Source organism: Pseudomonas sp. EA_65y_Pfl2_P78, from assembly GCF_963970495.1.
Lineage (GTDB): Bacteria > Pseudomonadota > Gammaproteobacteria > Pseudomonadales > Pseudomonadaceae > Aquipseudomonas > Aquipseudomonas baetica_A.
On record NZ_CAXAON010000036.1, the window covers coordinates 1 to 53,622 of the forward strand.

Here is a 53,622-nt window from a genome sequence, read left to right on the forward strand (position 1 = left end):
GGTCTGGCCAGACAAGAAACTGGGAGCCGATGGGCACTGTGATGTTGAACCCGGATCGGCAGCAGCAGACCGAGAAAAGAGCGGCATAGTTAGACGGCGACGCGACAACAACCTTGAAAAACGCCGATCACAGCCAAGCTGGTTGAGCTTGCGCGCAACGTGCCATGCCTGGCGCAGGCACAAAAAAGCCGATCCATGGTATCCGTTTAAGCATCTGATTTTACTCATGAATTATGGTCTGGACGGAGTGATTTGAACACTCAACCCCTAGCACCCCATCTCCTTTTGCATACTTCTTGAAAGACTCTGAAATTTCACCCTGGATTCTTCGAATCTAATATTTACTTGAGCTCCAGTGCGCTGCGAGGCTTCGTTCACTATTTGGATTAGCTGCGAAAGGGAGCGTTCGGCCGGCGATGCTTCAACGAGTTGATTAAACAGGTCGATTGGCCCAAGCCTTCCGGAATCTGTGGATTCAGTTCGCAGTATCGGTTGAAGATCTGCCAGGCCTGAACAGTTTCATATCATTAGCCGTTAAAAAAACTAAACCAACTCACCCGCCAACCGTTCCACAAACGGCTCAAATTCCGAAAGCGTGACCATCAGTTCCTGATACTGGGTCAGACCCATTCGCTGACGGCTCGATTCACGCAAGTTCACATCCGAAGGGTCAGTAAACAAGACTCTCTTCGAAGTGTCGGCCGCCAGGATGCCAGCAATCAGCATCGATTCGCAGTCCGCACGCTCCGATATCTGCGCGACAAAATCACGGTGATCGACGACGCTGACCGACATGCCTAAGCGATTGGCACAATGGGCCACCAATGCCTCGAACGTTACAAACTCAATGGCAGTGACATCCACTTGTTGTGCCAGCAAATCGAAGGCTTCGGGCGCCGCGACAAAATGACAGATCCAGTTGGCCAAACGGTCTGCCGGCAGTAAACCAATGTACCCGTAACCCGCGGGCACCTGCCCGAGTCGTAGGCATAATTTCAGCAACAGGTGCACCAGGGATTTTTTATGGCTGTAGCCCATGCTCACCGACGGCAAGACATCGTCGATCCGATAGATCTTCGCTCGCATCCCTTGCGCTTGGGCGTCCAGAATCAATCGGTCCGCCAGGTATTTCGTATAGCCGTAGCCATTGATGGCGTTCGACCGGGCATGCTCATCCAGCTCGGCTCCCGTCACCCCGACCTGACCATCGAGCGAGCATCTGGCCGCCAACGAGGAAACATGGTGCAGGCGCTTGAAGGTCGACTCGTTGCAAAACCGGATCAACTCGGCAGTCCCCTGCACGTTAGCGGCATACAGATGGGAAGGCTCGGACAAGAAATTCACTTCAGCGGCGCTATGGATGACCTCGTCCACGCTCTCGGTCAGTTGTATCCACTCCTGCGGATCGAGGCCAATGCAGGGTGACCTCAGATCCCCGAGGACAGCCTTGAGTCTGGTGGTATCCAATACTCTTCCGGTGAAGGCATTTGCGTAGATGGACATCAACCGCGCCTGCGCTGACTCAATGGTGTCACCGCGCAAAAGTACCGTCACCCTCAACGCGGTAGAGGTCAGCAAACGCTCCAGAATATGGATACCGACAAAACCGGTCGCTCCAGTAAGCAGAATTTCCTGAATGCGCCTCTGCGACTGCCCCCAAGGTCGCAAGGTGTGGCTGTACAAAGGCGCCATTTCAACGGCTTTGGTGCCGGCGTTGCCATCGAACAATGCCGCGCCAAGGCTCAGCGGTGTCGGGTGGCGGTAGAGGGTCTGTAAAGCCAAAGTCCGGTTGAAGCGCGCGCCTATCAAAACCTTGAGTGAAACAGCAGCCAATGAATCCCCACCCCACTCAAAAAAATTCGAATCCTGACAAAAACCATCGCTCAACAGCACCTGACGAAAGCACTCAAGCAACTGATCCTGCGTCGAGACGGCCGGGGTGGGCGCCTGGAAAAACTGCCAGCTCCCGATGAATGCGGCTGCAATGGCGGTGTAATCCAGTTTGCCATTCGGACTGACCGGCAACGTTTGCAGGTGCAGAAAGTATTGTGGGATGTGCGTCAGGGGCATAAGCCGACCGAGTTCTTTTCGCAGTTCACAGACATCGATCGCACGCTCTGCGGTGTAGGCCAATGCCAGCGTCGCGTCGCCCTGTGCAGCGTTGACGACGACTGCCGCGGCATCGCGCACTTGGACAAAAGCTTCGCGAAAACGCGCGTTCACCTCATCGAGTTCGATTCTGACACCCCGCACTTTCACTTGATGATCGTGGCGTCCATGAAACTCCAGCAACCCGTCTTCACGCACCCGCGCCCGGTCGCCTGTTCGATAAACGAAAGCCCCCGGCACATCGGGAAACAGGTTTGGCACAAAGGATTTTTCCGTCAGCTCGGGCTCGTTAAGATAACCGTTGCCCACACAGATCCCCCCCACCACCACCTCGCCGACGATGCCGTCTGGCAGCACCTCCAGTTGCGGCCCGACGATTCGCACGTAGGTATTGTCGATTGGGCGTCCAAGGGGAATAGCTCCGGCATCAGTGTCACGCACCTGGTGAAACACCATGCCGATAGAGGCTTCCGTATGCCCATAGGTGTTGATGATGTGCACACCGGGCAGGATCCGGCGAAAGGAATGGACGGACACCGGGTCAATGGCCTCACCGCCGATCAGCACATACTGCAGACTCTGCAAGTGAGATGGGCAGATTGCCCCTTGCTCCAACGCCCGCACAAGAACCTTGAAAAGCGATGGTACAAAATCCGTCATCGTGACCTGGTGACGACGAATATGCTCGACAACGCAGTCCAGATCCCACAGCTCACGCCGGTACGGAATAATCGTTGTGCCGCCACTGGTCAGAGGCCATAGCAGTTGCCAGATCGAGGAATCGAATAGCGGCGCACTATTCTGGTACACCACATGCCCATCGCCAAAGTAGCGACTCATGTAGCGGAATCGATTGGCCACCCCCGCGTGATGATTCAAGGCACATTTGGGCGTCCCGGTCGTGCCTGATGTAAAGAAACCATAGAGGTTTGTGTTGGCACTGCTGCGCGATGTCCGTGGTGGCAGTGTCGCATCGTCACAGTCAGTGCTGACCTCCAGACAAGTGAGGCCGCAAAGCTCGGGGCTGGGCGCTTCACCTCTGGGCACATAAACAAACCGGGCACGGGTACTGGCCAATACGGCGGCCATGCGATTGGCTGGCCAGGACAAGTCGATCGGTATGAGCACGGCACCGACCATCATCGCGCTTAACCAGACCACCGATAACTCGACACCAGCATCGACTCCGCACAACAGGCACTCCCCCGCCTGCAATCCAGCCTCCTCCAGAGACGCTGCGTTATGGCTGGCCATAAGCATCAGGTGACGGTAGCTGACACGCTCGGTGCCGCTCACAACGGCAATGTGATCCGGCGTTGTCGAGTGACTCTGCAAAACCATTTCCAGGACGTCGCAAGACAACTCGACATCAAAACCAAAGGCAGTACTCAGGGGAGCGCCAAACATAAATAAATCCCTTTATTTGCAAACTATCCCAAGCTTGCTGATACGCGGATCACAAGCTGACGGTGGTGGCCAAACGTATGCTCAGTCCAATCAAAACTGCGCCCATGACTCGATCCAGCCACAGTCCTGCATTGGGGTGGGTGCGAAGCCTTTCTGTGGCTTTGGCTGCCACCAGGACGAACGAAACTTCAACGACGATGGCAACCAGGATTACCAGGCTGCCTAATAAAAAGATCTGTAGCGCGGGAGCCCCCATGGACGGCTGAACGAACTGAGGCAGGAACGCCAGAAAGAACAAAGCGACTTTCGGGTTAAACACGTCAATAAGAATGCCCTGCTTGTAGGCTTGCCATACACCGTATTGCTTGACTTGCGCGTTGTCCTGATCATGAACGGACCCCGTGGAGGGCATGACACTTTTCACGCCCAAGTAGAGCAAATAAGCTGCACCGGCATACTTGAGTGCATCGAAGGCATTTTCCGAAGCGGCAATCAGAGCGCTGACACCGCAGGCCGCCAGAACCACATGGACAAAGGCACCGCTACAGACCCCCAGCGCCGAGGCGATACCGACTTTTTTTCCTGAGGATATCGTCCTCGACAAGATGTAAAGCAGGTCGGGCCCTGGAGAAATATTCAACAAGAGTGCCGAAAATAAAAAAACAAGCCAAAACGTTTCATTGTCCACAGTCACTTCCAGCCGCCTTAATCAAACAACAGAGGATTACTTAACCAGCTTCAAACTTTTAGCATCAGACTTGACTGTTTCAATGCCGTCCATTTCCCTGGCAACGAGATCCTCGTAGCGCTCTCTCTGGCGCACGACTTGATAGTGCTCGCCCATGACCACCACTTCAGCCGGACGAACTTTCGAGTTGTACTGGCTGGCCATGCTCATCGCGTAGGCACCCGCCGAAAAAATGGCCAGGGTGTCATGTTCCGAAAGCGTCGGCAGCGGACGCGACAACGCGAGAAAATCCCCTGTTTCACAAATCGGCCCAACCACATCCACCGGCGACAATGCCCCGTCTGGCCGGGGTTGCGAAGGATTGGTCGCGTGCGTCCAGTGGCCGTTGAAATCGCCATATCGGATCGGCCACATGGCATGGTGGGCACCGTAAAGCGTGGGTCTGAGCAAGATGTTCATGCCGGCATCGACAATGACGATCTGACGGTCCCAGCCATCCTTGATGTATTCGACGCCGGTCAACAGCACGCCGGCATTGGCGCTGATAGAGCGACCGGGTTCAATCACGAACCGCAGGCCGCGCGCCTTGAGTCTCTTAAGCCGGTGAGAAATGACGCTGCCCATTTCCTGCAACGAAATGCTATTGGAATGGGAGGCTTCGTATATGGCTGGAAAACCACCACCGATATTGATCGTATCGACGGTGCCGCCCGCCTGTTCCACCTCATCCAACAGCGTCTCGATGACGTCAATGCAAGCCAGATAGGAAGCGCTGTCATGGATAGGCGAGCCAATGTGCGCATGGATTCCGAAAACGTCGACGTTGCCGTACAAACCCTCTGCGTAAAGCCGCGCCGAACGCGTCACCGGAATGCCGAATTTGGTCTGACGTCCTCCCGTAGATGTCTTTTGCGGGGTATCACGGTCAGCAACGTCGGGATTGATCCGAATAGAAACCCTGGCCCTGCAGCCGCACTGACCCGCAATAGCATCAATCCTAGCCAGTTCCCCCTCAGACTCAACATTGAACTGATAGACGCCTGCCTCCAGTGCATATTTGATCTCCTCCGCAGACTTGCCCACCCCGGCAAATACAATGGTTTCGGGACGAGCACCGGCCAGCAGGGCACGATAGATTTCGCCACCACTGACGACGTCCAGACCTGCGCCGTGCTCCACCAGAAACTTCAGGATGTTCAAATTGCTGCAGCTTTTGACTGAGAAACAAATCAGCGGGTCAATCAGTAAAAAAGCATCGCGCATGTTTTGCAAGTGCGACGCCAAGGTACTCAATGAATAAACAAACAAGGGTGTGCCCAACTTTTCAGCCAGGCTGTCCAGGTTCACCCCTTCGGCATGCAGAACACCTTGTTTGTAACTGAAACCGTCCATTCGAACCTCTCTGAAAAACCCGGCAGTAAAATAGTCATTGCATGTTTTTTAATGTCAGTCGTACGGCGACGCGTCGACAAATCAATTCAACCTGCCGCTCTCGCGCAAATAAGCAATAACGCTGTCGGCACTGCTCTCAGGGCTCTGCGGTGTCCCTCCGATCAGGATATCGGGGGCCACAGGGCGTTCGTATGGCGAGTCTATGCCGGTGAAATTCGTGATTTCACCCTTCCTGGCCTTGCTATACAGCCCTTTGGGATCACGTCGTTCACACACTGCCAACGGGGTGTCGACGAAGACTTCGATGAAGTCCTCTCCCAGCAACGTCCGAACCGTACTGCGGTCCTGTTCGAAGGGAGATATCAGCGCCGCTAGGACAATGATTCCACTGTCCAGAAACAGCTTGGTGACTTCCCCCACGCGCCGGATATTTTCAATACGGTCGTCGGCGCTGAACCCCAGGTCACGGCACAAGCCATGGCGAATGTTGTCGCCATCGAGCACCACCGTGACGTACCCCAACTCGAACAACTTCGCCTCCACCAGCCTCGCCACTGTGCTCTTGCCGGCCCCACTGAGGCCCGTGAACCACAAGGCACAAGGCTGCTGACGTAATTGCCGCGAACGCATGTGCGGCAGGATCGCTCCAGCGTGCCAGCCAAGATTTTTCGACATACAGCGCCTCACTCAAAACGAAACAGCGTCTCGACTCAGTTTGAACATCACAGGTAAGACAGGAACTTCTTGTAGACAACCAGGTTGTCGTCATAGAAGGACTTCAAGCGCGGGTCGTTATCGACACGTACCGCATAGTGCTTGCTGACCGGTCTTATGGAGGTGCTCTGGGCCGCATCTTCATGCCAGTGCCGAGTGCGCTCCCACACTCGGCGATGACCGGGTTCCCACTGCAAGGATTCGGGTTTTTGTTCAATGCCTACTTTGCGGCAAAAGTCCGCGATAACGCTTTGCGGAGCCAGCACCAACTGGTTGGCATCGACAATGACCGGATCATGTACGCCTCTCGCTCTGGCGGCGCAGTACAACGCATCAAGGTGCTGGTAGCCGACTTGTTGTGAGGTCAACTGCGGGTTCATTGCATAATGCGAGTTGATGACTTGCTCGGGGTTTCTGATCATGAACACATGGTGCGCGTCGTCCGGATAAGCACCTTCATCAATAAGCCCTGCATAAGAAAATTCGCAGGTGTCTTTAATGAACACATTGCCCTTGTCCAATAACGTTCTGACATGCGCGAACAACCTGTCCGGCGAATCTATCCGGTGCGTTTCACCCTGTACTTCATGGGTAAAAACATGACCGGCAGCCAAATCGCACAACGGCTCATGCAGTACCGTGAAATCGCCCCTGGCTTCAATCATTCGCACGAACGCCGTTGACAGCGAACGCGGCGGCGCCCACAAGATCACTAACTTGTTTGTCATTCCCTTGACCGCTCAGCTCGGGTAACTGAAAGAGCACAGCAAAGGTATCCCTGCGCTCATGTGAATCGCCAGTCGGATCAGGCAGATTCAAGGATGTTTTCGGTGATCCAGCGTTGCCCGCCATGGGCAAAGCGATACTGCTGCGCCGTGAATCGATTCCGGCTGTAGTTGTAAACACGATCAACCAGATAGCTGCCCTTGTATAACTTCACGTCCACATAACCATCGGCCCATTGCACTAACTCACTCACCGCTTTGAAGGCCGCCTGAGTGGCCGGATCGTACAAACGACCGGCATACGTCTGCCGGGCAATGAACGTCGAACTGAAACGCAAGACCTCCCAGGAGTCTTTATCGACAGTTGCCTGATAAAGGCTCTTCAATGCCGTGGCGATCAAATCCAGACCGGGTGACTCATACGTGCCCCGCCCTTTCGTGCCATTCATTCGATTCTCGAGCACTGCCTTGATCACGACACCATTGCGCCCGGCGATTTCGTTGGCCATCGCCACCGCTTCATAATGGGACAGGACTTTGCCGTTGATTTCCACCGGGTAACCTTTCGCGAACCGGATGGTGCAACGTTCTACCTGGTCGGGCGCCTGCTCCGGGCGCACCCCCATGATTGGCTGGACGCTGTCCGGGGAGTTGGCAATGGACTCAAGCTCAACACTCTCATGGGACACGCCGCCGAGATTGGCATCGATCGAATGGGCAGCCTTGTCACGCAACAACTGTTCGTTCCTGTCTACTACCGCCCGGCCCATATCGCTACGGGTCTTGAAGCGTTCAGCCGTCGCACTGTCCTGCCAGGGGGAATAGGGCATGATGTGCGGGGCAAACATATTCAGGTAGTAGGTAAACCGAAATTCGTCGTTGCCACCGTGCACGGCTCCGTGGGCCAGGACGTTGCATCCCTTGGCGCCAAGCGCCGCGACCAGCCCCTTGACGGTGACGGCACGGGCAATGCCGGTGGTGTTCCAGTAGCCACCATCGTAATGCGCCTGCGCCCTGACAGCGTTCAGGCATTCAGTCGCCATATCTTCCTTCAAGTCGACAACATGGGCGGCATTGAGCAGATCGATATTACGGGTACAGAATTGATGGGCCTCTTCATTGGGCTGGCCGATATCAACAATGAACTGCTCGAAATCAATTTGCTCATTCTCGAGTAGCTGGCTAATGAACAGACTGACCAGGCCACCCGATGAGCACACGCCTACTTTGCGGTTCTTCAACTCTGAAATTTTCATGACATTCCCTTGATCAAGATAGAAGACACTTCCTAAAAAATGTTATTGCGACCACTCTGTCGGCGTTCGGTCCCAGCGATGACCTGCAAGACGCTGCAGAAGTTCGGCGTCCAAGGAACCTTTCGATGAACACGCCAGGTTCTGCGAAAGGTTCCTTATCGCCCGCATGCCGGGGATAACCGTATGAATGTCCGGATTCGAAAGGATGAAGCGCAACGCACACTCAGCCAGTGACACCCCCTCGGGAATGTCTTTTTTCAACACCTCGACTCTATCGACGGTGGCGTACAGGTTCTCCGGAACAAAGTAACTGTTACGCCAATCGCCTTCCGGCCACACGGTTTCTTTCGTCAATACCCCCGTCAAGGCCCCCTCGTCGAACGGCACCCTGGCGATCACGCCCACATTGTGTTTTTTGCAGGCAGGAATAAGGTGGTCCGTGGGGGCCTGGTCAAAGATGTTGTAAATAACCTGAACGCTGTCAATCAATCCCGTCTCCAGTGTCTTGATGACATTGTCAGGCTCCCACCGATTAACACTGATGCCGATGCCTTGAATAACCTTCTGAGACTTCAGGTCATCAATCACCCGCATCCAGCTTTCATCTTGTGCCCAGTCGTCTTCCCAGACATGAAACTGCATCAAGTCAATAGAGTGCATTCCCAGATTGTTCAGACTCTTATCAACAAACTCTCGAATATGATCGGAGGGGAAAACATCATTGAGCCGATCGCCTCGTTTGGAAGGCCACTCCCTGTTCTTTGGTGGAATCTTTGTGGCAACGATAATCTTTTTATCGGGATTGCTCTTGAGCACTCGGCCCAGCATGTGTTCGCTGTGCCCACGGCCATATATCCATGCGGTATCGAAAAAATTGCAGCCTTTATCGACAGCCAGTTGCAGAGCCTGCATGCCTTGTTCATCGGCAGAGCCGGTCCAGCCTCCTTCGCCGCCGGCAATACCCCACATGCCATAACCCACCTCACTGACTTTCCAGCCAAGCCTGCCAAACGTTCTGTAATTCATCGTGTTATCCATAACCACCAATAATCCAGAGCACTTGCTTAAGTACTGAACTTGCTTGCTGGCTATTATCTGCAACGTACAGTCAGATTAAAAATATCAATTCACTCAATATCGATTCATATCTGATATGGTTAAACCCTACCCATTACTGAGGCAAGGATCGCCATGGCAACGTTGAACTTCAGGCATATCGAGATATTCTGGGCGGTCATGACGACAGGTAGCGCGACAGCCGCCGCAGCCCTGCTGCGCACCTCACAGCCGACAATCAGCCGAGAACTGGGCAGGCTTGAGTCAGTAACCCAGTTGACGTTGTTCAAACGCGCCAATGCCAAACTGATCCCGACCGAACAAGCGCTGATGCTCTTCGACGAAGTCAAAAGGGCTTATTTTGGCCTTGAGCGGATAGCCAAGGCGGCTGACGCCATTCGCCAGTACAAACACGGGCAAATCACCATAGTTTGCCTGCCTGCTTTCTCCCAGGCCGTGGCGCCCACTGTCTGCAAACATTTCCTCGATCAATACCCCGGAGTGGGAGTCAGCATCACTCCCCAGGACTCTCCCCTGCTCAACGAGTGGCTTTCTTCACAGCGCTTTGATCTGGGGCTTATCGAGGACACCATTGCCCCCCGTGGCACAGACCTGGAGACCATCTTCACGTCGGACATTGTCTGCATTTTGCCCACCGACCACCGACTGTGTGAAAAAGCCGTCCTGTACCCCGAGGACTTTGAAGGCGAACACTTTATTTCTCTGGCGACCAACGATCCCTATCGCAACAAGATCGACAGTTTTTTCGACAGTCTCGGAATCAACAGACAGTTGGTAGTTGAAACGCACAGCGCAGCGGCAGTCTGCGCGACGGTGGCCCTAGGGGTCGGCATCGCAATCATCAATCCACTCACAGCACTGGCCTACGCCAAACTTGGGCTGAAAATTCGCGGGCTGTCGCTTTCCATTCCGTACACCGTCAGTGTCGTTCGCCCGCAGCATCGCCCCTATTCGCCGCTGGTCGACAATTTCATCAGTTCATTGAGGCATTGCTGCCAGGTGCTGACCAGTCAGCTCCAATCAATCACTGACAGCGAGAACAGACCGCCCCCAGACCAGTGACAGTTCACCCGGCCTTATCGAAGCGAGCTTTGGAGAAAGCCGGGGCAATGTGCTGCAGCGACTCGCCAAGAACCACCCAGGACAGCCACTCCCCCAACCCAGTTGCGAATTTGAAACCGTGACCCGAACATGCAGACACATAGAACACACCCGGCAGTAGCGCCGACTCCCCCAAGATAAACGACTCGTCCGGGCTCATGGTGTAGATGCATTTTTTAGCGGCATAGGGCGTTGGGTCCAGGGATGGAAAAAGCGCTGCCACACACTCGGCGATTTCCTCCCTTGCCGAGCGGCTGACGGGCTCCAGTTGGGTCCCCATATCCAGATCCGTTTGCTGACTGTTATGAAAACCTATCTTGATCCCGGGTTCGGTCTCAGTGATCTGCGGGGTACCGTACAGCAAGCGGCCATCGGAGAGTTCATACAGGAAAGCCGGAAAATTCTTGAAGCTGTCGGCGCTGCCCGGCCTGGGGCTGAACCAATAAATCGGGACGCTTTTAGGGCGCAACAATCCGGCCAAGTCGGGGATCAAACTATCGGTCAAGGTGCAGCCGGTCGCTAGCACGACCCGCTCAGTCTCGATGACTTCGCCATCAGACAATCGAATCAAAAGCCTGCCTTCGCTGCGATGTATTTCAAGAACATGACTACCGAAACGAATCTGGGCACCACTACGCACGGCAAGATTGAGCATGTGCAACCTGCTGGCGTCGGCTGCAATCGTGTAAGCGCCTTCCTCGACAATACCTTCCATGTCTGGCTGCACCCGAAAGGCCGGAAACATCTGCGTAATCTGTTGTGCATTCAGTTGCTGATGGTCAATCCCGCCTGCCCGCGCCGTGGCGGCGCTTTTGGGTACCACGCCTGAACTCTGCGGCCCGATGAAAAGGCCACCGCTACGCCACAGCAAGGGGTGATCACTGGACGCTTCCAGTTCGTGCCAAAGATCATTGGCTTGGGAAAGCAAAGGAAGGTATTGCGTGCCCTCCCAATACGCTTGCCGGAAAATTCGGGAGCCACCGTAGGATGAACCCAGTCGATTGATCGGCGCTCCAGCATCGATACCCAGAATGTTGGACTGGCGAGTCGACAGGCGCCACAACGTGGCGCTCCCGACAATGCCCAGCCCGATGACGACAGCGCTATATTTTCGACCCACTTTCTTCAACTCCATTTGATCCAAGGAAGCCTTTCAATACAGGTTCAAAGATGACCAGTATCATGCCGAACGCAATAGCCGCAAAAGCCAGCAACGTGTAAGTCGAGGCTGGTTGCCCGTAGATCTCGACAGCCACAATGAACTGGGTCAATGGCAGGATGAACTGCAACAGCCCCATGGCCGAAATGGGCAAGCGCCCGGCAGCAAACGAAAATAACGCCAGCGGAATGATCGACACCAGCCCGCAGCCAATCAGCAGCGCCTGTTCATAGCCGCCGAAGCTGGCGGGCAAGGGTATGAACCCATCGAACAGAAACAGCAGCGGGCACAGCGCGCAGGCAAGCACCAAGGACTCCACAAACAACCCGTTGAGCGGGCTCAATGACGTGAGTTTTTTCAGCCAGGTGTACAGCCCCCATGTCACACCGATGACGACATAGACTCGGGCATCCAGATCGCCGCTGCCTGTGACCAGGAAAAGGACACTTAAGCAAACAATGCCCAACGCAACCGCTTTCAGGGGGCTGAGCCGTTCCCGATAGACCAGCAACCCCACTGCAATACTCACCAGGGGAGCGATCAGGTATCCCAGCCCGCTTTCCAGCACCCGACCGTGAATCGAAGCCCAGATAAAGGCCCCCCAATTGGTCGCCACCAGAACCGCAGCACAGCCATGAAGCACTACTTGACGCAGCTTCAGTCGGTGAAACAGCGCGAGCAGATCTCGCTTCACCCACAAGATCAATGTGACGGTCGCTAGCGAAAGCACCACTCTGTAACCCACCAGAGCAATAGCATTCATGTCATGGAACACCCTCCAAAAAAGCGACGACAGTCCCAGAAACAAGTTGGACAGTCCGGCAGCGAGCATCCCGGTCAGAAAAGGTAAACGTTTATTGCCCGTTGCCATCGATTGACCTTCTGCTGAATGTCAGCTCCAGGATTTCATAGGACCAGATGATGTCGCCCTGCTCGTTAAAGCGACAATACGCGGCGCCTTGGCGTGTCCAATCGACGATTTCCTCGTGGATCAATCCCTGAAGTTGCCGCCACTGCTGCGTGTACAGCATCAGCGGAAACTCATGTCGCTCCAAAAGGCACCAGTCAATGTGGTAATTGGCTTCGTGCTTTTGACACAAGGCATGCATCACGGCAGGAATACCCACCAGCGAGTTCAGGCCAATAATGAGTTTTGCGCCTGGCTTGAGAAATAATGGCACTTCATCAAAAAAGCGTTTGAGCGTGCGATCGCCATAAAACATCGCCTCAATGGACAGCCCCTGAGCCGACTCGGTACGTTGCAAGGCCTGTAGAAACGCCGCCGAAGGGGTTTGCCAGCCAGGAGGGTTGAACAGAATCACATCAAAGGCGTCGTTGGTGGGATCCAGGCCATCGAACAGGTCACTGTGGATAAATCGGACATCGCCCGTGCCAAGATTGGCAACCTCATTGATCCTCGCCACATCAATCGCCTGGGGTGAAATGTCCGTGGCCGTGACTGACTTCATACCCAGGCGGCGCAAGAGCAGTGAATGCACGCCACTGCCCGTTCCTATATCGAGAAAACGAGCATCGGCGTATTGCCTTCCGAAACGCCTTGTCAGTAATGAACCAAATGCTTTGCCGGCCCCGCTGACTTTGAACACTTCAGGGTGATCCACCAGTGTGAGGCACTGACCAAAACCAAAATAGAGCGAGTAACTGACGTCCTCCGCCGGTGGAGAATCGATGTTTGGAGAGGCTGATTGCAAATTTACCTGGGCACTCATCAAGCTATCCTTTTCTCATTACTTTCCGAGTTCTACCGAGCGACGCGCCGCAGCCCGTAACGCCGCTTTGACGATGCCCTTGATATCCGCATCAACAAACGTGTCGATAGCACGCTCCGTCGTACCGCCTTTGGTTTGTACATCCTTGCAGACTTGCCAGGCGGGCTTGCCCGTTTCGCGTATCAACCGGGCAGTGCCGTGCAGTAGCTGAGTTGCGATCAGTTCAGCCTGACGGGCATCGAAACCTTCCTCATGAGCATATTCCTGCAAGGCGTCGGCAAAAAAGGCGACCAGCGCTGGACCGCCGCCTGCCAGGGCCGTGCCTGAATCAATCTGCGCTTCGTCCTCAACACGAATGACCAAGCCGATTGCACCGAACACCTGCTGTGCAGCAGCTGTCAGTTCGGGACGGGCTTGCGTCGGGGCGTAATACAGTGTCACGCCTTCACCCACCTGTGACGGTGTATTGGGAATCGAACGCACGACGTTGCAATGCCCCAACTCACGGGTCAGCGTATGCAAAGTGATGCCGGCCATGACCGAGATGACCGGGCCGCGATGTCGTTTGAGCAGCTCGTTTTGTACCAATGCCTGTTCGAACTGCTGTGGAGGGACAGCCAGAACAACAATGTCGTCGTCCTCAAGTCTTTCGAGGCGGGTACTGACCCGGAAACCATCAGTGGAATATTTGGCGCTACGCTCGGCATCAACCTCGACAACACGAAGACTGTCGGTACCCTTCATCTGCTGACGAAGGCCGTAAAGAATGGCCCCCCCCATATGCCCTGCGCCCAACATATGTACCGCTCTCATAAACAATCCTTTATGTATGAATAGAAGTATCGCACCACTTTACGGGCAAAAAAAAGCCAGTAACGCCTGCCTAAAATTCCATATCAAATCGAGGACTGTCAACGCATATCAGATATGCATAATGGATAAAACAATTGATATTGTTCAACGTATAACAAGGGGATGTAAATTACAAAACTGATCTTCATAGCTACCGCACAACACAACTTCCTAACTGCACACTAAAAAGAAACTAACTTTTCCATTGAAAAATCCTCAAAACTCTAGTGTGTCACCTCAGAAACAAGATCCCTATTGATCGGTGAAGCCAGTGCTTCACGGGCGCGTTGTATTTTATTCAAAACATCCTCTCCCTTTGCATTCCAGATACAGCCCAATGACGTCCCAGAATTTCTCTTCGATGTTTGGACAAAACGCCAAAGTGGGCTTCAGGCTCAATCGAAAACGGCAAGGATTCCACCCAGAGCCAGGGGAAGCAGCCGCGCGCGCTAGCTTTGTGCCGATAGCGAACCCGCTCACCGATATCCAAATCTAGTGGTTCGGAATTTTGTCTCGAGGGAAGAAATGTTGGCCAAGAAGGTCATCTTTTCTTCCTTGGGCCCACCCAGTTCCGCTGAGCTGCATGGGCGTGTCGCCAGGGATTAAGCGGTTAGGCTGCCAAATCACCGCAAATTAAAAATCAATTTGCCTACCGCCGATTTGAATTTCCGTATCATTCTGACCGGCAACCATAGCCGAAGCGCTAATTGCATTTTGATTCGCCCAATTACGAAGTTTCGTGAACTCGTCTTTACGCATTTTGCTCATGGGTACAAAACGCGAAATAGTCGTTTCAAAATCCACCATCGTCAGGTCGCTTAAATCACCAGCGCCATTCATCCGCCGTGAGAACGCTTCAATCAGCGAGTCCCCAACCCAAGCTTCGATTTCAGCACCAGAAAGCACAATGTCTTTACCAAAATTCGACTCGCCGCCTAGAGCAGACAATCGATCCAAATCGAATTTTTCTGGATCACGCTTCAATTTCTTCAGATGTATTTCAAGAATCTTCTTTCTTTCCGATGTCGACGGGAAGTCAACGAAAAATATTTCGTCGAATCGCCCCTTCCTCAACAACTCCGGCGGTAAGCTGTTGATATTGTTAGCGGTAGCAAACACAAAAACAGGTGCCGTTTTTTCTTGCATCCAAGTCAACAGCGTGCCGAATACGCGTGTAGCAGTGCCACCATCAGATGCCCCTCCGGAAGAGCCAGAAAGTCCTTTTTCAATTTCATCGATCCATAGGATGCAGGGCGAGATAGCTTCGGCAGTACGTAGTGCGGAACGAATATTGGATTCTGAAGAGCCGACCACCCCTTGGAAGATTTTTCCCATATCCAAACGCAATAAGGGCATGTTCCATGACGACGATATGCATTTCGCCGTTAGCGACTTGCCGCAACCAGGAACTCCCGTTAAGAGCAAACCCTTCGGGGTTCTGACACCAAACTCCTGAGCCAACTGCCCAAAACACTGGCTACGCAAATGGAGCCATTTTTTAAGAGTTGCCAGCCCTCCAACATCTTCAAGACTTACCTTTGAGTCAATGTATTCCAAAATACCTGTTTTCCGTATAATTTGTTTTTTCTCGGAAAGCAGATCCTTTACGGTGTTTTCATTTATACTCAGGCTGGATACCAATGAACGAGACAAGCTATTGTCAATTTCCAATCCCGTGAGACCCAAAGCGGCATCAATAAGTTTATCTTTGGCCTCACTAGAAAGATCAATCTTAACACTGCCGTTGCCCTGCCATGAATTAACAAAGTTATTTATCTGATTTTTAACTTCTTCTCTTGATGGCAGTGGAAAATCAATTAACGTGATTTCCTTTTGAAGATCATTAGCAACTTCAAAGCTGGGCGCCACGACAATGCAGTTGCTTCGATAACCACGTGAACGGATATTGATGGCTAAATCTCGAAGTCGACGGCGGTAGACAGGATTTGAGCTTGAGGCAAGGTAGTTATGAGCATCACAAAAAACAAAAATGTTTTTGCTGCCCTCCTCCTTCGCCTTTTCTTCGCAAAAATCCAAGGCCACTTTCAAATCAAAGGTTTTATCCCCAGCCACGACGCCATTTATCTGGACGCCTAGCGTCGAGTTCCAAACGAACAAACGATGGCTGAGCGCCTTGGCGATTTCAGAAATCTCATTGAGAGCACGCTCTTCCTCAAAAGTTTCAATGACCAAAATCGCATAACGCGCTTTCAGGTAATCTGTTATCTGCTTGGTACGGCTCATGCTTATTATCCCTGCGCTTGAACTGAGTTATACATGCATCGGAAGGCCGGTTTTGGTAACGCCAGAATTTGAAACAATAAACTCGACAACTCTTCCAGTACGAAAAAAGTCAATATCGACTCTGTCACTGGTTTTGATAATTTGCTTGTGCTGATAGGGATGTTTAGCGTTATGCCGATACCGACCTGCCAGCGTCAAGTCTACGGCTTTAACAACTCGAATCATGCCTTCATTCTGGAATATCTCTTTTGGCGTATAGCCTGTATAGAGTATCCAGTTTTTCTCGCCATTGACGGCGTGTATTAATTGTTCCAAGGCTGGCGCCTGGTCGAGCGGCTCCCCCCCGGAGAGGGTAACCCCAGCGATGTCCATTGCATTTATCTTCTGAGCCAATTCATAAACAGACATCAGCGTATTCGCTTCGCCATCATGCGTCGCCTGGTTGAAACATCCCTTACAATTCAGCACACAACCCTGCACCCATAATGTCAAGCGTAATCCAGGGCCGTTAACGCTGCTTAACTCCATATGGTGTAAATTGATTTCCATTTAGAAGTTCGCACTGAGAATTTGAAGGGTTTGCTCTTCATGAACTACGGTATACTCCGGCTTCCACTCTGTTACAAGCTCCGCCATAGGGCTAGAAAGTAGAGCCTCAAGCTCTTCAGTAAGTTTTGTGCAAATATCGCCTTTCACGCCATGCACTTCCTCCGTAATTGCATCGCCCGTAAAAGTGACATGAATACCGTATTCATAGCGAGGTCCAAATTCAATCTCGAACCCTTGAAGCGTTTCTTTCACCCTTGCTGGAACCCCTGATGCTTCTATGCGCTTGATGGTTTCATCGATGGCTACGCTGATGTATGCTTTCTGAAAGCTTAAAGCCAAATCATCCATTATCGCTTCATCGCTGACTGAAATATTTTCCCGTTCGATGAGGAGTTTGTATGAGCCCGCCTCAATTTGGCAAACAAATAGATTGAATCCATCAGCGGTTTGGCCACAAATAGCCCTGTATTGCTGCGTGCCCAAATAGCCTAACTTGCTCAACACTTTTTTACTGAAATCGCTGGCAAACGTGGAAACCAGACTCGTCGTCGGGCTAAGGCCAATCTTGCCGAAAGCTTTGGCAATAGCTTCTTCATTAACATAAGAAAATTCAAACTTTGTACAATGCGACATTATTAAAGCTCCAGCCTGCGACCGGGAACAACTTCTTCGGCGGCCTGGATAGCAATTAACACATCAGGGGCAACCTCGATGTTACGCAGAGGCGCCATGGGTACAAGCGTCGCTTCAGGCGCAACATTTTTTAAAACCGGGGTTGGAGTTTCGGAGTTGACAACCACTCGACGTCTTTGTACTGCCTGTGATGCACCACTATCGCTCAGAAGACTTGCATCAATCGCTTCTAACAGCCGTCTTATTATCAGGGTTGGATTTGATGTGAGCTTTTCATATAGTTCAATGCGCAACAAAGCATCGGCTCCATCATTGAATTGCAATTTAACAAAATGATTTTGGGATGCATCGCCGGCGATGCCAATGCGCGAGATCTGATTCAGGTCCCGTGACAGCTTTCTCCAAACACTCCCGTCAAACGACGCAACAATTAACTTGGTTCCTGTTGCGGCAAAAGCATTGCAACCATTTTTAATCTCACCGGCATCAAAATTCTGGTAGCTGACCAGAATTTTCTCCCCGGCAGGAAATCCCAGAGCGGTTTCCAAATATTCATTTGTCGAAAAATCGATATCCTCATGAAATTTTAATGTTCTTGAATAAAAATAAAGACAAACAATGCCACCTAAACCATAGTACAGTGTTGTCATCGCCGTTTCCGGTGCAAGAACTGCAATAATTACCCCCGACAGAATAATGAATGCATAACCGTAATTTATACCCGCCATTGTATTGAATTTTTTATTTCTATAAGCCTGAAATGTTTTACCGGGGATATATTTTTTTGAAGGTGCAAATAGCAGAGCACCCACACCAAAAAAAATCAGAGTGATAAACCCCATTGCAGCCTGGCGAATTTGCCCATTCTGCAACCCTTCAAGAAGTACCCTCGCACCGCCAAAGATAAAAACAGGTATGCTTGCCAGGATTAAAAGTCCCAATATCTTACCTTTGGCGATCATCATCATTTTCCACACCGGGATAGTTCTTATCATTCACAAACCTTCTAGAGTTGATTCAGTAGCGCGTAGTGACGGGATGGCTGTAGAACTGCTGATGGGTCTATGCTACATGACGACCTTTGATTTATCACGCACTAGGGATGGTCTGAAGTAGCCATATGGTTCGAGCTAACTTCAACCACTGCCGATTTTGAAAGTGGCCAGTCGATCCAAAATGCTTTGGCATTGCCAATAGAGAGCGTCACGGGTAGTTGGCTCCCCTGCAGATCGTAACGGCTGTGTACCCTACAATCGAGCGGTAGCTCCGGCAAGGCGCCAAGCACTCGTTTGTGAACGCCAGGATCGGACTTCAAAAAAACCCTCCAATTTATGAAATTGAACGGGGAACACTATCGGTGAGAACCCTGAAAAACCCTGTCAGTCCTAAAGCGCCGTGAGGGAGCGATTCGACGTTTTGTCGGCGAACTCAACTTGGTTAAACTGGAGCCCTTTTTTACACACCCCGCACCAAAAACGGTCATTGCGTGACAATGGTATCGTCCACTCCTTTTCAAAATTCCTGACAGATTATGAATAGAGCAAAATCCTCAATCCGGGCCGTTGCTCCCGCACCAGGCATCCCTGAATCAATGGATACCTGACATGACCAACTCATCGCAGAACGCGAGGTTAAATAATTTGCTGGCCGTGAGCGAAGCCAGTATCGACAAGACTGAGTCCAACACCGACTTATTGAAGGTGATCCATGAGTTCGCCTCGTACGATGGCCCGCTCGAATTCGATCGCACCCGCGCATGGTGGTTTTTCGTCACTGGCCTGTTATTGCTTGCGAGTGCTGTGGCCCTTTATTGGATTGGGAACATCTCTAGCGTCGCTCTGTTCTTTTATCGATTGGAAATTGATCCCGACTCGTTCGGCATGGGCACTGGTTTTCTTGGCATCGTCATTGCCGCTGGGAGTCTGACATGGATGAAATCCAAATCTAATCGGTTGCCGTCGCTCAGTAAAAGAATTGCTCGACTGTCATCCTACTTCCACAACGGACTGACTTTCCTGAAAGAAGACTCGGCCACGACCCTCAAGAAGCTGGACACGGAATTTGGTGATTACCGCCGGGGCAACTACAGCCGCGAGTTGGTCGAGTCGATACAGGGTGTATTTCCCGGCACGCAGCGCAACCTCCCTTACCACTATCGCCAGTTGCACTACGTTAACAGGCGAACAGTGCACACCACGGTGACCGACAAAGATGGAAAAACCAAAACGGAGACTCGAGTGGTTTACGACCACTACGACCGGTACAGCCTTGTCATCGACTTTCCATGGGTCAGCGGGATATCGGTTAGATCTGGTGACCAATCGGAGAACGACTATGCGTGCCCCATGGACACGGCTTCTCCGGATTTCAATAAAGCGTTCCGTTTGACCGGTCGCAGCGAGATACTCTGTGCGAAATTCATCAAGCCTTCGACGGTGCTCCACTTGCTGAAGCTGTTCGACATCCTCCATCGTCCGAACCTGGAGTTCGCCGACAGTGGAAAGCTCTGCCTCAGCTTCGCCAGCAAAGACCTGCTCGCGTTCGGTACCGAGTATTCGCTGGCATCACCCAACGAGTTTTACGCAGAAATTTCTGCCGGTATCGAACTGCCGCGCTTGATGTCGGCGCTCCAATGGAGCCATGCACTCAGCGAGCTGCACGATGACAACTTTGCCTCCTATCCCCTAACAAGCCGCCAAGAGAAGTAAGCCATGGACATTGCACTCATCCTTTCCGCTGTTATCGCTGTCGTCATCATCGTAGCGGGCTTCAGCCTCTACAACGGCATTATTGGGGGACACAACCGAGTACAACGTGCCTGGTCAGACGTGCTCGTTTACGAACGCCAGAAGACCAAGGTGCTCGATCAGCTTCAAAAAGTGCTCTCAGACTTCATGGTCTTTGAGTCCAGCCTCCTCGAAAAAATCACCGGCCTTCGCAGCGCGGTCAATGCCCTTCCTGCTGGAGCGGACGGCAACGCCCTCACGAAAGTTGAAACCGCCTCGAGGGAGCTGATGGGGGGCTTGCGCGTTACCTTTGAGGCTTACCCTGATCTGAAAGCATCCGAAGCGGCGAACAACATGATGCGTGAAATCGCCGAACAACAAGAAAACGTCGGCGCGGCCATCACCATTTACAACCGCAACGTCGAACTGTTCAACAACTCCATCGAAATGTTCCCAGGCTCGCTCGTCAATGGCCTGTTCAACAAGAAAACGCGTGTGACGCCGTTCTCCGATACCGAAGCTTCGCAAAGTTTCTCTTACACCCCGAATATCTAAACCGCGTCATGCATCGAACCCATCACCCGTGAGGGTGATGGTCGATCACCTGCCTGCTTGAATAGATCCGCGGCTGATTTTTCCAGGCGCGATGCCGAAAGCAGCAACAAAGTAGACAGCCCCGGCTGGAGCGACTGTCAAATGAAGTCTTCAATCCTCGTACTTGCCGCACTTTATTGCATGGGCATCAGCACAGCATTTGCCGACGGCTCACAGGCGATAAGCGACAAACACGGGCCAGCAGGCATCGTCGTCGGTGAGCGTCTGGCTGCGGCCAAGTCCAAGCTAGTCAAACAAGGATGGAAGCCGACGCGGATACATGCCACCGACGGCTATGAATACAGTGGCGTAGAGCGGGAGCTGGCTGCACGCAAGTTCTTCGAACTGGATACCTGCTCGTTTGATAGCTCGCGTTGCGTCTTGTACTACTCGAAGAAAGGAACTTGCCTATGCGTCGATACCATCGGCGAGCAATTCAATGACATGACGGTCACGTGATGGACCCGTGAATGTCCCGATATTGAAGTATTCACCTGATCCACAAAATCGCAGACTGGAATCATTTGGATGAAGCGTGGCCTTCATCCAACTCGTTCACATCCCGCGCCCGCCAGCCTCAATCCTCCCGCGTCAAAACCTCCAGCAACTCGATCTCAAACACCAGATTCGAATGCGGCGGGATCTTGCCCATCGTCCGCTCGCCGTACCCCAAATGCGCCGGCACCAGCAGTTTGCGTTTACCACCGACCTGCATGCCCATCAGTCCTTGATCCCAACCCTTGATCACCCGGCCAGTGCCGATCACGCACTGAAAAGGTTTGCCCCGGGTGTGGGACGAATCGAACTCCGTGCCGTCTTCCAGCCAGCCGGTGTATTGGGTAGTGATCAGCGCGCCTTTGACGGCGGCTTTGCCCTCGCCTACCTGAAGATCGATGACCTGCAGTTCATCATTCATGACATTCACTCTATTGTTCAACTGGCCGCCGTTTTCCCAGAATTGCCGGGTATTGGCAAGCCGTCAGTGACGATCAACGTGGTATCCGAACCGAGTGATGAACCCTTAACATAGCCAACCGCCATTACTTCCCGGATCGACTTGCCATGCTGGCAGCGCCCAAATGACTCAGCTCTTGATCAGCCTTGCCATCGGCGCGGTAATGCTTGCCGTCATTGCCCTGTTGATCTGGCGCGAGCGTGGTTTGCGCCAGCAGCTTGCCCAATACCGTGATCTGCTGACCCGCGCCGCCGAAGGCCGGAACATTCATCAGGACGGCGACGCCGAGCGTTTCAAGCGCAGCCAGTATTTCGCGCGGATCGGCACATGGGATTGGGAAGTCGACACCGACCGGCTGTACTGGTCAGACGCGATCTACGGCATGTTCGGGTTCAACATCGGCGAAGTGACACCTTCCTATGCGTTGTTCTGTTCCTGCGTGCATCCGGACGACCGCGTCAGGGTGCGCGCCGGCGAACTGCGTTGCCTGGAAACCGGTGAAAACCACGACGAGGAATATCGCGTGGTCTGGCCTGACGGCACGATTCGCTGGCTCCGGGAAACCGGCAATGTGGTGCGTAATGAACACGACGCGATGATCAAAATGATGGGCGTAGTGCGCGACATTACCGAAGAAAAAGCCTCGGCCAGTTACCTCAAACACCTCGCCCACTTCGACCCGTTGACCGGTCTGCCCAATCGGCTGGTGCTTGAAGAACGGCTCTGCGAAGCGCTGGACCATGCGCGCCAGAGCGGCACGCGGGTGGCACTGGTCTTCGTCGACCTAAACGGTTTCAAAACCATCAACGACCAGTACGGCCACGCTGCCGGCGACCGGGTTCTGATCACCACCGCCACTCGTCTGAAACGCATCCTGCGCGCCAGCGACACCGTCGCGCGCATCGGCGGCGACGAGTTCGTGGTGATCCTGCAAGACCTCGCACCCGGCATCAACCTGCAGGACGAAGCCCGCAGCATCTGCCAGAAGATCTTCATCGAACTGTCCCCACCGGTCAGCATCGGCAACGACCAGCGCCATATCGGTACCAGCCTTGGCGTCGCAGTGTTTCCCGATCATGCGACGGCGATGGATCGGTTGCTGCACATTGCCGATCTGGCGATGTATGAGGCCAAGCGCAGCGGGAATAATCAGTATCGGTTGGGCGAGGAAAGCCCTGCGCGTCTAAAGGCGCAGGGCTTTTGAATCCTGGGTTTAACGCGGAACCGGTTTCATCTCGACAATGGTCCCGTTGGTGATCATTACCATGACGTACTGGTCATTGATCTGCACCCACTGGGCCTGATCGACCGGTTTTTTCAGGCCCTTGGCTTTCCAGTCGAGGGCTTTCTCGCTGCGCTGATAAACGTCTGGGGCACGATCATTGACCTTCAACTCGCGGTCACTGACCGGAGATTGCACGGCGGGTTCGCTTGAGGTTTGCGCCGCTTGAACGACTGGGCTGATCCCGGCGATGCCGGCGACGAGGGCCAGGCTGGCGATTAGGGTTTTGCTGTTCATCGGTGAACCTCCTGAGATGTCTGATACCTGAACTCCGACTGCGCGGTGCTGGAATCATTCCTTGTTTTTTGTCGGGGCTGGCAGGGGGATTGTAGTTGTCCGTCGGGACGCGATCGCAGGCAAGCCAGGCTCCCACAGGATGGCGCGATGTTCGGCCCAAGTCGAAGTCCAGCTCAAGCGCCGTTACGACTTGATCCCCAATCTGGTGGCCGTTGCCAAGGGGTATATGGCCCACGAACGCGAAACCCTCGAAACGGTCATCGCTGCGCGCAACGCTGCAGTGGCCGTACTTGAGGCCACGCAAGCGCAACCGGGCAACGCAAAAAACATCGAGCAGTTGGGCCAAGCGGACAGCACGCTCAGCAGCGCGGTGGGTCGGTTGAACCTGACGCTGGAGGCCTATCCCGATCTCAAGGCCTCGCAGAACATGCAGCAACTCAGTGAAGAGCTGAGCAGCACCGAAAACAAAGTGAGCTTTGCGCGGCAGGCTTACAACGATGCGGTGATGACCTACAACACCCTCAAACAGGGTTTCCCTGCGGTGCTGCTGGCAACCGGTTTCGGTCATGGTACCGATGCAGCTCCGCTGAAATTTGCTGACACGCTGGCCATCAAGGTCGCTCCGAAAGTTTCTTTCTAACCCTCGTTATTCAAGGACGGCCCATGATTTTTTTTGAAAATCAACGCAGGGCCAGACGCCAGACGACACGTTTGGTGAACCTGATGATCCTGTCGCTGCTGGCTCTGACAGTCCTCACCAGCCTGCCCTTCGTCTTCCATGGTTTCGAAAATTACCTGAGCGGCACCGGCAGCCTGCTGGATGCGCTCATGGCGATTGCCTCAGGTACCCTCGTGCCTGCGGTGTATGCGTTGCCGGATTTATCGGTAATGTTTTCGGCAGCCTGATCAAGGCAGCAGTGAGTCGCCAACGCGAGTTCCTGGCGGATGCCAGCGCGGTGCAATTCACGCGCAATCCGCAGAGCATCGTCGGCGCCCTGAAAAAAATCGGCGCGCAGGGTTCATCTATCAGTGCTGCCCGAGCCGGTGAGTACAGTCACTTGTATTTCAGCGTGGGCGTCTCGAACCCGCTGAGTCGCCTCTTCGCTACCCACCCTGAGCTGAACGAGCGCATCCGGCGGATTGATCCGCACTGGGATGGCAGCTTCACCGTTCGCAATGCCGCTGAGCAAGCAAACGGTCAGCAGTAGAGGCCGACAGGTTCAATGGATTGATTGGCGGAACGAATGCCATCGCTGGCAAGCCAGATCCCAGAGCGGTTCAGCGCCCCTGACTGATCCGCTTTGCGCATCAATCCATACCAACAATGCAATTAACAGATTGTTACACCTGCGCCACTATCCACCCCAATAAAAACCGTGCGCCGCTTCCCCGTAGCGCACGTCATAAAAGCGGTGGAGTACTTTGTCATGACAGCCTCAATCCCACACGGCGGCTCGCGGGCCGGCGCCATTTTCCGGGTGACCTCGGGCAACTTCCTCGAACAGTTCGACTTCTTTCTGTTCGGTTTCTACGCCACCCAGATCGCGGCGGTGTTCTTTCCGGCGAGCAGTGAATTCGCCTCTCTGATGATGACCTTTGCAGTGTTCGGCGCAGGCTTTTTGATGCGCCCACTGGGGGCCATCGTGCTCGGTGCGTACATCGATGACGTCGGTCGCCGCAAAGGGTTGATCGTTACGCTATCGATCATGGCCAGCGGCACGATATTGATCGTGCTGGTGCCCGGATACGAAACCATTGGCCTGTTCGCCCCCGCACTGGTGTTGATCGGACGGCTGCTGCAAGGCTTCTCGGCCGGTGCCGAATTGGGCGGGGTTTCGGTCTATTTGTCCGAAATCGCCACGCCCGGTCGCAAAGGCTTTTTCACCGCTTGGCAGTCGGCCAGCCAGCAAGTGGCAATCATCGTTGCCGCCGCGCTGGGCTACGCGCTGAACGCTTGGATGGCGCCGAACGTGGTTGCCGATTGGGGCTGGCGCATTCCGTTTTTCGTCGGCTGCATGATCGTGCCGTTCATCTTTGTGCTGCGCCGTAACCTGGCCGAAACCGAAGCGTTTGCTGCGCGCAAACACCGTCCGAGCATGGGCGAAGTGTTCCGCACCCTCGGTCAGAACTGGGGCGTCGTGCTCGGCGGGATGCTGATGGTCGCCCTGACCACCACCGCGTTCTATCTGATCACGGTGTACGCGCCGACCTTCGGCAAAACCGTGCTGCACCTGAGCACCTCCGACGCACTGCTGGTGACCTTGCTGGTGGGCGTGTCGAACTTCTTCTGGTTGCCGGTTGGCGGCATGCTGTCCGACCGCATTGGCCGTCGTCCGCTGCTGATCGCCATGTCGCTGCTGGCGCTGGCCACGACTTATCCGGCGCTGTCCTACCTGGTGCACGCTCCGAGTTTCAGCCACATGTTGCTGTCGCTGTTGTGGCTGTCGTTTATCTACGGGATGTACAACGGCGCCATGATTCCAGCCCTCACCGAGATCATGCCCGTGGAGGTGCGCGTCGCCGGTTTCTCTCTGGCCTACAGCCTGGCCACCGCGATTTTTGGCGGTTTCACCCCAGCGATGTCGACCTTCCTGATCCAGTACACCGGCGACAAAGCCGCGCCGGGTTACTGGATGAGCATCGGTGCACTGTGCGCGTTGTGCGCCACCCTCTATCTGTATCGCCGCGCTGGCGGTCGCCTGCAACCTGCCGTCGTTTAAGGAGCGTTTCCCGATGAAAAAACTGTTCACCCTGACCGCCTTCGCCCTCCTCGCTTTCAGCGCCCTGACGCAGGCCGAAGAGCTACGCGTGATGACCTCGGGCGGCTTCACCGCCGCCTACAAAATCCTCGGGCCGAAATTCGCGGCGGCCACCGGCAACACCCTCGACACCACCCTTGGCCCGTCGATGGGCAAGTCCCCGGAGGCGATCCCTAATCGTCTGGCGCGCGGCGAACAGGCCGACGTGGTGATCATGGTCGGCTACGCCCTCGACGACTTGATCAAACAGGGCAAAGTCGACCCGGCGTCACGTGTTGAGCTGGCGGATTCGCGGATCGGCCTGGCAGTGCGCCAGGGCGCGCCGAAACCGGACATCAGCAGCGTCGAAGGCCTGAAGAAAACCCTGCTCGATGCACAGTCGGTGGCCTACTCCGACAGCGCCAGCGGCGTATACATCGAGCAGCAGTTGTTCAAGAAACTGGGCATCGAAGATCAACTGAAACCAAAAGCGAAGATGATCACGAAAATCCCGGTGGGCTCGGTCGTTGCCAGGGGCGATTATCAGTTGGGCTTTCAGCAGGTCAGCGAATTGCTGCCGGTGCCGGGGGTGAGTTTTGTGGCCAGGATTCCTGAGTCGGTGCAATCGGTCACACGATTTGCCGCCGGCATTCCCGTCGGCGCACAGCATCCGCAAGAAGCCAAGGCGCTACTCGCCTACCTCGCCGCACCGGCCGCCCAGGCTGACGTGCAGGCCACCGGGATGGATTCGGTCAAGCGTTGATCGTTGGCGGCTGGACTTTCATTTCCACCACCAGCCGCTCCAGTTCCAACGCCGCCGGGGTCAATGTGCGACCCCGGCGCTTGAGGATACCGACACTGCGCATCACTTGCGGGTCGGTCAATGGCACCCGCGTCAGGATCGGATGATCCGGCCCCGGAAGCGCCATCATCGGTACCGCCGCCACTCCTAGACCGGCCTCCACCAGACCAATCATTGTCGTCACATGCCGCGTTTCGCAGATGCTTTGGCGCTGCGCCACCACACCGTTCAACGCCTGATCGAGCAGAAAGCGATTGCCGGACGTCTTGTCCAGCGAGATGTAATCCTGCCGATAGAACTCATCCCACGTCACGCTGTTGCGTCCGGCCAATGGATGATCACGCCGGCAGGCAACCACATAGCACTCCTGCACAAGCGGTTCAAAATCGACTTTGGCATCCTGCGTGCCCATAAAACTCAATCCGAAATCCGCCTCGCCGTTGACCACTGCGCTGAGGACGTCATGGGCGCTGGAATCGAGCACTTTGACTTTGATTCGCGGGAACTGCTGGTGATAACGGGCAACCACCCGCGGCATGAAGTAGTAAGCGGCGGACGGCACGCAGGCGACAGTGACATGGCCCAATCGGGTCGAGGCAACTTCGCTGATCCCCAGCAACGCCACGTCGAGATCATCCAGCAAACGCTCGACACTGGGCATGAAACCGCGCCCGGACTGGGTCAGGCTGACTTTGCGGGTGGTGCGTTCGAACAGCTTTACGCCAAGCGCGTCTTCGAGTTTTTCGATGCGCCGGCTCAGCGCTGGTTGCGACAGACGTACGGTGTCGGCGGCCTTGCGGAAACTGCCCTGCTCGACCACGGCGCGAAAGGCTTGCAAGTCGTTGAGATCGAAGTTGATGGCCATGGCGGAACTCGGACGATTGATTCACAAAGGCTATGAATGTAACCAATTGATGCAAATTATTACAGGCTTCAAGAAGATTCCCCCGAGAGAAGGGATTGCTCGCGAAGGCAGTGTGTCAACTGACATTTCGTTCAACCGACCCGCCGCTTTCGCGAGCAAGCCCGCTCCCACAGTGGATCTTCAGTGGATTGGAGGTCTGCCTAGACCTTATCCTTGTCGCCCCCGCCGTACCGCTGTCAGGAGTCATTCAATGCCCCATGAAGGCAATCTGTTGCAAGCCGCTGTCGTGTTTCTGTTCGCCGCCGTACTTACCGTGCCACTGGCCAAGCGCCTGCAATTGGGCGCGGTGATCGGTTATCTGCTTGCCGGGGTGATCATCGGCCCGTCGGTGCTGGGCCTGATCGGCAATCCGCAAAGCGTTGCGCATATATCGGAACTGGGCGTGGTGTTGCTGCTGTTCATCATCGGCCTTGAGTTGTCGCCGCGACGGTTGTGGGTGATGCGCAAATCGGTGTTTGGCGTTGGTCTGGCGCAGGTGCTGCTGACCGCTTCGGTGATTGGCGTGCTGGCGCTTTCGGTCTTCGGTCAGCCGCTCAACAGCGCGATTGTGCTGGGCCTTGGCCTGGCGCTGTCGTCCACCGCGTTCGGCCTGCAAAGCCTGGCTGAACGCAAGGAACTGACCAGCCCTCACGGGCGCCTGGCGTTTGCGATTTTGCTGTTTCAGGACATCGCCGCGATCCCGTTGATTGCGCTGGTGCCCATGCTCGCCGGCAGCGCCGAAAACACCAGCAGTGCCGAGAGTCTGAATCACGCGTTACAGGTGCTCGGCGGGATCGCTGTGGTGGTGGTGGGCGGGCGCTACCTGTTGCGTCCGGTGTTCCGTGTGGTGGCGAAAACCGGGTTGCCGGAGGTGTCCACCGCCACGGCGTTGCTGGTGGTGATCGGCACGGCGTGGTTGATGGATCTGGTCGGTGTGTCGATGGCGTTGGGAGCGTTTCTTGCCGGCCTGCTGCTGGCGGATTCGGAGTATCGCCATGAACTGGAAGCGCAGATCGAACCGTTCAAAGGCCTGCTGCTCGGGCTGTTTTTCATCAGTGTGGGCATGGGCGCCAACCTCAGTCTGCTGCTTAACGCGCCGTTCACGGTATTGGGGCTGACGCTGCTGCTGATCGGTTTGAAGCTGCCGTTGCTGTTTGTGGTGGGCCGTCTGGCCGGAGGCTTGAACAAGATCAGTGCCATTCGTCTCGGCATCGTTCTGGCGGCCGGTGGTGAATTTGCCTTTGTGGTGTTCAAGATCGGCCGCGATCAAGGCCTGTTCGAGCCGCGCCTGTATGACTTGCTGGTGCTGACCATCACCCTGTCGATGGCGGTGACGCCGTTGCTGCTGTTGGTCTGCGCACGACTGGTCAGCCCCAAAGTGCAACCGGTGGAGGTGCCGGAAAAATTCCGTGAAATCGAAACCGATGCACCGCGCGTGGTGATCGCGGGCATGGGCCGGATGGGCCAGATCGTGGCGCGGATTCTGCGGGCACAGAACATCAAGTTCGTGGCGCTGGACACCTCGGTGGAAACCATCGAACTGTCGCGCAGTTTCGGCGGCGTGCCGGTGTTTTATGGCGACCCGATGCGCCCGGAAATCCTCAACGCCGCCAAGGTCGGCGAGGCGGAATATTTCGTGATTGCCACGGATGATCCGGACACCAACATCAAGACCGCCGAAGTCGTGCGCAAGCTCTACCCGCACATGAAGATCATCGCCCGGGCGCGTAACCGTCAGCATGTGCACCGCTTGGTGGATATCGGCGCTGAAGCGATTCGAGAGACTTACTATTCGAGCCTGGAAATGAGCCGGCGCACGTTGGTCGGTCTTGGGTTGACACACGCTCAGGCCGATGCGCGGATCAAGCGCTTCAAGCACCACGACGAACAGGTGCTGGAGGCGCAACACGCGGTCTACGACGACGCGGCCAAAGTCCTGCAAACCGCCCAGGAAGCCCGGGCAGAACTGGCACGCTTGTTTGAATCGGATCAGTTGGAAGAAGAATCGCGCCAGGCCTGAGAATCAGGCGCCGCGCGGGCCGCCATCGCGGGCAAGCCCGCTCCCACAGGGTTTCGCGTCGTGTACAGAATGCTGGTACGACTCGATCACTGTGGGAACTGGCTTGCTTAGGTCAGGCCATCTCTAATTCGAGCGCTGGCTCGACCGGTGCCACTTCAAACCGATCCGCCAGAAACGGTGTGATGTCCAGCGGCAAGGGCTCATCGTTGACCAGTTTGTCCAGCAGTACACCGGTAATCGCCGAAGTCAGAATGCCGGTGCGAAAATGTCCGCAGGCATTCAGATAGCCCTCCACCCCGCGCATCGGCCCAAGGATCGGCAACTCATCGGGCGACCCCGGACGCAACCCCGCCCAGGTGCGTTTGAGATTGACGTCCTCAAGCTCCGGCAGGCAGCGCACCGCGCCCTGCACCAGCCCGGCGATTTCCGGGTAGGTGGTGGTGACATCGAAGCCTTTGTCTTCGGTGGTGCTACCGATCAGGATCTCGCCGTTGTCCTTTTGCGCCACGTAGCAGTCGCTGGTGGTCAGGCAACCGTTGAGGATCTTCGGCATGCGCTCGGTCAGCAGAATCTGGCCTTTTACCGGTTTTACCGGGATGCGGATGCCGGTCGCCCACTCGCTCAAATCCGCCGCCCAGGCGCCGCCGGCGTTGATCAGCGTCTTGCAGTGGAACACACCCGCCTCAGTCGTTTGCACGCCGGTCACGCGGGTGCCGTGGTGCAACACGCCTGTGACGTTGGTGTTGACGTAGATGTCCACACCGTTCTGCCGCGCACCTTCCATGTAGGCATCGGCGAGGCGGAACGGGCTGACCTGGTGATCGCAGAGAAACTCCAGCGCCCCTCGCGCCTCATGGCTGACGCTCGGTTCCGCTTCGCGCAGTGCGGCTTGATCAAGCCAGCGCACCTGATCGGCCAGATGCGCAATGCAGCCGACGATGTGTTCGGCGTAGAGCCGATCCTCGTCGTCATAAATCACGAATTTCAGCCCGGTCTTCTCGAACTTGAAATCCATGCCGTGGTTGTCCTTCAACTCGCGGTGCAACGCCGGGTAAAGCGCGTTGGATTGCAAGGCGAAATCGAAGAACGATTCGGGCAGGATGTGCGGCGTGCTGGCGTCCACCGCCACCGCCGCGCCCTGGGTTTCGCGCTTGCGGTTGGCCGACATCATGCGGAAGAAAATCACCCCGCACCCCAGGCCAACCGACTCGCCGATGGCCCACAAACCGCCGGCCGAAGCGCGGGTCGCGTTGCCCGGGCGCTTGGCATCGATCAGCGCGACCTTGAGGTTTTTGCGTTTGGACAATTGATAGGCGCAGGACGCCCCGATTACGCCGCCACCGGCAATGACCACGTCATAGAACTTACTCATGGGAAGCGGCCTCCGTGCCGATATTCTGAAAAGCGGAAAAAGGGATCGGGTCAATCGGGAAACGTGGGCGCAGCCAACCGACGTCCTTGCGCCCGGTGGCCTGGCGCAGTCTGTCACTGCAATAGCCGACGCACATGCGCCCCTGGCAATCGCCCATGCTTACGCGGGTACGCATTTTCAGGCTGGCGATGTCTTGAACACCCTGCTCCAGCGCACGATCGATGTCGGCACGGGTCGCGTGCTCGCAACGGCAGATTACGGTGTCTGGAGCCGGTAGCGCGGTCTGGCCGACGCCTCGTTCGGTATAACGATCCACCGCCGCACGGAAACGCACGATGGCTTTGAGTTTGCCCAGATAACGATCACGGCGCACGCGGGCCAGTTCCTCGTCGAGGACACCACGTTGCAGCAGGATCGACGTCGCGGCGATCTTGCCGGCGAGCATTGCCGCTTCACCACCGCGAATGCCGCCCATGTCGCCGGCCAGATGCACATGCGGTTCGTTGCTTTGCTGCCAGATGTTCGCGTTGGCGCGCAGGTAACCGTCGTCACTGAAGCCGTGCTCCAGGCCCATTTGCTGGCTGAGTTGGGTGCGTGGAATGAATCCGTAGCCGACCGCCAGGGTCTTGGCTTCAAAGCGCTCGACGCGGGACATGTCCGGCTCCCAAGTGGCCGAGTACGGGGCGACGCTGACGCTTTTCAGTTCGCCCTCGCCGTGGGCTTCGACCACGCCCCAACCGTAATTCATCGCGATGCCGTGTAGTTTCAGGTAAGCGAGCATGCTCAAGCCGTCGAGGAACAGTTGCGGCTTGTTCAGCAGCGCCAGGCTCTCGCGGGCGATCTTGCCGAATGCACAAGCCTCATACACCCCCGCAACCTTCACGCCAGAAGCGTGCAACTGAGTCGCCACCAGCGGCAGCAACGGCCCGGTGCCGGCGATTACCACCGGCCCCTGCGGCTTGACCACGCCACTCTTGATTTGCAATTGCAGGCCGCCAAGCATGATCACTCCCGGCAGCGTCCAACCGGGAAACGGCACGCTGCGTTCATGGCAACCCGCAGCGAGCAGCAATTGCGGGTAGTGGATCTCGTGCAGTTGCTCGTCGCCATCCAGCACCACCAGTGCACGGGTGCCCTCGGCGCCGACCACTCGATGGTTTAGGCGCACGTCGATCAGGCCGGCTTGCTCCTGGAATTCGCCGTGCAGTTTGCCCAGCGCTTCGGCGTAACGCGGCCCCAGATAATCCAGTTGCACGCCATCACGCAGCGGGCCGCGATAGACCACACCGCCCAGGCGCGAAGCTTCTTCGAGCAACGTGCAGCGCACCCCGTGGCGCGCCAGTTCGATGGCCGCTGCCATTCCCGCCGGCCCACCGCCGACGATGACCGGTTGCAGGCTCATACGACCTCCTGCCCGGCGATGCGGTTGACCTGGGTTTCGATCTGCATGCCGTCACGCACCACGGTCTGACAGGCACGGCGTTTGTGCCGGCCATTGATTTTCACCAGGCAGCACTGGCACACGCCCATGCCGCAGTAGGCGCCGCTGATCTGGTCATGATCGTTGCGTGCAATCTGGCGCACACCGAGGGATTGAATAACGCTGAGGACGGTTTCGCCGATGGCGGCGGTGATCGGTTGGCCGTTGATGTGGACGGTCATATCCGCTTGGGCCAAGGGCTGGATATCAAAGGTTCGTTCTAGGCAGTGCATTGCGGTGTTCATCCGTGAAGGTTCGGTTGAGGTTGTGTCAGCTCCTTGCTGCACTACACCGTGTCGACCCGTTTTTTTCTGTGAATAGGGCGTCGACGCGGATACTTCGTCAGCACAGCGAGGTGCGCGACAAGCAATGTAGTTCATTGCTCAGCAAAGGCCTGGATCATTTAAGTTAGGCGAAATCGCCAGGAAAAATATTGATCCAGGCCAGTGAAAGCAGTCGGATTGTTCAACGATCAGTTGGAGAAGACGAACTGCCCTTTGATCTTTTTCGCACCGATGAACCCCAGGTCCGGAAACAGCAGCGTTTTCAGCCAGGCCGCGTAGCCCACTATCGCCAGGGTGATGCCAACGCCGATCAGGGTAGACACCGGGTCTTCATCGAAGCCCTTGAACATGCGCGACAACTGGCTGATCGTCAGGATCACGTAGACGGTGTAAACCGCAGCAATGTTCTTGTAGAAGCCCCACGCGAACAACAAGGGAATGCCGCCCGCCAACAGCATGACTATCAGGGCCATGTCCGCACTGACTTCATAAAACAGGAAGAACCCGGCAAAGGCGCCGATCAATGCCTGAATGCAGGTCAGCACCACCAGAATCGTGACCTTGAGTGAATGACGCTCTCTGAGAGCGGGGTCAGGCCGCCCGCCAATCCATGCAGCCAACACCCGATCCTTGACCTTCCCACCCGAGAGCGCCTTGAAGGTTTCAGTTTTGGAGCGGCCAGCGTCGAGCATCTCGACCAGTTGCCGCTTGATTTCCTTCTTGTCCAACGAGCTCATCCTTAACTGACAGTGAAAGCGGCCAATCCACTTCCGCCGGCGATTCTCACCGTTGGTCACCCAGAAAGCAAAAAGCCGCTGCCACCCGAAGGTGGAAGCGGCCCAGGCATAAGCCTCAATCAAGCAATCAGTGCACGAACAGAGCGATCAGGATGATGATCGGGATCGGTACGCCGAGGAAAAACAGCAGAAGTGAGCGCATGGTGATTCTCCCTTTTTAACGGACTGGGGGCAGTGTGGTAGTGGTGGCGTACGTGTCGACTTCAACGTACTCGACCGCATCGCGGCGGCGGCCGCCGAACGTGGCTGCGAGGCTGGCGAAGAACGCACCGGCCAGCAGCGCGATGAACATCCACAGCGACGTCCAGGCAGCGACTTTGGCGGCGGTGTCGGCGGCTTGTTGAGCTTTGACTTTGGCGTCGGCAAGAGCTTTCTGGGTACGGGCGTAGACCTCATCGACACGGCGCTCGGCATCGGCCTGAGTCAGGTTGGTGCGTTGTGCGACCAGTTGCGCAAGGTAGGTACGGTCTTCGGTACTGAGCTGACCGTTGGCCAGGCTTTGCGCGAAGATCCGCGCCACGGCGCCGTGCGCCGCGTCATCGCTGACGGAGGCTGGGCGATCATCACGGAACAGGCTGTCAATGAAGTAGCCATATTGATTGCTGTTGGTGTTCGCCGCCGCAGTACCGGCCGCTTGGGTCATGGCGCTGGCGGTGCCACTGGCCACACTGGCACCGGCCTGCACGCCGCCACTGATGACGCTGCTGACCGAACCGACCACGAGGATCGCCGTCACCAGCGTTGCCACACACCAGGCGAGGAAACCATGGGCGGTGTCACGAAAGTAAACCTCGTCACCGTGCATGTTTGCCCACTTCACCCGCAGGCGACCGGCAATATAACCGCCCATGCCGGATGCGATGATTTGCGTCACCGCCAACCAGATGATGGTCGAAATGCCCAAGCCCTTGGCGCTGACGCCCTCCCCGGCCCATGGTGAAACGGCAGAGAAACCCAAACCAAAGCCCAGCAGCACCAGAATCATCGACAGGGCCGCGGCCGCCGCGGCACCTGCGAAAATCGCGCCCCAGGACACACCTGAAACGCTGCTGGACTGTTCGTAGGCAGGATAAAGCCCATCAGAGGATCTATTCATTGTTGTTCTGCTCCAGGCATGAAAAATGGTGTTACAACTGGTCACAACGGGAATTGCAGTGACCGTGCCATTCACCAACAACAAATAAATTCTTTATTTTCAATTACTTATAAAAGATGAACTTCTCAGGGCATTGCAATTTGCAAAGTAAGGGATTTTTGTACGGGTTTTATGCATTGGCACTGGCCGCCACAACGCGCCGTTCTGTGCGTTTGTGACAGCCCCTACATGAAAGTTAATTTAAAGCGTGACGGAAATTTCTTGGCAAAATGCTGCCATTCCGTTTGAACCGATCAAGGCCTGCCCTATGACGCGAATTTTGACCATCGAAGACGACGCCGTGACCGCCCGGGAAATCGTCGCCGAACTCAGCAGCCACGGCCTGGACGTGGATTGGGTCGACAATGGCCGCGAAGGCCTCGCGCGCGCCGCCAGTGGTCACTATGACCTGATCACCCTCGACCGCATGCTGCCCGAGCTTGATGGCCTGGCCATCGTCACCACCCTGCGCACCATGGGCGTGGCCACGCCCATTCTGATGATCAGCGCCCTGTCCGATGTCGATGAGCGCGTGCGCGGCTTGCGCGCCGGTGGCGATGACTACCTGACCAAACCGTTCGCCACCGACGAGATGGCGGCACGGGTTGAAGTGTTGCTGCGTCGCCAGCACAGCGGCGCCACCCAGGCAACGACGTTGCAGGTCGCGGACCTTGAGCTGGACCTGATCAGCCACGAAGCACGGCGCGCCGAGCAAGTGCTGACGCTACTGCCGACCGAATACAAGCTGCTGGAATTTCTGATGCGCAACAGCGGGCAGATCCTCTCGCGAATGATGATTTTCGAAGAGGTCTGGGGTTATCACTTCGACCCCGGCACCAACCTGATCGACGTCCACATCGGCCGGTTGCGCAAGAAGATCGACGCTGCGGGCAACGTTCCGCTGATCCGCACGGTACGGGGCTCCGGTTATGTCATTGCCGAACCCGTCTGACGGCTGGCGTTCCTCCAGCAGCCGCTTGCTGGCGCTATACAGTTCGCTGTTCGTGGCCTGGAGCGCGATCCTCATGGGGGTCATGTATTACGAGGTTTCCGGCTACCTCGACAACCTTGCCAAGCATTCGCTGATGCAACGTCAGCATCTGTTTTCGCACTTTCTCGGCGAACAACTCGAAGAAGCGCTCGCTGCGAGCATGACCTTCGATATTCGCGGTATCGACGCCTACGGGCTGTTCGACACGCACGGCAGGTACCTCGGCGGTGCCTTGCAGCAAATTCCTGAAGGCCTGCCACTGGACGGCAAGATCCACATGCTGGCCAACTGCGCCGATTCCGATGATCCGACCCTGCCGGCCGACAGCTGCGACGCCGTCGCGACGCAAACCCGCGACGGACGCTGGCTGGTCCTGCTGCGTGACAACGGCTCGCTGTTCGCGGTAACGCGGATCATCCTGCACGCGCTGTTCTGGGGCGTGTCACTGACGATTTTGCCGGGGATTGCCGGTTGGCACTTGCTGCGGCGCCGGCCATTGCGGCGCATTCGTGCGATTCAGGACAGCGCGCAAGCCATTGTCGCCGGTGACCTGACCCACCGCTTGCCGCTGTCCAATCGCCGTGATGAGCTGGACATGCTCGCCGCCATCGTCAACGCCATGCTTGAGCGCATCGAACGGCTGATGAATGAAGTCAAAGGCGTGTGCGACAACATTGCCCATGATCTGCGCACGCCATTGACCCGACTGCGGGCGCAGTTGTATCGCATCCAGCAGCAGGCCGGTGAAGGCTCGCCAGAAGCGGCGCAACTGGACCTGGTATTGGCCGAGGCCGATACGCTGATGGCGCGGTTTCGCGGGTTGTTGCGGATTTCCGAACTGGAGGATCGCCAGCGACGCTCAGGGTTTGTCGAGCTTGACCCGGTCTTGCTGCTGGAAGAACTGCACGCGTTTTACCTGCCGCTGGCAGAAGAAGGCGAGCTGCGTTTCGTGCTGAACATGCCGCAGACCCTGCCCCCGCTCAATGGCGACCGAGCGTTGTTGTTCGAAGCTTTGGCGAATCTGCTGAGCAACTCGATCAAGTTCACGCCGGCCGGCGGCACGGTGATGTTGCGTGGCGTGAATGATGCCGGGCACACGCGCATCGAAGTACACGACTCAGGACCGGGAATCCCGGAGGCCGAGCGTGAGGCGGTGTTCCAGCGTTTCTACCGCGCCGAGGGTGGGCAACCGCAGAGTGGCTTTGGCCTTGGGCTGTCGATCGTCGCGGCGATTGTCAGCTTGCATGGCTTCCATCTCGAGGTGGGCAGCAGTGATTTGGCTGGGGCAAAACTGGTGCTCGATTGCCGGCAGCGTTTGATCACTAATGCCTGACATTCACCCTCTGTATGCAGGCTTGCTCGCGAAGGGGCCGTATCAGTCAATCCCTCCGGCGACTGACACTCTGCTTTCGCGAGCAAGCCCGCTCCCACGGTTCTTTGTCCATGATCATTAAACCGGGTAATTGGCCCGCAGGGCCTCAAGGCCGCCCTGATAGATACCGTTGAACAGTGCCACCACTTCCTCATCGCTCACGCCTTTGCCGGTCAAGCGCCCCAACCACGTCACTCGTGCGCCCTGCCCTTGGGCCTGGACCTTGAGGGTCGCCAGGTAATCGGAGGCTGGAAACGGTGCCGTCAGCTTCGCGGGCAAGCTCAAAGGGCTTGCGTCGACCACAATCGCCTGAAAGCGTAAATCAGTTGGATCGCAGGTGCAGATGACCGTCGTCATCGACCGTGAGCTGAAGCTTGTCGTAACTGGCCAAAGTCGCGTGCGACGTTTCAAGCGGATGTTGATGCGTTGTGGTGATGATCATCAACGGTGCACCCGCTGCCTCGCCAGCCTGGATGCCGACGGTGGCATCTTCGAAAATCAGGCAGTCGCGGGGTTCAACGCCCAGTCGCCTGGCGGCCAGAAGATAGCCCGCCGGATCCGGTTTACCGGCCTTCACATTCTCGGCAGTAATCATCACCGCAGGCTCGGGAATGCCCGCCGCCGCCATCCGCCGCAAGGCCAGATCCCGCGGCGCCGAGGTGACGATGGCCCAGCGCTCGGCAGGCAGGCTGTTGAGGAATGCCGCTGCACCGGGAATCTCGACAATACCTTCAACGTCGCCGATTTCCGCCTCGGTGATGAACGCCGCTTGTTCTTCGGCATTCACCCCCGGCAGGTTCAAACGATGGAGGGTGTCGATGGCTCGCGCGCCATGAAGGGTCGGCAAGAACGTTTCAACGTCCACACCATGGCGCACAGCCCAGGCTGACCAGATCCGCTCGGCGGCGGCGATGGAATTGAGGACGGTACCGTCCATGTCGAACAGGAAGGCGCCGAACGCGCGGTCAAAAACAGATTTGTGAGCAGACAAAAGTTCGCATCCTCTGGCAAGGGGCCGGGCAAATGTGCCCGGCAATGTAGCACTTGTCAGTGCAGGCGCGGTGCCTTGGACTTGATTGCCGTGTCGACACAGTCGAGCAATTGACCGATGGCCCAGGGCTTTTTGATAAACGCCACCGAATGCTTGACCCCGGAAGTCTCGGGCGTTTCATAACCGGACATGACCATCACCGGTTTTTCCGGCCAACGATCGCCGACAAGGTTAGCCAGGTCGGCGCCATTGAGGGTGCCGGGCATGGTGATGTCGGTGAGCAACAGCGCCACGTCTGGCGCGTGCTCCTCCAGATATTGCGAGGCGGCATCAGCGCTCGTCTGTGGCTCGACCTTGAAACCTTCCTCCTGAAGAATTTCGCAAAGAAACTCCAGAATCAACGGATCATCCTCAACGACCAGAATCAATCCGCCAGGAAGGTGCGCGTCCGCCGTGGGTGTTGGGCACATGAAACTGCACTCCCTGAATTGCATTAACGATTTAGCGGCTTTAATCCGCTGCTTATCTGGTATGAGCGGCGGGTTCTGTAGAAATTCATTTTTGATACAGGCCTTTTCAAGAACGTCGTATTTACCTACTCGCGACAAGCGTTCGCAACGGCGCAATTGTGGTTAAAATGCCGGCCCTTTTGCTGGCCGACCGTGACTGATGAACCCTCAAGCCCTCGCCACCCTCCACGCCCATTTGCTGCCTGCACTGGCGGCGGCACCCAGTGAGACCCGTCGCCTTTTTCATGGGCGCGGGCGTTGCTGGCCGGGGCTGGAACAGCTCACCGTGGACTGGCTGCAAGGCGTGGTGCTGGTGTCGCTGTTCAAGGAGCCGGAGCCTGAACAACTGGAAAACCTCAAGGGGTTGCTGCTGGACATCAGCGGTTCGAGCGAGTGGCAGCAATGCGGCGCGCACACGTTGCTGATCCAGCATCGCTACTTGCCACAAAGCACCGCCGAATGGCTGCTGGGCGATGAGCTCGACGAAATGACCATCGTCGAGGGCGGTTTGCAGTACCGCGTCGATCTGGGGCGCAAGCAAAACGCCGGGCTGTTTCTCGACATGCGTTACGGGCGTGACTGGGTACGCGACCAGGCGGCGGGCAAGCGGGTGCTGAATCTGTTCGCCTACACCTGCGGTTTCTCCGTGGCGGCCATCGAGGGTGGCGCCAGCCATGTGGTCAACCTCGACATGTCCCGCGCCGCGCTGAGCCGCGGCCGCGACAATCATCGGCTCAACGGCCATGATGTGAGCAACGTCACTTTTCTCGGCCACGACCTGTTCAAGTCCTGGGGCAAAGTGATCAACAGCGGCCCTTACGATCTGGTGATCATCGATCCGCCGTCATTCCAGAAAGGCAGTTTCTTGCTGACCAAGGATTACCAGCGCGTGCTGCGACGCTTGCCGGAACTGCTGAGCGCGCAAGGCACGGTGCTGGCGTGCATGAACGATCCGTCGTTGGGTTCGGACTTTCTGATTGACGGGGTTACGCAGCAAGCGCCGAGTCTGCGCTTTGAAAAACGCCTGGAGAATCCGCCGGAATTCCCGGATATCGACCCTGAAAGCGGCCTGAAGGCCCTGGTCTTCCGGCGCATCGACTGACACTTCCCAAATCCGAGGGAGCAAAGACTTCGAGTCGCCGCGATCAGTGCACGGTCAACCGCTGACGAACAAATTCCTCGGTATGACGGATGGTTTGATCCAGATGCCGATCGCGCTGTTTCTCGGCGTCGAGCATGGCGCGCTTGCCGTTTTTCTGTAGCAGGTAGGTGTGGATCTGCTGCACCTCCAGCGAACGGTAGATCGGCATGGTGTCGATGAACCCATGCAAGCCGTTGCTGCGGTAATGCCGCGTACTCATCAGCACTTGCGTCTCGCGCTGACCGATCACCTCAAAGCCCAGCGCTTCGAAATACGGGACCTTGCCGATGCTGCAAGCCAGTTCGGCGTGGGGATAACGCCCGACCATTTCACCGATCATGGCCCGCGCCACGCCCTGACGCCGATGACCTTCGCGCACGGCCATGTAGGCGACGCTGCACGCTTGCCAGTCGCCCTGCACCGGCAGGTACAAGAGGAAACCGATCACCTGCTCCGGGTCGTGCTCATCGGTGGCAACCAGCAGTTCCACCTCGGTGCCCTTCTCGCCATTCAACGCTTCCAGATACAGATGCACCTCATAGCCGACCGCATACTGATAGACGTTGTACAGCAGGTTGCTCGGGCCCAGGCCCACGGCGCTGATGTCGGTCAGATAGTCGACAACCATTTGCAGAATCTGGCTGTTGATGCCCTCAGGGCATGGGGTTTTGTAGTGGGTGATGCGTGGCATGGCGGGTGAACTCCGGCGGGAAACCGCGACATCATACCTTGAGCGTCCGCTCAGCCTGTATCTGTGCTGACTGAACCGGCGCTTTCGCGAGCAAGCCCGCACACATTCGAGCGCATCTCTCCTGTGTGCGGGCTTGCTCGCGTAGAGGCCAACGTGTTCAGCACCCATCCAACAGGCCCCCCAGCAAAGCCTTCCTGACAAAAATTTCATCTAGCCCAAACGGGATTTTTTGCCGTTACAGCGTCCAATTCTTCAACTGCGCTCACTCCCTGCGCAGGCCTTGAGGCGTTGTCATGAAGGTTTTGCGTTCCCTGTCCAAATGGCAATAAACCTGGCGGCTGTGGCCATTGGCTCTGACAGGCACGAGGGTCGAACGGGTTGTGGGTTGAAGGGCACTGGGTGCGTTGATTGCCACGCGCCTGAACCGATCACTTTGCGGGAACACCATCATGTCGAAAACCGTTAAATCCCTGCTTGCCTTCACACTGGTGGCCATTACCCTCTCGGGCTGTGTCGTCGCGCCCCCCCGACCGCATCGGCCACCGCCGCTGGTAGAAGTGGTGCCGGTCATGCCGGCGCCGGGTTATCACTGGGTCGCCGGTCACTACCGTTGGGGCGGTCATCAATGGCGCTGGATACCGGGTCACTGGCGGGCGTATTGACTGTTGAGGGGCGGCGTCAGTCACCGGGATGACGCCGCCCCACTCACTTGATCCGGTAATGAAAGGTATTGCGTACCGCCGGCACCGACACGGCGACGCCGTCAATGATCCGCGGCTGATACCGGAAGGTTTGCACCGCCGCCAGTGACGGGCGAATGAACAACGGATGGCAGCCGTCGAGCACCTTGGCGTTTTCCACCCGACCTTGCGGGTTGACGGTGTATTGCACCGAACAATCACCCTGGATGTTTTTGTCCAGGGCGCGCTCTGGATACTCTGGCGCCTCTTTGCTCAGCGGCAAGTATTGGCGGCTGTCGGCGAGGGCCTGCTGGCGAGCGTGTTCGGCCTGTTGCGCCTGACGCGCTTGTTGTTGCGCGGCCTGTTGTTGTGCCAGACGTTGTTGCGCGGCGTCATCTGCACGCTTGCGCGCCTGCAGTTGCTCGCGCTGTTGCTCGGCCAGTTGTTCGCGCTTGCGCTCTTCTACCCGCTTGCGCGCCAAGGCGGCCTGCTCGATTTTTTGCGTTTGAGGTGCCGGCTCGGCCTTAGGCTTGACGGGTTCGACCGGCGCAGTCGCCTGCGGCTCAATGACGGGCGCCGGCGTCGGTTCAGGCTCAGGAGGTTGTGCGACTGACGGCGCAACCATCACCAGTTGCGTGGTCAACACCCGTGGCGGTTTGACCGCCGGGGCGGACGGCGACCAGGCGCTGATCAACAACACCAGTACCATTGCGTGCAAGGCAACCGCCAGCGTCGCTGCGAGGCTGTGTTGCCAGAAGTCGTTGCGCGGCATCGGCGCGGCAATCATTGCCGGACTGTGCGGGGTCGTCACCGTCATTGCGGCGCCTCGGTCACCAGCCCGAGATTGCTCACGCCGCCCTGCTGCAACGCGGCCATGGCGGCCACGACGCTGCCGTAACCGGCGTCCTTGTCAGCGCGGATATAGACCTGCGTATCCGGGCGTTGCGCGACAATCTGTTCGACCTTGGCGCGCATCTCGTCGAGTGCCACGGCGCTGTCGGTCTGGTGCTGCGTATCGAGTTCGCCACCCAGGTTCCAGAAGTAGCCGCCCTCAGCTTTCACCGACAGCGTCAGAATCGGCTGGCGCGTGTCGTTGGCCAAGGCTTCACTGGCGATCTTCGGCAACTCGACTTTCACACCTTGAGTCAACATCGGCGCGGTCACCATGAAAATCACCAACAGCACTAACATCACGTCGATGTATGGCACCACGTTCATTTCAGCTTTGGGTCCGTGCTTGCGTTGCGGCCTGACTAACATCGTGTTTCTCCTGTTCAGGCCGCAGCGGCGAGATTCATTGGCGCACCGTGCAACTGGCGATGCAGACGCACTTGCAATTCGTTGCCAAAGGCGTAGTAACGCGTCAGCAGCGTTTGGCTACGTGCGGCAAAACGGTTGTAAGCGATGACCGCCGGGATCGCCGCAAACAGGCCGATGGCCGTCGCGATCAACGCTTCGGCGATACCCGGCGCGACCGTCGACAACGTGGCCTGCTGCACCTGAGACAAACCGAGAAACGAATTCATGATCCCCCACACGGTGCCGAACAAACCGATGTAAGGGCTGACCGAACCGACCGTGGCGAGAAACTGCAAACCCTTTTCCAGTTGCAATTCCTGCTCACTGATCGCGACATGCAGCGCGCGCTCGACCCCTTCCTGCACCGCATCGGCATGGCTGCCCGCGTGCTGATTGAGGTGACGAAACTCGGCGAATCCGGCATTGAAGATGGGCTCGATGCCGGCCTCGACCTCCTGAACCTGCGCCGTTTCGCGGTACAGCGGCAACAGTTCGGGGGCCCGGCGAAAGCGCTGGATGAAACCGTTCAACTGGCGGTCGCGCCGCTGCAGCACGCGGCTGCGCTGAATGATCAGGTACCAACTGAGTACCGATGCCAGCAACAGCGTCAGCATCACGGCTTTAACCAGAAGGCTGGCGTCGCTGATCAGTCCCCAGATAGTCATGTGTTCGAGCGTGGCCTGCATGGTGAAACTCCTTGTGAGCGATGGCCGGTGTTGCCGGAGCAACGACCGCGCCGTTATTCGATGAAAAAGTGATGACCGGTTGATGACGGATCAGGGTAATTTCAGCGCTTTGCTGACCTCGGCCCACGGCACGAACTTGAAGTTCTGGCTTTGCTCGGGCATCCGTTTGCGACCGTCCTGCACCACCAACATGCCTTGGCTCCATGGCCCACCGAGGTTGACCGACGTCACTTCCAGGCCATCGGTTTCCGACGCCCCGTCAATGCCCGCCGCCGCGTTGAGACCGACGCGCAATGCACCCTGCACAGCAAACGGAGGCTCGGCATCCAGCACCAGATAGCTGTCGTTGCCCTGGCTGGACACCACCAGATAGTCCCGCGCCAGACTCTGATAGAGCGCCAGACCTTCGACATCCGCGTGCAGCAGCCCACCGACCTTGATCACACTGGTGAGGGTCGCCGGCTGATCAGCGCGGGCGTCTACCGCCCAGACACCGACATCCTCTTCGCCGATAAACAGGCGCTGGCGCTGATCGTCGGCGACGCAACCCTCGGGCTGGCTGTCGACCTTGAAGCGGCGCACCAACTCGCCCTGAACCTGGCCGTTCGCAGCGTCGAGGCGGTATTGCAGGAAGGTGCCGTCCTTGTCGTTGGCGATGGCGTAGATCTCACCGCTGGCCGGTTGAAACAGGCAGAGGCCGTAAATGTCGTTCAACGGTGTGGGCACTTCGCCGATATCGCGCAACTCGCCGCTTTGGCGGTCGATGGCGAACAGGCTGAGGCTGTTGTGATCGCGATGGCTGGCCACGGCCAGATCGACCGTTAGCGCGCCGAGTTTGAAGTGGGGGCGCACATCGACGTTGTTCAGGCGTCCGACCGGCAACTCCTGCACCTGCTTGCCTTGCAGGTCATACACCAGCAGACCCTGTTTTTTATTGGTGCCCAATACGCGACTCAGCGATGGCTGCTGCGGATGCACCCAAATGGCCGGGTCATCTGCCGCATCGCCCTGACGTGCGACCGGATCGCTCTGCACCTGCGCCGCGACATCGGGCAGCTTCGGTGGCAACGCAACCGGCGTGGCTTGCCAGTCGAGATGGCCTTGATAGGCGCGTCCATCGTCATCGTCGCGGATCAGCACTTGCAGACCTTTGGCGGTTTGGCGCACGGCCAGATTTTCCGGCTCCTTCAAGCCCGACAACGGCAACGTCGCTTGTGCCGACCAGCCCTGCGCCTGTTGCTGGTAGAGGTGCAACTGCGCGGCTTTCGGGTCGAGGCCGATAATGCCACCCGCTACCAACGCCATGGCACCCGCCTCGCCTTTGATCTGGCCGAACGGTTCTCGCAGGGCGACCGGTGAGCGCTGCACGTCGGCTTCGGCATGGGCCGGATACGCCCACCAACCGACGTTCTCTTCGTTGACCACCAATTGCTCGGCAGCATCATCGACCTGGCAAAACTGCGCCGACGGCGGCAGGGGCAGCCCCCGCACACGTTGCGCCCGGGTGTTGAGCGTGACGCCGTTACCCACCAGCCATTGCTCGCCCTTGCCCTCCTCGCCAACCAGAAACACAAACAGGTTGTCGGCGCTGTCGCGGTACAGGCACAAACCGTTGACCGCGAAGTCTCGGGTCGGCAGGTACAGCGGCGTGCCCCATTGCCGTTGGGCCGGATCAAGGCTGACTACCAGCGCTCGCTGACTGGCGTTGTCGACGCTGGCGACCCAGACGTGATGTTCGTCTGCGCGGCTGTCCAACCCGCTGAAAGAACCGGGCAAACGCGCCAGTTCAGCGCCTTGGCCATCAAGCACCAACAAGCCTTCAGTGAAACTGACGCCAAGCCGTGCGTCGCCCGGCAAAAAACCCAAGGCTTGGAGTTTGAGTGTCGGCGCCCACGGAGTGAGTGTCAGGCTCGGCGTGGCGGCCAGCGCTTGGCTCGCGGTCAGGGCGATCAGTGCGCCCAGTCGCCAGCGTTTATGTCGCAAAGAAATACTCATGAACCGCAGAATCCTTGTCGTGCGTGGATCGACGGCGGCACCCGGCCGCCATCCGGGGATTAAAAGTGGGTGAAGGTCAGGCCGAGCTTGTAGGTCGGGCCGTATTCTTCGTATTGGCCGTTGTAGGAACGGTTGCCGGTGGAAACGAAATACGGCTGATCGGTGAGGTTTTGCGCCTCGAAACTCAGTTGCAGGTCCTTCGTCAGTGAATAACGTGCGCTGAAGTCGACGAAGGTCTGCGCATCAACGTGCAGGTCATGCGCCTTGTCATTGATCGAAGCCAATTCGTAGAGGTAATCGGATTTGTAGTTGGCCGACAGGCGCAGGCTGACCTTGTCGTTTTCCCAGCCGAGCATCAGGTTGCCGACCGTGTCGGACTGGCTGGGCAGATCGATGCTGCGTTTGCGGTGACGACCACTGGCGGCGTCGAAGCCTTCGATCTCGGCATCCGAGCGGCTGAAGGTGGTGTTGGCCCCCAGTAACAGACCGTTCCAAGGTGCCGGCAACCAATCGAATTTCTGCGAGTACGCCAACTCCAGGCCATAGAGTCTGGCGCTGTCGCCGTTGGCAAAGCTGTGGGCTTCGGAGAAGCTGGCCCAGGCACCCGAGCCGGCCAGATCCGTGTTGTAGACGAAGTGCTTGATGTCTTTGTAGAACACGAACGCCGACACCGTGCCGGCATGGCCCATGTAGTGCTCGATACCCAGGTCAAGGTTGCTCGACTCCAGCGGTTTCAGATCCGGGTTACCGAACGTGGCTTCATCGTCATCGATGACAAACCCCGGGGCGAGCTGGCCGAACGTCGGACGCACCACGGACTTGGTCCATGCCGCACGCACCTGGGTGTTTTTATCCAGTTGATAGCGCGCATGCAGGCCGGGCAACCAGTGGTGATAACGGCGTTTGGTCTCGGTGGCCTGGAAGTCACCGTCGGTGGCCCCGGTGCCTTTGGCTTCGAACTCGGTGCCCTCATAGCGCAGGCCGGCGATGAACCGCCAATCATCGATATCGATCGTGTTCATCAGGTAACCGGCGTTGATGTCCTCGCTCATCTTGAAGTCGTTGACCGTTGATTCGGTCTCGTCATAGAAGTCGTCTGGGTTCAGCCCGCCGATCAGGTTTTTGATTGCACGGGTGCTGATCCCCGGCCCGAACTGGCCGAGACGATAATCCACCGAGCCCTTGGCGAAGCGGCTGAGGTTGAGTGCATCGTCGCTGAAACCGAGCCCATCGAAGTCTTTGTAGACCCAGGCATCGAGGTCGTTGTCCTTGTTACGACGGCTGACTTTGCCGCCGAATTTGACCTGAGACGCATAACCGCTCAAGTCATAGTCCCGGGCCAGATCCAGACGCAGGTTCTTCTCGGTGTCCGTGGTGTTCTGCTTTTCCCAGTCGACCTTGTCGAGCGTGAAATGATTGGCGTTGTAGAAATCCTCACCGAGGATCGGGCGCGGCTTGTCGTTGCTGTAAAAACCGCTGCTGGCAAAATCGTCATTGCCCTCGAACGCCGCGTTGGCGATGTGGCCCGGGCTGTCTTCGCTGGAACGGCTGTAGCCGGCCTGACCGCTGAGCGTCCACAGACCGATCATGCGTTCGCCACCGAACACGTAAGACTGAATTTCCTGGGTCTCCTCGCGCTGCTTGAGTTTGCGTTTGCCTTCGGCATCGCCCAGTACGCCGGCTGCCTGCGGGTCGGCAAACTCGATGCTGGTGGAGTTGCGTGTCTCGCTGTCCTTATAGCGGCTGTACAGCGTGCGCAGGTAATAGCTGCTGAGGTCGTCGGGTTTGTAATCGAAGTTCAGGCCGCCGCCGGTGCGTTCGCGACTGATGTCGTAGTCACGCTGTTCGAACTCTTCCAATTGCGCACCGCGCGCAAAATCCCAGGCGCCGCCGGTTTCGACGTTATCCGAGCCGAAATCGCGCTTTTGCCAACTCAGCGCAGCGGCGACACCGAAGTTGTCGATGCCATCGCCGAGGCTGAATCGGTCGCTGACCGCGCCGGAGAACTTGGGGCTGGTCTGGTGGGTGTTCTTGTCATAGCTGGCCTCGGTACTGCCGGTGTAGAACAAGCCTTTGTGATCGAACGCCGAAAGACTTTTGACATCGACCGTGCCACCCAGCGAGTTGGCGTCCATGTCCGGGGTCAGGGTCTTGATGACGGACAGCGACTGCACCAACTCTGAAGGCAAGACGTCGAGGGCCACGGCGCGGCGTTCGCTTTGCGGGGATGGCACCAGCGTGCCGTTGATGGTCACGCTGTTCAGGTCCGGCCCCAGGCCGCGCACGCTGACAAAGCGCCCTTCGCCCTGATCACGTTCAACGCTGATGCCCGGCAAGCGCTGCACCGCCTCGGCAACGTTCTCGTCCGGCAACTGCGCTACGCCGTCGGCATGCACCACGCTTTCGATATTGTCGGAACGACGCTGTTGCTTGAGCGCCGAGTCGATGCTCGCCGCCTGGCCGACCACTTCGACGTGTTCGACATTGGCGCTGGCATCGGCAGCGTGCAAGCGCTCGCTGGTCATCGCCATGGCCAAAGCGGTCAGGGTGAAACTGAAGAGCCCGACGGTGCCGCTGCGCGGATAACTGCTGCGCTGGTACATGTGTGTCCTCCCCCATAAGAGTCCGGTCAGGCCAGGCAAGTGGCCCGGCAACTGGAAGGGCAAGCTAGGGATGAGGCATGACGCTTCTGTGACAGGGTTGGGCGAAGGACCCTGTAAACCGGGGGTTTGCCGGCATTCACCGCGACAAATGAGCTGAAATGACCTCTTGCGCACACGACTTCTCTCTGTGGCAGTGGGCTTGCTCGCGAAGGCGGTGTGTCATGGCGCGATGCGTTGACTGACTCGACGCCTTCGCGAGCAAGCCCGCTCCCACAGGGCCGGAGGTGTTTTTGAAAAAATTCACCTGCCTCAGTGAGCTGATTCGACCTCCCGCCACCGTCACCCGGCTGTCACAAACATCTGCTGTGCTGGCGCGCATTGCTTTTTCGCCAAAGGATCGCGGCCATGTTCTCAGTGCTCAAACCCCACCGTTGGAAACTCGCCGCACTGCTGCTGACGGCCAACCTCGGGTTACTCCTGCTTCTGGCGTGCGGGGAGCTCAAATCGTCCAGAGAGTGGGTCTGGCTGGACATCATCGGCGAAGGCGGTTCGGCGCTGCTGGCACTGGTCTGGCTGGGGCTAGTGCTGAAAAGCCGCCCGGCCGGACGGGTCACGAACTACCTGGCACTGGGCCTGAGCTGCATTTTCTTTTCCTGGTGGATCGACTGGCTCGACGAGTTCATCCGTCTGCCCGCCAGCATCACTTGGGATCACTGGCTCGAATCCGGGCCGATGCCCGTGGGCATGATCCTGCTGACCATCGGCATCTATCACTGGCACCGTGAGCAACTGGCAATCAGCGCGCAGATGGAGAAACGCGAGCGACTGTTCCGTGAGCATCGGCTGTTCGACAAACTCACTCCGCTGGGCAGCGCCGATTACCTGAAACGGCAACTGACCGCCAGCCTCGCCGAGAGCCTCGTGCAGCAACAACCACTGTCGTTGCTGGTGCTCGACCTGGATAACTTCGCCGCGATCAATCAGGCCTACGGGCATGTCGAAGGCGATGCCGTGTTGCAAGCCCTCAGCCATTTGCTGCTGCTGAACCTGCGCCGTCAGGATCTGCTGTGTCGTCTGGCCGGCGACCGTTTTGTGGTGTTGCTACCCAATACCGGCGAGCGTCAGGCGCAACTGCTGGCGCAAGAACTGCAACTCAGCGTGCAGGCCCTGGCGCACAAGACCCGGCAACATGGCGAACGCTTGCAACTGTCGGCCAGCACAGCGGTGGTGATGGCTTTGGAGGAAACGCCTGAAGTGCTGCTCAAACGCTTGAACCTGGCGCTGGCACGCGCCAAGTCGCCGCTGGCCAAAAGCGCCTGAGGCCAACCATGACCGTCAAAACCAATTGGTACGAAACCGACAGTCGTTTCATTCCCGGGCATTACCAACCCGCAACGCTGATCGACCTGGCGCTCTCGCGGGACATCGACAGCCATCGGCTGCTACGCGGCACGGGGCTGTTTCACGAAGACATTCTGGCCGGCCAGACTCGCCTCAGTGCGCAGCAGTTTCTCGGTCTGATCGGTAACAGTCGCCGTTTACTCGACGCCGATGACAGCAGTTTCCTGTTCGGTCAACGCTTGCTGCCCGGGCACTACGGGGCCGCCAGCCATGCGTTGCGTCACGCACAAAACCTGCATCAAGCGCTTGACACACTGGTGCAGCAACAGGCCCTGCTCAGTCCATTGATGACGCCGCGCCTGTTACTCGATGACAGCTTTGCCTACATCTACTGGCTGGACAGCTGCGGCGCCGGCGAGCAATGGCGGTTTCTGCTGGAAGCAGGCATGACTTCGCTGGTGGCCATGAGTCAGTGGCTCAGCGGCCAGCGCCTGCCATGGGAATGCAGTTTCAGTCACGCTGAACCGCGTTATGTCGAGCAATATTGGGTGCACCTGGGCGAGCACACGCAGTTCAAGCGACCGCTGGATCTGATGCGCATTCCGCGGGAATTTCTCGCCCGGCCATGGCCGGGAGCATCGGCGACGGCCGGTCAGGTCGCCCGCCAGGAAGCCTTGCGACAGATCGAGCAATTGGGCTTTGCCGAAAGCTTCACCGATTGCCTGTATCGCCACTTGCAGGATCACGTCCGTCAGCCACCAAGCCTGGAACAAGCCGCACAGGTTTTCGCCATGAGCCCGGCCACCCTCAAGCGCAAGCTGCAAAAACACAACACCGGGTTCCAGCAACAAGTGGACCTGGTGCGCAAACACGTCGCGCTGTACCTGTATCAGGTCAAAGGCATGAGCAACGAGGAAGTGGCCGAGTACCTGAGTTTCAGTGATGCGGCAAACTTTCGCCGCTCATTCAAGCGCTGGACCGGCAGCACCCCCAACCTGATCCGCCAGTTGTTTGGCAGCCACTGAAAGGACATGCCTGCACCTCAGCGCTGTGGTGCCACGATCTTGAACTTGATAGCGATGTCCCTGGACACAAAGGTGTCCGCCCACTCCCCCGCGCCGAGGCCGAACTCATCACGTTTGAGCAGCAATGCACCGTCGAAAATGCCGATATTGCTGCCTGATTTCAATTGCACCGGCACCTGCACTTCGCGGGTGATGCCCTTGAGGGTGAGTTTGCCGTCGATCAGGTAGTGATTGTCGGAAACCTGGCTGACGCGACCCGATTCGAACACCGCCACCGGGAATTTCCCGGTGTCGAACCATGCCGATTTGACCTGCTCGGTATTGGCATCTTCGCTGCCGGCATCAATGCTCTTCAGGTAGATGCGCAAGAAGGTGTGAGCGCTGGCGGGGTTGTCGGTATCGAAGTCCAGCGTCGCGTCGAACTGGCCGAAGGTCCCGTACATCGGCGAGCCCATCTGGCTGTAGGTGAAGCTGATCTGACTGGCATGCGTGTTGACCCGGGTGTACTCGACAGCGCGCGCGGCGGGTACAGCGCAGAGGGACAACACAGCGGCCAACAGCAATCGGATCGACATGGGGTTCTCCGGGCAGCGCTTGCCGTCGAGGGACTCGGTTGACTTAAGCAAACAACGGGCGGTTATGCCAACCACTAGACCAGGCGTTCAATCTTCTGATGCCGCCAGACCAGTTTGTAATACAACGTCTGCAACACCAGCATGCCCAGATACGCCACCGGAAACGCCATCCACACACCCTGCAAGCCAAAGTGCCCGTCCAGCCAATACGCCGCCGGCAATTGCACGCCCACCACGCAGACAATCGCAATCACCACCGGCACCAACACCGTGCCACTGGCGCGCATGATCCCGCCGATGATTGCCTGGAAACCGAACACCAACAGGCTCCACAACATGATGTGCAACAGGTGTTCAGCCATTGCTCGGGTCGAGTCGTCGGTGAGGAATAACCCGAGCAACCAGTGCGACAGCACATAGCCCAGCACAATCAGGCCACCGGTCAGGCACACATTGATCAACAGCCCCGTGCGCAGGATCGGCCCCATGCGCTCCAGCCGCCCGGCCCCGATGGCCTGTGCGCCCAGGATCGAAGCGGTGATCGCAATCGACAACGCCGGGAACTGCACATAGTTGACGATCTGCGTCACCGCGCCATACGCCGCCGTCGCTTGCGAACCGTGCTGGTTGACCAGCGCCAGAATCACCAGTTCCGACAGCGACAGCACGATCATCTGCACGCCGGTCGGCAGGCCGATGCGCAGGACCTTGCCAAGAATCACCCCGTCCAGGCGCAGCGCTTTAAAGAACTCGCGATCGGGCGCCAATGGATGACCCTTGCGGATCAGCCGCCATGCAAGCCACGCCATCGCCGACAGGTTGCCGGCGAGCCCCGCAAACGCTGCACTCTGGATGCCCAGTTGCGGCAAGCCGAACCAGCCACGAATCAACGCCGGTGTCAGCGCAAGCCCCACACAGGTCGACACCATCAGTGCCAGCAGTGGCGAAACCGTGTCGCTCACCCCGCGCAACAACTGCGTGAACAGCACAAAGGCCAGCAGCGACGGCAAAATCCACATCATCACATGGGCATACGCCACCGCATCGTCCAGCACGTCGGCGGGCGTGCCCAACCCCGTCAACGCCTGCCGCGCAAACACACTGCCCAACACCGCTGCCACCAGACCAATCAACACCCCAAGCAACAGCGTTGCCCCGGCAATCGCCTTGACCATGTGCGATTCGCGCGCCCCCCATGCCTGACCGATCAACACCCCCGCGCCCGCACCCAGGCCAATCACCAGGGCGATAAAAAAGAACACCACGGGAAACATGCCCGACACCGCCGCCAGCGCCTGGGTGCCCAGCATCTGACCGATGTAGATGCTGTTGATCGTGCCCGACATCGATTGCAGGAAGTTGGACAGCACCATCGGCGCAAGGAACAGCAGGTAGGTTTGCCAGAGGGGTTTGGTGGCGGTGGGGGTTTGCATTAAATGAGGTCCATCTCGACGGCGGGAAGGCTGATTGAGGATAGCTTCGGTGAGTTGGGTGCGGGGTGCAATTAACATTTCAGTCAGTGTTGATTCTTGCGCACCTTGTCTGTGTAACGGGCATGGGTCTGTTATGTGTCGGTTCGCAGTTGTGGTAAACAACAACCCGTTAATGTCATCCATTGAGGTTCTGTTAATGCCCCCCTTTCGAAAGCTGCTGATCAGCACTGGCCTAGCCTTACTCGCTGGCACTTCTCACGCTGCTACATCGACGCCAGCTCCTGAGTCCTTGCAACCGTTGCTGCTGACACTGAACGAACGCCTGAATATCGGCGATCTCGTCGCTTTGACCAAGTGGGACAGCGGCAAACCGATTCAGGACAGCCCACGGGAAGCGCAGGTCATCGCCAATGCCCGCACGCTGGCCAGCGAGCGCAAGCTCGATCCGGAAGATGTCTCGCAGTTGATTGCCGCGCAAATGGAAGCCAACAAACTGGTGCAATACGGTTTGCTGGCCCAATGGCAAGCGGCCGGTGCCGCGCCGAACACGCCGCGCCCGGATCTGGGCAAGCAGATTCGCCCGCGTCTGGATGAACTGCAAACCCGTCTGCTGCAGCAATATGCCGACTTTGCGCCTTATCGTCATGATTCCAGTTGCCCGGCCTGGCTCGCCAAGGCGCGCAGCGGTCTGACCCATGACGCGTTGCATGCGTTGGCGCTGACCCGCGCAACCGGGGAGTTGTGTATTCGGGCAATAGCCCCGTAGGACGGGGTTCGGGCAGACATCGCTGGCATCGATAGTCACCATCACGTCAATGAAGTTCTCATAAAAAATCCGCGGCGTAACATCGGCTCCAGACAAACCCAATACACCTCGGAGCACACGATCATGAAACGCCAAACCCTTCTCAGCCTCGCTTTCTCGGTTTTCGCAGTTAACGCTTTTGCCGCCACTCCCGTTCACACCCTGGTCGCTGAAGGCGGCTCGGATCGGTTGATTGAAAGTCGTGTCGCTGAAGGGGGTTCGGATCGTCTGATCGAACGCCGTGTTGCCGAGGGTGGCTCGGATCGTCTGATCGAACGCCGTGTTGCCGAGGGTGGCTCGGATCGTCTGATCGAACGCCGCGTTGCATGAATCACTGGCGCCACCACTGTCCCATCGAAGAGCCCGGCCTGATCAGCCGGGCTTTTTTGCGTCCACTGTCTCGTCCTGAATAAGGTTTACACCTTCTGGCTTCTTATCAGGAGGGTGCAATGGATACGGGCGCAAAACGTAGTCAGCGCGATTACACGCTGACTTTTAAATTGTCAGTTGTCGACCAAGTAGA

General features: G+C 57.2%; 53 protein-coding genes and 1 pseudogene. 20 read left to right on the forward strand and 34 right to left on the reverse strand.

Annotation, left to right across the window (positions count from 1 at the left end; translation table 11 throughout):
• Nucleotides 1–256: hypothetical protein (locus tag AACY02_RS22305; protein WP_339433802.1), on the forward strand; the 256-nt coding region annotated here is incomplete at its 5' end.
• Nucleotides 257–543: 287 nt separating this feature from the next.
• On the opposite strand, the gene AACY02_RS22310 is transcribed toward AACY02_RS22305, so the two are convergent.
• The 7 genes from AACY02_RS22310 to AACY02_RS22340 form a co-directional block, all read right to left on the reverse strand.
• Nucleotides 544–3,516 (reverse strand): non-ribosomal peptide synthetase, encoded by a 2,973-nt coding sequence (locus AACY02_RS22310; RefSeq protein WP_339433803.1) that lies wholly within the window; start codon nt 3,514–3,516, stop codon nt 544–546.
• Between the two features lie 49 nt (nt 3,517–3,565).
• The gene (locus AACY02_RS22315) at nt 3,566–4,204 is read right to left on the reverse strand and encodes a LysE family translocator (protein WP_339433804.1); all 639 of its coding nucleotides are present in this window, start codon (nt 4,202–4,204) and stop codon (nt 3,566–3,568) included.
• A gap of 36 nt (nt 4,205–4,240) precedes the next feature.
• Nucleotides 4,241–5,596 carry a diaminopimelate decarboxylase gene (lysA, locus tag AACY02_RS22320; RefSeq protein WP_339433805.1) on the reverse strand — a complete coding sequence of 452 codons (1,356 nt, stop codon included), beginning with the start codon at nt 5,594–5,596 and terminating at the stop codon, nt 4,241–4,243.
• A gap of 81 nt (nt 5,597–5,677) precedes the next feature.
• A complete protein-coding gene (gene cysC / locus AACY02_RS22325; RefSeq protein ID WP_339433806.1) occupies nt 5,678–6,271 on the reverse strand; it encodes an adenylyl-sulfate kinase in 594 nt (197 codons plus the stop codon).
• 47 nt (nt 6,272–6,318) lie between these two features.
• On the reverse strand, nt 6,319–7,038 hold the full coding sequence (locus tag AACY02_RS22330; protein WP_339433807.1) for a sulfotransferase-like domain-containing protein: 720 nt from the start codon (nt 7,036–7,038) through the stop codon (nt 6,319–6,321).
• Nucleotides 7,039–7,115: 77 nt separating this feature from the next.
• Nucleotides 7,116–8,291 carry an argininosuccinate synthase domain-containing protein gene (locus AACY02_RS22335; protein ID WP_339433808.1) on the reverse strand — a complete coding sequence of 392 codons (1,176 nt, stop codon included), beginning with the start codon at nt 8,289–8,291 and terminating at the stop codon, nt 7,116–7,118.
• A gap of 42 nt (nt 8,292–8,333) precedes the next feature.
• Nucleotides 8,334–9,317, reverse strand: coding sequence for an aldo/keto reductase (locus AACY02_RS22340; RefSeq protein WP_339433809.1), 984 nt, complete (start codon nt 9,315–9,317; stop codon nt 8,334–8,336).
• 165 nt (nt 9,318–9,482) lie between these two features.
• Here AACY02_RS22340 and AACY02_RS22345 point away from each other — a divergent pair, with 165 nt between their 5' ends.
• On the forward strand, nt 9,483–10,430 hold the full coding sequence (locus AACY02_RS22345; protein ID WP_339433810.1) for a LysR family transcriptional regulator: 948 nt from the start codon (nt 9,483–9,485) through the stop codon (nt 10,428–10,430).
• A 4-nt stretch (nt 10,431–10,434) separates the two neighbouring features.
• Here the strand turns inward: AACY02_RS22345 and solA are convergent, their stop codons facing one another.
• The 8 genes from solA to AACY02_RS22385 all read right to left on the reverse strand — a co-directional run bounded on the left by solA (nt 10,435) and on the right by AACY02_RS22385 (nt 18,604).
• Nucleotides 10,435–11,604, reverse strand: coding sequence for an N-methyl-L-tryptophan oxidase (solA, locus tag AACY02_RS22350; RefSeq protein WP_339433852.1), 1,170 nt, complete (start codon nt 11,602–11,604; stop codon nt 10,435–10,437).
• The gene (locus tag AACY02_RS22355; protein ID WP_339433811.1) at nt 11,573–12,499 is read right to left on the reverse strand and encodes an EamA family transporter; all 927 of its coding nucleotides are present in this window, start codon (nt 12,497–12,499) and stop codon (nt 11,573–11,575) included. The genes solA and AACY02_RS22355 overlap by 32 nt, the downstream gene beginning before the upstream one ends.
• On the reverse strand, nt 12,483–13,358 hold the full coding sequence (locus tag AACY02_RS22360) for a methyltransferase (protein ID WP_339433812.1): 876 nt from the start codon (nt 13,356–13,358) through the stop codon (nt 12,483–12,485). Before AACY02_RS22360 ends, AACY02_RS22355 begins: the two co-directional genes overlap by 17 nt.
• Nucleotides 13,359–13,376: 18 nt before the next feature.
• Nucleotides 13,377–14,156, reverse strand: coding sequence for a pyrroline-5-carboxylate reductase (gene proC, locus AACY02_RS22365; RefSeq protein WP_339433813.1), 780 nt, complete (start codon nt 14,154–14,156; stop codon nt 13,377–13,379).
• Nucleotides 14,157–14,843: 687 nt separating this feature from the next.
• On the reverse strand, nt 14,844–16,454 hold the full coding sequence (locus AACY02_RS22370) for an AAA family ATPase (protein ID WP_339433814.1): 1,611 nt from the start codon (nt 16,452–16,454) through the stop codon (nt 14,844–14,846).
• 27 nt (nt 16,455–16,481) lie between these two features.
• Complete coding sequence (locus AACY02_RS22375; RefSeq protein WP_339433815.1) at nt 16,482–17,003, reverse strand: 4Fe-4S single cluster domain-containing protein; 522 nt, start codon at nt 17,001–17,003, stop codon at nt 16,482–16,484.
• Nucleotides 17,004–17,636 carry a DUF2997 domain-containing protein gene (locus tag AACY02_RS22380; protein ID WP_339433816.1) on the reverse strand — a complete coding sequence of 211 codons (633 nt, stop codon included), beginning with the start codon at nt 17,634–17,636 and terminating at the stop codon, nt 17,004–17,006.
• 2 nt (nt 17,637–17,638) lie between these two features.
• Nucleotides 17,639–18,604 (reverse strand): hypothetical protein, encoded by a 966-nt coding sequence (locus AACY02_RS22385; RefSeq protein WP_339433817.1) that lies wholly within the window; start codon nt 18,602–18,604, stop codon nt 17,639–17,641.
• Between the two features lie 636 nt (nt 18,605–19,240).
• Between AACY02_RS22385 and AACY02_RS22390 the strand changes: the two genes are divergently transcribed.
• The 3 genes from AACY02_RS22390 to AACY02_RS22400 all read left to right on the forward strand — a co-directional run bounded on the left by AACY02_RS22390 (nt 19,241) and on the right by AACY02_RS22400 (nt 21,415).
• A complete protein-coding gene (locus tag AACY02_RS22390) occupies nt 19,241–20,344 on the forward strand; it encodes a hypothetical protein (protein WP_339433818.1) in 1,104 nt (367 codons plus the stop codon).
• Between the two features lie 3 nt (nt 20,345–20,347).
• The gene (locus AACY02_RS22395) at nt 20,348–20,917 is read left to right on the forward strand and encodes a LemA family protein (RefSeq protein WP_339433819.1); all 570 of its coding nucleotides are present in this window, start codon (nt 20,348–20,350) and stop codon (nt 20,915–20,917) included.
• 141 nt (nt 20,918–21,058) lie between these two features.
• On the forward strand, nt 21,059–21,415 hold the full coding sequence (locus AACY02_RS22400; protein WP_339433820.1) for a hypothetical protein: 357 nt from the start codon (nt 21,059–21,061) through the stop codon (nt 21,413–21,415).
• 118 nt (nt 21,416–21,533) lie between these two features.
• On the opposite strand, the gene AACY02_RS22405 is transcribed toward AACY02_RS22400, so the two are convergent.
• The gene (locus AACY02_RS22405; RefSeq protein ID WP_221733630.1) at nt 21,534–21,872 is read right to left on the reverse strand and encodes an FKBP-type peptidyl-prolyl cis-trans isomerase; all 339 of its coding nucleotides are present in this window, start codon (nt 21,870–21,872) and stop codon (nt 21,534–21,536) included.
• A gap of 163 nt (nt 21,873–22,035) precedes the next feature.
• Here AACY02_RS22405 and AACY02_RS22410 point away from each other — a divergent pair, with 163 nt between their 5' ends.
• Nucleotides 22,036–23,115 carry a sensor domain-containing diguanylate cyclase gene (locus tag AACY02_RS22410; RefSeq protein WP_339433821.1) on the forward strand — a complete coding sequence of 360 codons (1,080 nt, stop codon included), beginning with the start codon at nt 22,036–22,038 and terminating at the stop codon, nt 23,113–23,115.
• Between the two features lie 9 nt (nt 23,116–23,124).
• Here the strand turns inward: AACY02_RS22410 and AACY02_RS22415 are convergent, their stop codons facing one another.
• Nucleotides 23,125–23,430: an RcnB family protein gene (locus AACY02_RS22415; protein ID WP_339433822.1), complete on the reverse strand. Its 306-nt coding sequence runs from the start codon at nt 23,428–23,430 to the stop codon at nt 23,125–23,127.
• Nucleotides 23,431–23,569: 139 nt separating this feature from the next.
• Between AACY02_RS22415 and AACY02_RS22420 the strand changes: the two genes are divergently transcribed.
• From AACY02_RS22420 to AACY02_RS22440, 5 genes are all read left to right on the forward strand, one after another.
• Nucleotides 23,570–24,070 (forward strand): LemA family protein, encoded by a 501-nt coding sequence (locus tag AACY02_RS22420; protein WP_339433823.1) that lies wholly within the window; start codon nt 23,570–23,572, stop codon nt 24,068–24,070.
• Between the two features lie 23 nt (nt 24,071–24,093).
• Complete coding sequence (locus AACY02_RS22425; RefSeq protein ID WP_339433824.1) at nt 24,094–24,336, forward strand: hypothetical protein; 243 nt, start codon at nt 24,094–24,096, stop codon at nt 24,334–24,336.
• A gap of 11 nt (nt 24,337–24,347) precedes the next feature.
• Nucleotides 24,348–24,638: a M48 family metalloprotease gene (locus AACY02_RS22430; protein WP_339433825.1), complete on the forward strand. Its 291-nt coding sequence runs from the start codon at nt 24,348–24,350 to the stop codon at nt 24,636–24,638.
• Nucleotides 24,639–24,857: 219 nt separating this feature from the next.
• Nucleotides 24,858–26,150 carry an MFS transporter gene (locus tag AACY02_RS22435; protein WP_339433826.1) on the forward strand — a complete coding sequence of 431 codons (1,293 nt, stop codon included), beginning with the start codon at nt 24,858–24,860 and terminating at the stop codon, nt 26,148–26,150.
• A gap of 13 nt (nt 26,151–26,163) precedes the next feature.
• Nucleotides 26,164–26,931 carry a substrate-binding domain-containing protein gene (locus AACY02_RS22440; RefSeq protein WP_339433827.1) on the forward strand — a complete coding sequence of 256 codons (768 nt, stop codon included), beginning with the start codon at nt 26,164–26,166 and terminating at the stop codon, nt 26,929–26,931.
• Here the strand turns inward: AACY02_RS22440 and AACY02_RS22445 are convergent.
• On the reverse strand, nt 26,921–27,835 hold the full coding sequence (locus AACY02_RS22445) for a LysR family transcriptional regulator (RefSeq protein WP_339433828.1): 915 nt from the start codon (nt 27,833–27,835) through the stop codon (nt 26,921–26,923). The genes AACY02_RS22440 and AACY02_RS22445 overlap by 11 nt on opposite strands.
• A 250-nt stretch (nt 27,836–28,085) precedes the next feature.
• Here AACY02_RS22445 and AACY02_RS22450 point away from each other — a divergent pair, with 250 nt between their 5' ends.
• The gene (locus tag AACY02_RS22450; protein WP_339433829.1) at nt 28,086–29,894 is read left to right on the forward strand and encodes a monovalent cation:proton antiporter-2 (CPA2) family protein; all 1,809 of its coding nucleotides are present in this window, start codon (nt 28,086–28,088) and stop codon (nt 29,892–29,894) included.
• A gap of 112 nt (nt 29,895–30,006) precedes the next feature.
• On the opposite strand, the gene hcnC is transcribed toward AACY02_RS22450, so the two are convergent.
• From hcnC to AACY02_RS22475, 5 genes are all read right to left on the reverse strand, one after another.
• On the reverse strand, nt 30,007–31,266 hold the full coding sequence (hcnC, locus tag AACY02_RS22455; protein WP_339433830.1) for a cyanide-forming glycine dehydrogenase subunit HcnC: 1,260 nt from the start codon (nt 31,264–31,266) through the stop codon (nt 30,007–30,009).
• Complete coding sequence (hcnB, locus tag AACY02_RS22460; protein ID WP_339433831.1) at nt 31,259–32,668, reverse strand: cyanide-forming glycine dehydrogenase subunit HcnB; 1,410 nt, start codon at nt 32,666–32,668, stop codon at nt 31,259–31,261. Before hcnB ends, hcnC begins: the two co-directional genes overlap by 8 nt.
• Complete coding sequence (locus tag AACY02_RS22465) at nt 32,665–32,979, reverse strand: (2Fe-2S)-binding protein (RefSeq protein ID WP_339433832.1); 315 nt, start codon at nt 32,977–32,979, stop codon at nt 32,665–32,667. The genes hcnB and AACY02_RS22465 overlap by 4 nt, the downstream gene beginning before the upstream one ends.
• Before the next feature lie 239 nt (nt 32,980–33,218).
• Nucleotides 33,219–33,758: a hypothetical protein gene (locus AACY02_RS22470; protein WP_339433833.1), complete on the reverse strand. Its 540-nt coding sequence runs from the start codon at nt 33,756–33,758 to the stop codon at nt 33,219–33,221.
• A 226-nt stretch (nt 33,759–33,984) separates the two neighbouring features.
• Nucleotides 33,985–34,923, reverse strand: a complete 939-nt coding sequence (locus AACY02_RS22475) for a hypothetical protein (protein WP_339433834.1) — start codon at nt 34,921–34,923, stop codon at nt 33,985–33,987.
• Nucleotides 34,924–35,230: 307 nt separating this feature from the next.
• On the opposite strand from AACY02_RS22475, the gene AACY02_RS22480 reads away from it, so the two are divergent.
• Both AACY02_RS22480 and AACY02_RS22485 read left to right on the forward strand, forming a co-directional pair.
• A complete protein-coding gene (locus AACY02_RS22480; RefSeq protein ID WP_221734329.1) occupies nt 35,231–35,914 on the forward strand; it encodes a response regulator transcription factor in 684 nt (227 codons plus the stop codon).
• The gene (locus tag AACY02_RS22485) at nt 35,892–37,286 is read left to right on the forward strand and encodes a sensor histidine kinase (protein ID WP_339433835.1); all 1,395 of its coding nucleotides are present in this window, start codon (nt 35,892–35,894) and stop codon (nt 37,284–37,286) included. The genes AACY02_RS22480 and AACY02_RS22485 overlap by 23 nt, the downstream gene beginning before the upstream one ends.
• Before the next feature lie 117 nt (nt 37,287–37,403).
• Here AACY02_RS22485 and AACY02_RS22490 read toward each other — a convergent pair whose 3' ends face one another.
• The 3 genes from AACY02_RS22490 to AACY02_RS22500 are packed head-to-tail and all read right to left on the reverse strand — an operon-like array spanning nt 37,404 to nt 38,786.
• Nucleotides 37,404–37,682: an SRPBCC family protein gene (locus AACY02_RS22490; RefSeq protein ID WP_339433836.1), complete on the reverse strand. Its 279-nt coding sequence runs from the start codon at nt 37,680–37,682 to the stop codon at nt 37,404–37,406.
• Nucleotides 37,648–38,316 (reverse strand): HAD family hydrolase, encoded by a 669-nt coding sequence (locus AACY02_RS22495; protein WP_339433837.1) that lies wholly within the window; start codon nt 38,314–38,316, stop codon nt 37,648–37,650. Before AACY02_RS22495 ends, AACY02_RS22490 begins: the two co-directional genes overlap by 35 nt.
• Nucleotides 38,317–38,372: 56 nt before the next feature.
• A complete protein-coding gene (locus AACY02_RS22500; protein WP_339433838.1) occupies nt 38,373–38,786 on the reverse strand; it encodes a response regulator in 414 nt (137 codons plus the stop codon).
• A 199-nt stretch (nt 38,787–38,985) separates the two neighbouring features.
• Between AACY02_RS22500 and AACY02_RS22505 the strand changes: the two genes are divergently transcribed.
• Complete coding sequence (locus AACY02_RS22505; protein ID WP_339433839.1) at nt 38,986–39,927, forward strand: class I SAM-dependent methyltransferase; 942 nt, start codon at nt 38,986–38,988, stop codon at nt 39,925–39,927.
• A 43-nt stretch (nt 39,928–39,970) separates the two neighbouring features.
• Here AACY02_RS22505 and AACY02_RS22510 read toward each other — a convergent pair whose 3' ends face one another.
• Nucleotides 39,971–40,657 carry a GNAT family N-acetyltransferase gene (locus AACY02_RS22510; protein WP_339433840.1) on the reverse strand — a complete coding sequence of 229 codons (687 nt, stop codon included), beginning with the start codon at nt 40,655–40,657 and terminating at the stop codon, nt 39,971–39,973.
• Nucleotides 40,658–41,106: 449 nt separating this feature from the next.
• Between AACY02_RS22510 and AACY02_RS22515 the strand changes: the two genes are divergently transcribed.
• Entirely contained in the window at nt 41,107–41,319 is a 213-nt protein-coding gene (locus AACY02_RS22515) for a YXWGXW repeat-containing protein (protein WP_339433841.1), read from the forward strand.
• Nucleotides 41,320–41,362: 43 nt separating this feature from the next.
• Here the strand turns inward: AACY02_RS22515 and AACY02_RS22520 are convergent, their stop codons facing one another.
• From AACY02_RS22520 to AACY02_RS22540, 5 genes are all read right to left on the reverse strand, one after another.
• A complete protein-coding gene (locus AACY02_RS22520; protein ID WP_339433842.1) occupies nt 41,363–42,154 on the reverse strand; it encodes an energy transducer TonB in 792 nt (263 codons plus the stop codon).
• Nucleotides 42,151–42,597, reverse strand: a complete 447-nt coding sequence (tolR, locus tag AACY02_RS22525) for a protein TolR (RefSeq protein ID WP_339433843.1) — start codon at nt 42,595–42,597, stop codon at nt 42,151–42,153. The genes AACY02_RS22520 and tolR overlap by 4 nt, the downstream gene beginning before the upstream one ends.
• Nucleotides 42,598–42,611: 14 nt before the next feature.
• Nucleotides 42,612–43,322 carry a protein TolQ gene (gene tolQ, locus AACY02_RS22530; protein ID WP_339433844.1) on the reverse strand — a complete coding sequence of 237 codons (711 nt, stop codon included), beginning with the start codon at nt 43,320–43,322 and terminating at the stop codon, nt 42,612–42,614.
• Nucleotides 43,323–43,412: 90 nt separating this feature from the next.
• On the reverse strand, nt 43,413–45,317 hold the full coding sequence (locus AACY02_RS22535; RefSeq protein WP_339433845.1) for a phytase: 1,905 nt from the start codon (nt 45,315–45,317) through the stop codon (nt 43,413–43,415).
• 59 nt (nt 45,318–45,376) lie between these two features.
• Nucleotides 45,377–47,920 carry a TonB-dependent receptor gene (locus AACY02_RS22540; RefSeq protein WP_339433846.1) on the reverse strand — a complete coding sequence of 848 codons (2,544 nt, stop codon included), beginning with the start codon at nt 47,918–47,920 and terminating at the stop codon, nt 45,377–45,379.
• A gap of 405 nt (nt 47,921–48,325) precedes the next feature.
• On the opposite strand from AACY02_RS22540, the gene AACY02_RS22545 reads away from it, so the two are divergent.
• Nucleotides 48,326–49,240 carry a GGDEF domain-containing protein gene (locus tag AACY02_RS22545; RefSeq protein ID WP_339433847.1) on the forward strand — a complete coding sequence of 305 codons (915 nt, stop codon included), beginning with the start codon at nt 48,326–48,328 and terminating at the stop codon, nt 49,238–49,240.
• A gap of 8 nt (nt 49,241–49,248) precedes the next feature.
• Nucleotides 49,249–50,286 carry an AraC family transcriptional regulator ligand-binding domain-containing protein gene (locus tag AACY02_RS22550; protein ID WP_339433848.1) on the forward strand — a complete coding sequence of 346 codons (1,038 nt, stop codon included), beginning with the start codon at nt 49,249–49,251 and terminating at the stop codon, nt 50,284–50,286.
• A 17-nt stretch (nt 50,287–50,303) separates the two neighbouring features.
• Here AACY02_RS22550 and AACY02_RS22555 read toward each other — a convergent pair whose 3' ends face one another.
• Nucleotides 50,304–50,861, reverse strand: coding sequence for a YceI family protein (locus tag AACY02_RS22555; protein ID WP_339433849.1), 558 nt, complete (start codon nt 50,859–50,861; stop codon nt 50,304–50,306).
• Between the two features lie 74 nt (nt 50,862–50,935).
• The gene (locus AACY02_RS22560) at nt 50,936–52,294 is read right to left on the reverse strand and encodes an MATE family efflux transporter (RefSeq protein ID WP_339433850.1); all 1,359 of its coding nucleotides are present in this window, start codon (nt 52,292–52,294) and stop codon (nt 50,936–50,938) included.
• Nucleotides 52,295–52,490: 196 nt separating this feature from the next.
• Here AACY02_RS22560 and AACY02_RS22565 point away from each other — a divergent pair, with 196 nt between their 5' ends.
• A complete protein-coding gene (locus AACY02_RS22565; protein ID WP_339433851.1) occupies nt 52,491–53,060 on the forward strand; it encodes a chorismate mutase in 570 nt (189 codons plus the stop codon).
• A gap of 123 nt (nt 53,061–53,183) precedes the next feature.
• A pseudogene (locus AACY02_RS22570) lies at nt 53,184–53,426 on the forward strand (hypothetical protein); the annotation flags it as partial.
• Nucleotides 53,427–53,622: the final 196 nt, after the last annotated feature.

Coding starts and splice junctions, on each gene's coding strand:
- AACY02_RS22310 (WP_339433803.1), bottom strand. CDS start 3,516: ATGTTTGGCGCTCCCCTGAGTACTGCCTTTGGTTTTGATGTCGAGTTG.
- lysA (WP_339433805.1), bottom strand. CDS start 5,596: ATGGACGGTTTCAGTTACAAACAAGGTGTTCTGCATGCCGAAGGGGTG.
- cysC (WP_339433806.1), bottom strand. CDS start 6,271: ATGTCGAAAAATCTTGGCTGGCACGCTGGAGCGATCCTGCCGCACATG.
- AACY02_RS22330 (WP_339433807.1), bottom strand. CDS start 7,038: ATGACAAACAAGTTAGTGATCTTGTGGGCGCCGCCGCGTTCGCTGTCA.
- AACY02_RS22335 (WP_339433808.1), bottom strand. CDS start 8,291: ATGAAAATTTCAGAGTTGAAGAACCGCAAAGTAGGCGTGTGCTCATCG.
- AACY02_RS22340 (WP_339433809.1), bottom strand. CDS start 9,317: ATGAATTACAGAACGTTTGGCAGGCTTGGCTGGAAAGTCAGTGAGGTG.
- AACY02_RS22345 (WP_339433810.1), top strand. CDS start 9,483: ATGGCAACGTTGAACTTCAGGCATATCGAGATATTCTGGGCGGTCATG.
- solA (WP_339433852.1), bottom strand. CDS start 11,604: ATGGAGTTGAAGAAAGTGGGTCGAAAATATAGCGCTGTCGTCATCGGG.
- AACY02_RS22355 (WP_339433811.1), bottom strand. CDS start 12,499: ATGGCAACGGGCAATAAACGTTTACCTTTTCTGACCGGGATGCTCGCT.
- AACY02_RS22360 (WP_339433812.1), bottom strand. CDS start 13,358: ATGAGTGCCCAGGTAAATTTGCAATCAGCCTCTCCAAACATCGATTCT.
- proC (WP_339433813.1), bottom strand. CDS start 14,156: ATGTTGGGCGCAGGGCATATGGGGGGGGCCATTCTTTACGGCCTTCGT.
- AACY02_RS22370 (WP_339433814.1), bottom strand. CDS start 16,454: ATGAGCCGTACCAAGCAGATAACAGATTACCTGAAAGCGCGTTATGCG.
- AACY02_RS22375 (WP_339433815.1), bottom strand. CDS start 17,003: ATGGAAATCAATTTACACCATATGGAGTTAAGCAGCGTTAACGGCCCT.
- AACY02_RS22380 (WP_339433816.1), bottom strand. CDS start 17,636: ATGTCGCATTGTACAAAGTTTGAATTTTCTTATGTTAATGAAGAAGCT.
- AACY02_RS22385 (WP_339433817.1), bottom strand. CDS start 18,604: ATGATGATGATCGCCAAAGGTAAGATATTGGGACTTTTAATCCTGGCA.
- AACY02_RS22390 (WP_339433818.1), top strand. CDS start 19,241: ATGACCAACTCATCGCAGAACGCGAGGTTAAATAATTTGCTGGCCGTG.
- AACY02_RS22395 (WP_339433819.1), top strand. CDS start 20,348: ATGGACATTGCACTCATCCTTTCCGCTGTTATCGCTGTCGTCATCATC.
- AACY02_RS22400 (WP_339433820.1), top strand. CDS start 21,059: ATGAAGTCTTCAATCCTCGTACTTGCCGCACTTTATTGCATGGGCATC.
- AACY02_RS22405 (WP_221733630.1), bottom strand. CDS start 21,872: ATGAATGATGAACTGCAGGTCATCGATCTTCAGGTAGGCGAGGGCAAA.
- AACY02_RS22410 (WP_339433821.1), top strand. CDS start 22,036: ATGACTCAGCTCTTGATCAGCCTTGCCATCGGCGCGGTAATGCTTGCC.
- AACY02_RS22415 (WP_339433822.1), bottom strand. CDS start 23,430: ATGAACAGCAAAACCCTAATCGCCAGCCTGGCCCTCGTCGCCGGCATC.
- AACY02_RS22420 (WP_339433823.1), top strand. CDS start 23,570: ATGGCGCGATGTTCGGCCCAAGTCGAAGTCCAGCTCAAGCGCCGTTAC.
- AACY02_RS22425 (WP_339433824.1), top strand. CDS start 24,094: ATGATTTTTTTTGAAAATCAACGCAGGGCCAGACGCCAGACGACACGT.
- AACY02_RS22435 (WP_339433826.1), top strand. CDS start 24,858: ATGACAGCCTCAATCCCACACGGCGGCTCGCGGGCCGGCGCCATTTTC.
- AACY02_RS22440 (WP_339433827.1), top strand. CDS start 26,164: ATGAAAAAACTGTTCACCCTGACCGCCTTCGCCCTCCTCGCTTTCAGC.
- AACY02_RS22445 (WP_339433828.1), bottom strand. CDS start 27,835: ATGGCCATCAACTTCGATCTCAACGACTTGCAAGCCTTTCGCGCCGTG.
- AACY02_RS22450 (WP_339433829.1), top strand. CDS start 28,086: ATGCCCCATGAAGGCAATCTGTTGCAAGCCGCTGTCGTGTTTCTGTTC.
- hcnC (WP_339433830.1), bottom strand. CDS start 31,266: ATGAGTAAGTTCTATGACGTGGTCATTGCCGGTGGCGGCGTAATCGGG.
- hcnB (WP_339433831.1), bottom strand. CDS start 32,668: ATGAGCCTGCAACCGGTCATCGTCGGCGGTGGGCCGGCGGGAATGGCA.
- AACY02_RS22465 (WP_339433832.1), bottom strand. CDS start 32,979: ATGCACTGCCTAGAACGAACCTTTGATATCCAGCCCTTGGCCCAAGCG.
- AACY02_RS22475 (WP_339433834.1), bottom strand. CDS start 34,923: ATGAATAGATCCTCTGATGGGCTTTATCCTGCCTACGAACAGTCCAGC.
- AACY02_RS22480 (WP_221734329.1), top strand. CDS start 35,231: ATGACGCGAATTTTGACCATCGAAGACGACGCCGTGACCGCCCGGGAA.
- AACY02_RS22485 (WP_339433835.1), top strand. CDS start 35,892: ATGTCATTGCCGAACCCGTCTGACGGCTGGCGTTCCTCCAGCAGCCGC.
- AACY02_RS22490 (WP_339433836.1), bottom strand. CDS start 37,682: ATGACGACGGTCATCTGCACCTGCGATCCAACTGATTTACGCTTTCAG.
- AACY02_RS22500 (WP_339433838.1), bottom strand. CDS start 38,786: ATGTGCCCAACACCCACGGCGGACGCGCACCTTCCTGGCGGATTGATT.
- AACY02_RS22505 (WP_339433839.1), top strand. CDS start 38,986: ATGAACCCTCAAGCCCTCGCCACCCTCCACGCCCATTTGCTGCCTGCA.
- AACY02_RS22510 (WP_339433840.1), bottom strand. CDS start 40,657: ATGCCACGCATCACCCACTACAAAACCCCATGCCCTGAGGGCATCAAC.
- AACY02_RS22515 (WP_339433841.1), top strand. CDS start 41,107: ATGTCGAAAACCGTTAAATCCCTGCTTGCCTTCACACTGGTGGCCATT.
- AACY02_RS22520 (WP_339433842.1), bottom strand. CDS start 42,154: ATGACGGTGACGACCCCGCACAGTCCGGCAATGATTGCCGCGCCGATG.
- tolR (WP_339433843.1), bottom strand. CDS start 42,597: ATGTTAGTCAGGCCGCAACGCAAGCACGGACCCAAAGCTGAAATGAAC.
- tolQ (WP_339433844.1), bottom strand. CDS start 43,322: ATGCAGGCCACGCTCGAACACATGACTATCTGGGGACTGATCAGCGAC.
- AACY02_RS22535 (WP_339433845.1), bottom strand. CDS start 45,317: ATGAGTATTTCTTTGCGACATAAACGCTGGCGACTGGGCGCACTGATC.
- AACY02_RS22540 (WP_339433846.1), bottom strand. CDS start 47,920: ATGTACCAGCGCAGCAGTTATCCGCGCAGCGGCACCGTCGGGCTCTTC.
- AACY02_RS22545 (WP_339433847.1), top strand. CDS start 48,326: ATGTTCTCAGTGCTCAAACCCCACCGTTGGAAACTCGCCGCACTGCTG.
- AACY02_RS22550 (WP_339433848.1), top strand. CDS start 49,249: ATGACCGTCAAAACCAATTGGTACGAAACCGACAGTCGTTTCATTCCC.
- AACY02_RS22555 (WP_339433849.1), bottom strand. CDS start 50,861: ATGTCGATCCGATTGCTGTTGGCCGCTGTGTTGTCCCTCTGCGCTGTA.
- AACY02_RS22560 (WP_339433850.1), bottom strand. CDS start 52,294: ATGCAAACCCCCACCGCCACCAAACCCCTCTGGCAAACCTACCTGCTG.
- AACY02_RS22565 (WP_339433851.1), top strand. CDS start 52,491: ATGCCCCCCTTTCGAAAGCTGCTGATCAGCACTGGCCTAGCCTTACTC.